The organism is Paenibacillus typhae, assembly GCF_900099765.1.
In the GTDB taxonomy this organism is placed as follows: Bacteria; Bacillota; Bacilli; order Paenibacillales; family Paenibacillaceae; genus Paenibacillus_AQ; species Paenibacillus_AQ typhae.
The window spans coordinates 1-55,663 of sequence record NZ_FNDX01000039.1 but is presented as its reverse complement, the minus strand read 5'-3'; the positions used below and the strand labels follow the sequence as shown (position 1 = coordinate 55,663).

At 52.4% G+C, this 55,663-nt stretch carries 55 protein-coding genes and 1 pseudogene; 40 read left to right on the top strand and 16 right to left on the bottom strand.

Annotated features, from left to right (window positions below):
* The 4 genes from BLR64_RS23255 to BLR64_RS23240 form a co-directional block, all read right to left on the bottom strand.
* On the bottom strand, nucleotides 1-269 hold a 269-nt coding region (locus BLR64_RS23255), incomplete at its 3' end, for a transposase (protein WP_090718123.1).
* Nucleotides 270-419: 150 nt separating this feature from the next.
* The gene (gene thiD, locus BLR64_RS23250) at nucleotides 420-1,232 is read right to left on the bottom strand and encodes a bifunctional hydroxymethylpyrimidine kinase/phosphomethylpyrimidine kinase (RefSeq protein WP_090718122.1); all 813 of its coding nucleotides are present in this window, start codon (nucleotides 1,230-1,232) and stop codon (nucleotides 420-422) included.
* Between the two features lie 182 nt (nucleotides 1,233-1,414).
* Nucleotides 1,415-2,458 (bottom strand): DUF4850 domain-containing protein, encoded by a 1,044-nt coding sequence (locus BLR64_RS23245; protein ID WP_090718119.1) that lies wholly within the window; start codon nucleotides 2,456-2,458, stop codon nucleotides 1,415-1,417.
* Complete coding sequence (locus BLR64_RS23240; protein ID WP_090718117.1) at nucleotides 2,451-2,990, bottom strand: RNA polymerase sigma factor; 540 nt, start codon at nucleotides 2,988-2,990, stop codon at nucleotides 2,451-2,453. Before BLR64_RS23240 ends, BLR64_RS23245 begins: the two co-directional genes overlap by 8 nt.
* 179 nt (nucleotides 2,991-3,169) lie before the next feature.
* On the opposite strand from BLR64_RS23240, the gene BLR64_RS23235 reads away from it, so the two are divergent.
* Entirely contained in the window at nucleotides 3,170-4,327 is a 1,158-nt protein-coding gene (locus BLR64_RS23235; RefSeq protein ID WP_341833399.1) for a tetratricopeptide repeat-containing glycosyltransferase family 2 protein, read from the top strand.
* A gap of 92 nt (nucleotides 4,328-4,419) precedes the next feature.
* Here the strand turns inward: BLR64_RS23235 and BLR64_RS23230 are convergent, their stop codons facing one another.
* On the bottom strand, nucleotides 4,420-5,400 hold the full coding sequence (locus tag BLR64_RS23230) for a glycosyltransferase (RefSeq protein WP_244157832.1): 981 nt from the start codon (nucleotides 5,398-5,400) through the stop codon (nucleotides 4,420-4,422).
* A gap of 263 nt (nucleotides 5,401-5,663) precedes the next feature.
* Between BLR64_RS23230 and BLR64_RS30100 the strand changes: the two genes are divergently transcribed.
* The gene (locus tag BLR64_RS30100; RefSeq protein WP_167360768.1) at nucleotides 5,664-5,816 is read left to right on the top strand and encodes a DUF1572 family protein; all 153 of its coding nucleotides are present in this window, start codon (nucleotides 5,664-5,666) and stop codon (nucleotides 5,814-5,816) included.
* 11 nt (nucleotides 5,817-5,827) lie between these two features.
* On the opposite strand, the gene BLR64_RS23225 is transcribed toward BLR64_RS30100, so the two are convergent.
* Complete coding sequence (locus BLR64_RS23225) at nucleotides 5,828-6,664, bottom strand: sugar phosphate isomerase/epimerase family protein (RefSeq protein WP_090718112.1); 837 nt, start codon at nucleotides 6,662-6,664, stop codon at nucleotides 5,828-5,830.
* A 121-nt stretch (nucleotides 6,665-6,785) separates the two neighbouring features.
* Between BLR64_RS23225 and BLR64_RS23220 the strand changes: the two genes are divergently transcribed.
* The gene (locus tag BLR64_RS23220) at nucleotides 6,786-7,184 is read left to right on the top strand and encodes a YkvA family protein (RefSeq protein WP_090718110.1); all 399 of its coding nucleotides are present in this window, start codon (nucleotides 6,786-6,788) and stop codon (nucleotides 7,182-7,184) included.
* On the opposite strand, the gene BLR64_RS23215 is transcribed toward BLR64_RS23220, so the two are convergent.
* Nucleotides 7,181-7,585, bottom strand: coding sequence for a winged helix-turn-helix transcriptional regulator (locus BLR64_RS23215; RefSeq protein WP_090718108.1), 405 nt, complete (start codon nucleotides 7,583-7,585; stop codon nucleotides 7,181-7,183). The genes BLR64_RS23220 and BLR64_RS23215 overlap by 4 nt on opposite strands.
* A 147-nt stretch (nucleotides 7,586-7,732) precedes the next feature.
* Between BLR64_RS23215 and BLR64_RS23210 the strand changes: the two genes are divergently transcribed.
* The 3 genes from BLR64_RS23210 to BLR64_RS23200 all read left to right on the top strand — a co-directional run bounded on the left by BLR64_RS23210 (nucleotide 7,733) and on the right by BLR64_RS23200 (nucleotide 9,713).
* The gene (locus BLR64_RS23210) at nucleotides 7,733-8,416 is read left to right on the top strand and encodes an NAD(P)H-dependent oxidoreductase (protein WP_090718106.1); all 684 of its coding nucleotides are present in this window, start codon (nucleotides 7,733-7,735) and stop codon (nucleotides 8,414-8,416) included.
* A 194-nt stretch (nucleotides 8,417-8,610) separates the two neighbouring features.
* On the top strand, nucleotides 8,611-9,027 hold the full coding sequence (locus tag BLR64_RS23205; RefSeq protein WP_244157830.1) for a CidA/LrgA family protein: 417 nt from the start codon (nucleotides 8,611-8,613) through the stop codon (nucleotides 9,025-9,027).
* Complete coding sequence (locus tag BLR64_RS23200; protein ID WP_090718103.1) at nucleotides 9,024-9,713, top strand: LrgB family protein; 690 nt, start codon at nucleotides 9,024-9,026, stop codon at nucleotides 9,711-9,713. Before BLR64_RS23205 ends, BLR64_RS23200 begins: the two co-directional genes overlap by 4 nt.
* 12 nt (nucleotides 9,714-9,725) lie before the next feature.
* On the opposite strand, the gene arfA is transcribed toward BLR64_RS23200, so the two are convergent.
* Entirely contained in the window at nucleotides 9,726-11,237 is a 1,512-nt protein-coding gene (gene arfA / locus BLR64_RS23195; RefSeq protein WP_090718100.1) for an arabinosylfuranosidase ArfA, read from the bottom strand.
* Between the two features lie 146 nt (nucleotides 11,238-11,383).
* On the opposite strand from arfA, the gene BLR64_RS23190 reads away from it, so the two are divergent.
* The 7 genes from BLR64_RS23190 to BLR64_RS23165 all read left to right on the top strand — a co-directional run bounded on the left by BLR64_RS23190 (nucleotide 11,384) and on the right by BLR64_RS23165 (nucleotide 15,531).
* On the top strand, nucleotides 11,384-12,286 hold the full coding sequence (locus BLR64_RS23190) for an ArsR/SmtB family transcription factor (protein WP_090718097.1): 903 nt from the start codon (nucleotides 11,384-11,386) through the stop codon (nucleotides 12,284-12,286).
* Nucleotides 12,287-12,397: 111 nt separating this feature from the next.
* Nucleotides 12,398-12,571, top strand: coding sequence for a hypothetical protein (locus tag BLR64_RS30415; protein WP_167347609.1), 174 nt, complete (start codon nucleotides 12,398-12,400; stop codon nucleotides 12,569-12,571).
* Between the two features lie 188 nt (nucleotides 12,572-12,759).
* Nucleotides 12,760-12,945 carry a hypothetical protein gene (locus BLR64_RS23185; protein WP_090718095.1) on the top strand — a complete coding sequence of 62 codons (186 nt, stop codon included), beginning with the start codon at nucleotides 12,760-12,762 and terminating at the stop codon, nucleotides 12,943-12,945.
* A 199-nt stretch (nucleotides 12,946-13,144) separates the two neighbouring features.
* Complete coding sequence (locus BLR64_RS23180; RefSeq protein WP_244157829.1) at nucleotides 13,145-13,717, top strand: putative ABC transporter permease; 573 nt, start codon at nucleotides 13,145-13,147, stop codon at nucleotides 13,715-13,717.
* 183 nt (nucleotides 13,718-13,900) lie between these two features.
* Complete coding sequence (locus tag BLR64_RS23175) at nucleotides 13,901-14,377, top strand: NUDIX domain-containing protein (protein WP_090718092.1); 477 nt, start codon at nucleotides 13,901-13,903, stop codon at nucleotides 14,375-14,377.
* A complete protein-coding gene (locus tag BLR64_RS23170) occupies nucleotides 14,378-14,731 on the top strand; it encodes a ribosomal maturation YjgA family protein (RefSeq protein ID WP_244157833.1) in 354 nt (117 codons plus the stop codon). It abuts the gene before it with no gap.
* Between the two features lie 5 nt (nucleotides 14,732-14,736).
* The gene (locus BLR64_RS23165; protein WP_090718135.1) at nucleotides 14,737-15,531 is read left to right on the top strand and encodes a lipid II flippase Amj family protein; all 795 of its coding nucleotides are present in this window, start codon (nucleotides 14,737-14,739) and stop codon (nucleotides 15,529-15,531) included.
* 31 nt (nucleotides 15,532-15,562) lie between these two features.
* Here BLR64_RS23165 and BLR64_RS23160 read toward each other — a convergent pair whose 3' ends face one another.
* Entirely contained in the window at nucleotides 15,563-16,345 is a 783-nt protein-coding gene (locus tag BLR64_RS23160) for a hypothetical protein (RefSeq protein WP_090718086.1), read from the bottom strand.
* Nucleotides 16,346-16,578: 233 nt separating this feature from the next.
* Here BLR64_RS23160 and BLR64_RS23155 point away from each other — a divergent pair, with 233 nt between their 5' ends.
* The 5 genes from BLR64_RS23155 to lepB all read left to right on the top strand — a co-directional run bounded on the left by BLR64_RS23155 (nucleotide 16,579) and on the right by lepB (nucleotide 20,297).
* Nucleotides 16,579-17,445: an SDR family oxidoreductase gene (locus BLR64_RS23155; RefSeq protein WP_090718084.1), complete on the top strand. Its 867-nt coding sequence runs from the start codon at nucleotides 16,579-16,581 to the stop codon at nucleotides 17,443-17,445.
* A 38-nt stretch (nucleotides 17,446-17,483) separates the two neighbouring features.
* Entirely contained in the window at nucleotides 17,484-18,161 is a 678-nt protein-coding gene (locus BLR64_RS23150) for a response regulator transcription factor (protein WP_090718081.1), read from the top strand.
* Nucleotides 18,162-18,205: 44 nt separating this feature from the next.
* Nucleotides 18,206-19,210 (top strand): sensor histidine kinase, encoded by a 1,005-nt coding sequence (locus tag BLR64_RS23145; RefSeq protein WP_244157828.1) that lies wholly within the window; start codon nucleotides 18,206-18,208, stop codon nucleotides 19,208-19,210.
* Nucleotides 19,211-19,357: 147 nt separating this feature from the next.
* The gene (locus BLR64_RS23140; protein ID WP_090718077.1) at nucleotides 19,358-19,759 is read left to right on the top strand and encodes a DUF4265 domain-containing protein; all 402 of its coding nucleotides are present in this window, start codon (nucleotides 19,358-19,360) and stop codon (nucleotides 19,757-19,759) included.
* Between the two features lie 40 nt (nucleotides 19,760-19,799).
* Nucleotides 19,800-20,297: a signal peptidase I gene (gene lepB / locus BLR64_RS23135; RefSeq protein WP_090718075.1), complete on the top strand. Its 498-nt coding sequence runs from the start codon at nucleotides 19,800-19,802 to the stop codon at nucleotides 20,295-20,297.
* A gap of 27 nt (nucleotides 20,298-20,324) precedes the next feature.
* Here the strand turns inward: lepB and BLR64_RS23130 are convergent, their stop codons facing one another.
* Nucleotides 20,325-20,630 (bottom strand): Dabb family protein, encoded by a 306-nt coding sequence (locus BLR64_RS23130; RefSeq protein WP_090718072.1) that lies wholly within the window; start codon nucleotides 20,628-20,630, stop codon nucleotides 20,325-20,327.
* Between the two features lie 295 nt (nucleotides 20,631-20,925).
* Here BLR64_RS23130 and BLR64_RS23125 point away from each other — a divergent pair, with 295 nt between their 5' ends.
* The 8 genes and pseudogenes from BLR64_RS23125 to BLR64_RS23090 all read left to right on the top strand — a co-directional run.
* Nucleotides 20,926-21,912, top strand: coding sequence for an HD-GYP domain-containing protein (locus BLR64_RS23125; RefSeq protein ID WP_244157827.1), 987 nt, complete (start codon nucleotides 20,926-20,928; stop codon nucleotides 21,910-21,912).
* 170 nt (nucleotides 21,913-22,082) lie between these two features.
* The gene (locus tag BLR64_RS23120; RefSeq protein ID WP_090718067.1) at nucleotides 22,083-22,820 is read left to right on the top strand and encodes a GTP pyrophosphokinase; all 738 of its coding nucleotides are present in this window, start codon (nucleotides 22,083-22,085) and stop codon (nucleotides 22,818-22,820) included.
* Nucleotides 22,821-23,082: 262 nt separating this feature from the next.
* The gene (locus tag BLR64_RS23115) at nucleotides 23,083-23,949 is read left to right on the top strand and encodes an HAD hydrolase family protein (RefSeq protein ID WP_090718064.1); all 867 of its coding nucleotides are present in this window, start codon (nucleotides 23,083-23,085) and stop codon (nucleotides 23,947-23,949) included.
* Nucleotides 23,942-25,576, top strand: coding sequence for a glycoside hydrolase family 9 protein (locus BLR64_RS23110; protein ID WP_090718062.1), 1,635 nt, complete (start codon nucleotides 23,942-23,944; stop codon nucleotides 25,574-25,576). Before BLR64_RS23115 ends, BLR64_RS23110 begins: the two co-directional genes overlap by 8 nt.
* Nucleotides 25,573-26,247, top strand: coding sequence for an HAD family hydrolase (locus BLR64_RS23105; RefSeq protein ID WP_090718058.1), 675 nt, complete (start codon nucleotides 25,573-25,575; stop codon nucleotides 26,245-26,247). Before BLR64_RS23110 ends, BLR64_RS23105 begins: the two co-directional genes overlap by 4 nt.
* A gap of 34 nt (nucleotides 26,248-26,281) precedes the next feature.
* On the top strand, nucleotides 26,282-26,830 hold the full coding sequence (locus BLR64_RS23100; protein ID WP_244157826.1) for a YfiT family bacillithiol transferase: 549 nt from the start codon (nucleotides 26,282-26,284) through the stop codon (nucleotides 26,828-26,830).
* A 177-nt stretch (nucleotides 26,831-27,007) separates the two neighbouring features.
* A complete protein-coding gene (locus BLR64_RS23095; RefSeq protein ID WP_090718055.1) occupies nucleotides 27,008-28,600 on the top strand; it encodes a sensor domain-containing diguanylate cyclase in 1,593 nt (530 codons plus the stop codon).
* Between the two features lie 139 nt (nucleotides 28,601-28,739).
* Nucleotides 28,740-29,267: pseudogene (locus BLR64_RS23090) on the top strand (cupin domain-containing protein); the annotation flags it as partial.
* Nucleotides 29,268-29,603: 336 nt separating this feature from the next.
* Here BLR64_RS23090 and BLR64_RS23085 read toward each other — a convergent pair.
* Nucleotides 29,604-30,596: an acrylyl-CoA reductase family protein gene (locus BLR64_RS23085; protein ID WP_090718050.1), complete on the bottom strand. Its 993-nt coding sequence runs from the start codon at nucleotides 30,594-30,596 to the stop codon at nucleotides 29,604-29,606.
* Nucleotides 30,597-30,731: 135 nt separating this feature from the next.
* Here BLR64_RS23085 and BLR64_RS23080 point away from each other — a divergent pair, with 135 nt between their 5' ends.
* The 4 genes from BLR64_RS23080 (at nucleotide 30,732) to BLR64_RS23065 (ending at nucleotide 33,014) form a co-directional block, all read left to right on the top strand.
* Nucleotides 30,732-31,328: a TetR/AcrR family transcriptional regulator gene (locus BLR64_RS23080; RefSeq protein WP_090718047.1), complete on the top strand. Its 597-nt coding sequence runs from the start codon at nucleotides 30,732-30,734 to the stop codon at nucleotides 31,326-31,328.
* Nucleotides 31,329-31,460: 132 nt separating this feature from the next.
* Entirely contained in the window at nucleotides 31,461-32,015 is a 555-nt protein-coding gene (locus BLR64_RS23075; protein WP_090718045.1) for an ATP-binding protein, read from the top strand.
* Complete coding sequence (locus BLR64_RS23070) at nucleotides 32,012-32,476, top strand: hypothetical protein (RefSeq protein WP_090718042.1); 465 nt, start codon at nucleotides 32,012-32,014, stop codon at nucleotides 32,474-32,476. The genes BLR64_RS23075 and BLR64_RS23070 overlap by 4 nt, the downstream gene beginning before the upstream one ends.
* A 94-nt stretch (nucleotides 32,477-32,570) precedes the next feature.
* Nucleotides 32,571-33,014, top strand: a complete 444-nt coding sequence (locus tag BLR64_RS23065) for a GNAT family N-acetyltransferase (RefSeq protein ID WP_090718039.1) — start codon at nucleotides 32,571-32,573, stop codon at nucleotides 33,012-33,014.
* A gap of 71 nt (nucleotides 33,015-33,085) precedes the next feature.
* On the opposite strand, the gene BLR64_RS23060 is transcribed toward BLR64_RS23065, so the two are convergent.
* The 3 genes from BLR64_RS23060 to BLR64_RS23050 form a co-directional block, all read right to left on the bottom strand.
* Nucleotides 33,086-33,877 (bottom strand): ABC transporter permease, encoded by a 792-nt coding sequence (locus tag BLR64_RS23060; RefSeq protein ID WP_090718036.1) that lies wholly within the window; start codon nucleotides 33,875-33,877, stop codon nucleotides 33,086-33,088.
* A gap of 9 nt (nucleotides 33,878-33,886) precedes the next feature.
* The gene (locus BLR64_RS23055; RefSeq protein WP_090718033.1) at nucleotides 33,887-34,717 is read right to left on the bottom strand and encodes an ABC transporter permease; all 831 of its coding nucleotides are present in this window, start codon (nucleotides 34,715-34,717) and stop codon (nucleotides 33,887-33,889) included.
* 61 nt (nucleotides 34,718-34,778) lie between these two features.
* Nucleotides 34,779-35,594 (bottom strand): ABC transporter ATP-binding protein, encoded by an 816-nt coding sequence (locus BLR64_RS23050; RefSeq protein ID WP_244157825.1) that lies wholly within the window; start codon nucleotides 35,592-35,594, stop codon nucleotides 34,779-34,781.
* Between the two features lie 383 nt (nucleotides 35,595-35,977).
* Between BLR64_RS23050 and BLR64_RS23045 the strand changes: the two genes are divergently transcribed.
* Entirely contained in the window at nucleotides 35,978-36,469 is a 492-nt protein-coding gene (locus BLR64_RS23045; RefSeq protein WP_090718031.1) for a DinB family protein, read from the top strand.
* 97 nt (nucleotides 36,470-36,566) lie between these two features.
* Nucleotides 36,567-38,651 carry a CotH kinase family protein gene (locus tag BLR64_RS23040; RefSeq protein WP_090718028.1) on the top strand — a complete coding sequence of 695 codons (2,085 nt, stop codon included), beginning with the start codon at nucleotides 36,567-36,569 and terminating at the stop codon, nucleotides 38,649-38,651.
* A gap of 591 nt (nucleotides 38,652-39,242) precedes the next feature.
* Here the strand turns inward: BLR64_RS23040 and BLR64_RS23035 are convergent.
* Both BLR64_RS23035 and BLR64_RS23030 read right to left on the bottom strand, forming a co-directional pair.
* A complete protein-coding gene (locus BLR64_RS23035; protein WP_090718026.1) occupies nucleotides 39,243-39,701 on the bottom strand; it encodes a DIP1984 family protein in 459 nt (152 codons plus the stop codon).
* A gap of 82 nt (nucleotides 39,702-39,783) precedes the next feature.
* On the bottom strand, nucleotides 39,784-41,586 hold the full coding sequence (locus BLR64_RS23030; protein ID WP_090718023.1) for an ABC transporter substrate-binding protein: 1,803 nt from the start codon (nucleotides 41,584-41,586) through the stop codon (nucleotides 39,784-39,786).
* A gap of 113 nt (nucleotides 41,587-41,699) precedes the next feature.
* Here BLR64_RS23030 and BLR64_RS23025 point away from each other — a divergent pair, with 113 nt between their 5' ends.
* The 8 genes from BLR64_RS23025 to BLR64_RS22985 all read left to right on the top strand — a co-directional run bounded on the left by BLR64_RS23025 (nucleotide 41,700) and on the right by BLR64_RS22985 (nucleotide 54,810).
* On the top strand, nucleotides 41,700-43,211 hold the full coding sequence (locus BLR64_RS23025) for a DUF4153 domain-containing protein (RefSeq protein ID WP_090718022.1): 1,512 nt from the start codon (nucleotides 41,700-41,702) through the stop codon (nucleotides 43,209-43,211).
* Nucleotides 43,212-43,329: 118 nt separating this feature from the next.
* Entirely contained in the window at nucleotides 43,330-44,028 is a 699-nt protein-coding gene (locus tag BLR64_RS23020; RefSeq protein ID WP_167360767.1) for a Crp/Fnr family transcriptional regulator, read from the top strand.
* Nucleotides 44,029-44,320: 292 nt separating this feature from the next.
* Complete coding sequence (locus tag BLR64_RS23015; protein WP_090718017.1) at nucleotides 44,321-46,018, top strand: methyl-accepting chemotaxis protein; 1,698 nt, start codon at nucleotides 44,321-44,323, stop codon at nucleotides 46,016-46,018.
* 695 nt (nucleotides 46,019-46,713) lie between these two features.
* On the top strand, nucleotides 46,714-50,589 hold the full coding sequence (locus tag BLR64_RS23005; protein WP_090718012.1) for a galactose-binding domain-containing protein: 3,876 nt from the start codon (nucleotides 46,714-46,716) through the stop codon (nucleotides 50,587-50,589).
* Between the two features lie 127 nt (nucleotides 50,590-50,716).
* Nucleotides 50,717-51,658: an AraC family transcriptional regulator gene (locus BLR64_RS23000; protein WP_208607219.1), complete on the top strand. Its 942-nt coding sequence runs from the start codon at nucleotides 50,717-50,719 to the stop codon at nucleotides 51,656-51,658.
* Between the two features lie 177 nt (nucleotides 51,659-51,835).
* Entirely contained in the window at nucleotides 51,836-52,711 is an 876-nt protein-coding gene (locus tag BLR64_RS22995; RefSeq protein ID WP_090718009.1) for a DMT family transporter, read from the top strand.
* Nucleotides 52,712-52,831: 120 nt separating this feature from the next.
* On the top strand, nucleotides 52,832-53,752 hold the full coding sequence (gene cysK / locus BLR64_RS22990) for a cysteine synthase A (RefSeq protein ID WP_090718007.1): 921 nt from the start codon (nucleotides 52,832-52,834) through the stop codon (nucleotides 53,750-53,752).
* Nucleotides 53,753-53,772: 20 nt separating this feature from the next.
* On the top strand, nucleotides 53,773-54,810 hold the full coding sequence (locus BLR64_RS22985) for a hypothetical protein (RefSeq protein WP_139172064.1): 1,038 nt from the start codon (nucleotides 53,773-53,775) through the stop codon (nucleotides 54,808-54,810).
* Nucleotides 54,811-55,663 lie beyond the last annotated feature (853 nt).

Below are 55,663 nucleotides of genomic sequence, written 5' to 3'. Positions count from 1 at the left end.
ACCTGTGCCTTTAAGTAATCTCGTTCTTCTTCTATACTGGAAAATGTAGAACGTGGACGTCCTTTTAAAGGGCTGGTTGCCCCTTTTCGTGTATCGAATGGCTCTCCATTCCGATATTTCTTTACCCATACTTTAAGCTGGGTACAGTTCGCAATCCCCAACCTGTCGGAGACAATCTTGTAGCTCTCACCTCCTGTAAAATAGGCTTGAATAGCCTCTGTCTTGAATTCCTCTGTGTACGATTGAAATACTTGTCCCTTTTTGGCCATACAAAAATCCCCTCCAAGTTCACTCATTTCCTCATGTTAACACATGAGGTTTTTTACGAGTGTCTACTTGAAGGGGATAATACCAGTACCCACTATGGGGTACACGGTTTTTTAGCAGACAATCTATGGCTGTTCCAGTCAGGGCTTGTCCTATTTCTCCAGACGGTAGCCGCCGTGGAATACAGGTCCTACATACTGGTTAAAAGCGTAGCCGCTACGGATTGCGGCAGAAACGAAGTCTTTAGCCTTGGCTACAGCTTCATGTACCGTCAGACCGTTGGCCAGCCCGCCTGTAATCGCCGCAGCAAATGTGCAGCCGGCGCCGTGGTTGTAAGCCGGTTCGATCTTCGCGGTTTCCAGCACGGTAAATTCCGAGCCGTCGAAGAAGACATCGATCGCCAGATCGCCGCCGAGCGCCTTGCCGCCTTTTACGACGACATTCTTGGTTCCGAGCTTGTGGATCAGGCGTGCTGCTTCCTTCATCTCTTCAAGGGTTGTGAGCTTGCCCAGTCCGGACAGCACACCGGCTTCGAACAGGTTGGGCGTAGCTACTGTTGCTAGCGGCAGCAGCAGATCTCGGATAGCATTGGCGCTTTCAGGATTCAATACTTCATCTTCACCTTTGCAGACCATAACAGGGTCTATGACTACATTTGTCTGCAGGCTGTCTTTAATCGCTTTTTCAGCGACTTGGACGATTTCGACACTGCCCAGCATGCCTGTCTTCATGGCATCGACCGGACCGCCGGCAAAGACCGTCTTGAGCTGCTCGGCTACAATTGCAGCGTCGACCGGGTAAACGTTGTGGTGCCATCCGTTATCCGGGTCCATTGTAACGATAGTGGTTAATGCGCTGAAGCCGTAAGTACCATATTCCTCAAAGGTTTTGAGGTCAGCCTGGATGCCTGCGCCACCGCTGGAGTCACTACCGGCTATAGTTAGAGTTTTAACGATTTTGGACAAGGCGAACGTCTCCTTCTGTATATAAAGTTCTGAAGCACTGATTCTGGTGGAATCATTGTATATTTCCCGCAGAAACGGCTGCAACTCTTATGGAGAGCAGAGGCGTTTCTGCGTGCACTACGATATTATAACAAAAAACACCGCTACCGTCGCACTATTTTCAGTACTGCGCCGCCTGTATTTTAGCCCTGCTGCTCAAGAGTGGATAACAGGTCACTGGTTGAATATGGAGCAGGATCTGCTTCCCCTGATTCCGGCCCTGACTCAGGAAGAATCAGCGCCCCGTGAACGGCAGCGAAGAAGCCCAGTATGCTCTCCATTGCTGCATTCTCCGGAATACCGGAGGCATGGCGCAGCTCTATTCTGCGGATGAGATAACCCCAGCTTCCCTCCTCGTAATAAGCCGCCCCGTCTGCCAAAAGGCCGTCCTTGTCCGGCTGCAGGGCATAGCGGACCGTACGTCCTGCAGCCCCTCCGGTACCGAGCAGCTCCCGGCTTTTGAAATGGAGCGGCACGTATACAGGAAAGCCGCTATCCTCCGCCCAGTCTGCTTTCTCCGGAAAATACAGACCGATATCGCTGATTGCACAGCCCTGGCAGCTCCAGTTGGTATCCGTATAGGCCAGTGTTTGTGCAGGATCGGCCGGGTCCGTGAAGGTTAAGCCATAGGAGCCGTTCGCGCCAATCACCGCAGAGGCCACCCAGCCGGCAGGCGAGAGCAGCAGGTAGCTGCTTTTGCCGTCAGCTCCGTAGACCAGTGTTGCCTGCAGCTGGTCTGCCATTTCGGCGGATAGCGGAAAAGTCATTTCCGGCAAGGCCGGAACCGGATTCCTGACTGCCGGGTATCCGTCATCCACACTGGGAACGGCAAGCACAGCAACAAGCGGCAGCTGCACCTCATCGCCGGAAGGATCTGCGGAAGGGAAGGACAGTGCAGGCGACTGTGTGCCGGCCGCTCCGGGATCCGGGGAGTTTTCCCCGCTTGAAACTGCACCGTGATCCGGCCGGCCGGTGAGGCTGCTGAATCCGCCGCTGCTGTAACCGATCACCAGCACCAGTGCCACTAAAGGCAGAATGACTGCAGCATATATCCAGCGGCGGAGCTTCCGCTGCGGCGGATGGTTCAGCCGTCTGTTCACGTTCCGCTGAAGCTTCTCAGTGAAATGCCTGTCTGCAAACGGCGATTCCTGCAGCCGCTTTTCCCAGTCGTGCGGTAATCTAGCCATTCCCGTTCAGCTCCTTTTCCCAGTATTCGCTTGCCTTCTGCCGTGCCCGGTGCAGCCTCGATTTGGCAGCCGACAGGCTGATATTCAGCGTATGGGCCAGCTCTTCCATTGTCATTTCATAGTGAGCATGCAGCATCAGAATCTCCCGGTATTTCCGAGGCAGCCGTAATACCAGCTGCCAGACTTCACTGCTGAGTGATTCATCCATATAGGCATTTTCAGCCGATTGTGCTGTACGTGTGCTGTCCGGGGCTGCCAACAGGGTTACCCTTTTCATAAAACTGCTGCTGTGGTAGGTATACCAGCGGTTGCGGGTGATCCGCAGCAGCCATGTTTTGACGGATGCCTCCCCGCGGAAGGCGTGCATATATTTATAAGCCCGGATGAAGGTTTCCTGGGCGATATCGTCGGCAGCACTGCTGCTGCGCGACAGGAAGAAGGCGTAATTCCATACATCCTCGCCGTAGATTTCCATCAGTGTCTGTAATGCGCCAGCGCTCATCGTGGCGACGTTATTTCGCTCCATTGACATGCCTTGCCCCCCAGTCTCAATAACATTGACCCTCCCACATCAGGAAAAGTTGCTTTTTTTTGCAGGAAACTTTATTGTCCGGCCCGTTCAGCAGAGGATACCGGCGGAATCCGGCAGCACCATAGGTAGGAACAGGGTTGCAAAACGGCAGGGCTGCATATCCATATAGGAGCACCAATGTGGTTGACAGTACAACCGGTCAGGAGGACATGATGATAGAAATCAGCTTATGTATGATTGTCCGCAATGAAGAAAACAGCCTGCCCCGCTGCCTTTCTACAGTCTCCGCGATTGCCGACGAGATCATTATTGTGGATACAGGCTCTACCGACGGTACAAAGTCTGCTGCTATGGCTTTCGGGGCGGTCCTTTATGATTTTACCTGGATTGACGATTTCTCCGCTGCACGTAATTTTGCCTTCAGCAAAGCTACCAAAGAATACATCCTTTGGCTTGACGCCGACGATTATCTTAAAGAGGAGGACCAGCAGCGGTTTATACGGCTGAAGAGCAATATGCCGGAGGGAATCGACAGCGTAAATATGCAATATAATCTGGGCTTTGATGCAGCCGGGAATGTGACCGCTTCGCTGCGCCGCAACCGTCTGGTCCGCCGCAGCTGCAATTTCAAATGGATCGGGCCGGTGCATGAGTATCTGGAGGTGTACGGGCCTTCGCTCAGCAGTGATGTCTGTATTACGCATGAAAAAGACAAAGCATACACTGACCGCAATCTGCAGATTTACCAGAAACGGGCGGCAGCCGGAGAACAGTTCACCCCGCGCGACCAGTACTATTTTGCTAATGAGCTGCGTGACCATGGGAGGTTTGAAGAGGCCTCCGGATATTATGAGCAGTTTCTGGACGGGGGGAGAGGCTGGGTAGAGGATAATATTCAGGCCTGCCTGAAGCTGGCAGAATGCCGGGAACGGTTAGGGGAGCAGGGAGCTGTCTTCGCCGCGCTCTGCAGGACGCTGCAGTATGACCAGCCGCGTGCGGAGTTCTGCTGCAGGCTTGGTGCCTGGCATCTGGATAAGGGCCAGCTGCAAACGGCGGCTTACTGGTATGAGCTGGCGGTCAAGCTGCCACGGAACGGGGAATCCATGGCGATCAGGAATGAAGCCTATTCGACCTGGCTGCCCTATCTTCAGCTGGCCTTGTGCTATGACCGGCTGGGACAGCATGAAAAAGCCAATCAATATAATGAAACAGCGCTGTTGTTCCATCCGACACATCCCAGCATGCTGTATAACCGCAATTATTTTCAGAACCTCCTCGGGGACCGTTATATCCGGCTGCAATCCCCGGAAGCAGAAGCTGGTCCTGCATCGCCGTAAGACCGATTAACAGGCTTACCAGAATAACCTGCCGTTTACGAACAAAAGGACAGCAGCACACCGCCGGTTTCCGATGTGCTGCTGCCCTTTTATTATGCCATGTAATTCAAAATGGCCTGTTCCAGCTTCCGGACGCTGTTCGCCCAGGTCCAGCTGTTTGAGTCTGCTTCACCCTGGGAGGCCAGCCTGACTCTGAGCACATGATCCTGCACCAGCCGGATTACGTCTCCGGCCAGCCGGTTTTCATAGCGGAAAGAGAGCAGGCAGTTTTGTTCATGCCTGGCATACTCCATATTTCCTCCCGAATACACGGTTGCCAGCGCAGCACCGCAGCGCATTGCTTCCAGCCCCGGCAGGGAGCCGCTGTCAAAACTGCTGGAGCTGACAAAAATATCGGCCCCGTTATAATGATAATTCAGCTCCTCATCGTTCAGCGGGGTGAAGAAGCGGTATTTGCCGCTGGCTTTCAGCTGTTGCAGGGACTCCGAGGTGTAGAATTCATCCGGCGGGCTGATGAAATTGATCGTAACCTGCGGCAGATTCTGTTTCACGATATCTAACTGCTGAATGAGATAATCCTGCTCACGGTGCCACGAAAATCCGTTTTCGACCTTGCGGAGAATGGCTGTAATATTCATGGGCTCCTGCAGCTTGTGGCGGATATGCTGGTTGCGGAAAATTGTACTGATGCCGACCGGAACCATGCTGGCTGTTATCCCGTGGTTAAGGGCAATAATATCCCGCTGCCATTTCGACAGCACAATCAGCCTTGGCGTGGTATTATAACTGGGAAATGAGACATGATTCTCAGGCAGGAACAGAGGTTCATAGCATAACGACAGGCGGACATGAAGCCCCTTGCCGCTCTGGCTTGCCGCCTCGGAGACCGGCACCGTAGTATAAAAGTTGGATACGATAACATCGCTGAAGGGGAAGTCGGATTCCCGGAGCACAGTATGATCGGTGCGGTGCAGGGCCGAATGAATCTCGTAAGAAACATCGCCGTGGATAGGCATGACAATAACAACCTGGTGGCCCAGCGCAGTCAGACCATTGGTGAGTTCCACCAGCATTCGTTGCGCTCCGCCATGGCATAAGGTAAGAATGGGGAATGTGAACCTCATCACTGATCTCTTCCCTTCTTTGTGTGGCGCTGCATTGGCATTCATGCTATGTTATAGCATTTTATTCAGCAGGCAGGGAAAAGTACGTTATTTGGTCATGTGTCTAAATGGAACAGAAGGACAGGAGGCGTCAGAATTGAGAGAAGCGAATGAAGTGCTAACGGGGTGCATGCGAAGGCTGGATCAATCTCTCGGATATGTGGAGACGGCGCTTGGAAGGCTTACTGAGGTTCCGCTGGAGTATTCAGAAAATCCTGACCGGTGCGGCAGAGCATTACGCCTACCACACCGGTCAGATTGTGTACGTCACAAGATGGCTGCAGGATGAAGAGGAGCATCCGCTGGCCTGGAAGCACTACACTTGAAGCTTACAGCACTAGCTGCGCAGGCTGTGCAGCAGGGCAACCGTTTCGTTAAATACCGGCAGTGTGATCTCTTCCAGGGACACATCAAGCATCGGCTTGCGTGCCTGAAGCTTCCTGAAGAAGTCAGCCGTGTGGAACAGCCCGCCGCCCGGAACGCCATGGCGGTACCCCTCGCCGCCCGCATAAATGTCCTTCAGGTGGGCGAGTATGATCCGGTCACCGAACAGGTCGAGGGAGCTGTCCACAATCTCATCCTGACGGCTTACATCCTGCCCAATAAGGTTGCAGGGGTCGAATACGACGCCGATGTTGCTGGAAGGCACCTCATCCAGGATGCGGCGCATGTGCTGCGGGGAAGCAAGAGTGTGCGTGCTGACGCCTTCGATACCGACGAATACACCCCACTTTTCCGCTTCTTCGGCCAGTTCCTCCAGCGTAGACCTGAAGGTCTCCCAGCCGATTTCCTGATAGCGTTCCGGATCAGCAGGCTGATAGGTAGTTAAGCCTCCGCTTTCGGTGGCTACCATGGGTGCCCCGAACTGCTTGGCGAAGCGCAGATGCTCCTTGAAACGGTTAATCTCAGCCCTGCGTATTGCCGGGTCCGGGTTAATCGGGTCAATGTAGCAGCCGAGCACGCCGATGCGGATGCCCGCCTTGTCGAATTTTTCACCGATATAATTAGCCAGAGCGGGGCTGAATTTGCCCGGAGAAAGATCAATATCCTGTATAGCTTTGGTCAAGGCGAGCTGCACGAAGTCAATGTCATGAGCCTGCAGAGTGGAAACCAGTGTGTCTAGGGGCAGGCAACCTGCCGTATGGGCCAAAGTTCCGAAGCGAATGGGTAACATCTCCTTTTATTATAATTATTGCGTATATCTATTAATAATAATTACGCTTTCATATACTTGCAACTTCTAACCCGCGACAAAATAGCACTGATTAGGGTAATTGATAGTAGGAGGGATTGATATGGAACTGGAAAATGATAAGCTGCCGGCAGTGCTGAAGGCGGAGGAATTTAAGTACAGCAAGGAGAATGAGCAGATCGTCAAAAAGGATTTTTGGCGCAAAATGAAAAAGTTCGCCGGTAAAATCCCCTTTACAAAGGATGCGGTTGCTATGTATTACTGTGCCATTGATGCCAAAACGCCGCTCTGGGCCAAGGGCATCGCATTCGGAGCACTGGCTTACTTTATCGCTCCTATAGATGCTATTCCGGATGCGTTTATCGGGCTAGGCCTGACCGATGATGCCGCAATCATTGCCGCCGGTGTCCGGGCGATCGCCGGTCAGGTGACCGAGGAGCACCGGGAGAAATCCGAGCTGTTTTTTGATGATGAACCCAAAAAAGAAGGGGCGCGGCGCTAAGCCTGCCCCTCTGCACCAGTTTTCTGCCGGTTAGAGCCGTCTTTTTCGCCGGAAAGCTGCTTGGTCTGGTAGGTTACACCCCAATCCCTCATCAAGCGGATGATCGGAATCAGCGTGCGGCCAAATTCGGTCAGCGAGTATTCAACCTTTGGCGGAACCTGCTGATACACCTCACGGTGGACCACACCGTCTTCCTCCAGCTCGCGCAGCTGCAGCGTAAGCATACGCTGGGTAATGCCCGGGCAGATTCTCCGGAACTCATTAAAACGCTTAGTACCGTCCATCAGATGGTACAGCAGAACGCCCTTCCATTTTCCGCCGATTACATCAAGGGTAAATTCAACGGGACAGGCTTTAGCGCCATCGGGACATTCGCCAAAGCCCCCTTTTCGGTCACGCATGCCAGTTCACCTCACAGTATCATTTTGTATACTACATAACAAAAATGTGCGTACTTCAAACTTCGTTATATATATCTTAATATTAAGCATGTGAACAGGATAACGTCAAAACAATATTTTAAAAGGACTGGAAAGGGTGTAACTAATATGGAAACTTTGGAAAAGAACAATGCGTTAAAAGAGGATATTCTGGCAGCCTACACCTTCAGACATGCCACCAAGGAATTTGACAGCAGCCGCAAAATCAGCGATGAGGATTTCGGGTTCATCCTGGAAACAGCACGTCTTTCGCCAAGCTCCTTCGGGTTTGAGCCATGGAAATTTGTCGTTGTCCAGAATCCCGAGCTGCGCGAGAAGCTGCGGGTGAATGCCTGGGGGGCACAGAAGCAGCTGCCTACAGCCAGTCATTTTCTGCTGATTCTGTCAAGACAGCCGGCGGATCTGGCAGCGGATTCGGCCTATATCGGCGGAATGATGCATGATGTGCAGCAGCTGCCGCAGGAGGTGGCTGCAGGCAAAGCCAAGGCTTTTGATACCTTTCTGAACGAGGACTTCGGATTAAAGGGCAACGACCGGGCCAAATTTGAGTGGGGGGCACGACAGACCTATCTGGCGCTCGGGAACATGATGACCGCCGCGGCCATGATCGGCATCGATTCCTGCCCGATTGAAGGCTTCGACAAGGAGCTGATTGAGCAGACGCTGGAAGCGGAGGGTATTCTGGACCGTGAGCATTTCGGCCTCGCCTGCATGGTCGCCTTCGGATACCGGAAAGCTGAACCCCGTGCCAAAACAAGACAGACTGCTGAACAGGTCATTCAGTGGGTTTAAGACTATAGCAAGACAAACAACCTCTTTGCAGAAGCTGGTGCTGCGTGCGCCGGCCTTGCAGAGAGGTTTTTCTTATTTGTGAAAATATTGAGAAGGTGCGAAAAACAATTGAAAATTTGCTGAAAGGCCGCTAGTCTAAGAAGGTAACGATTACCGGTGAATTACTTATTTTAGACTGAGGGGATTCCTGCAACATGAAAATAATCCGTATCATTGCCGAGGTCGGAGTACTGTATGTGTTCTATCTGGCAGGCGATGTCCTGCAGAAGCTGATGCATCTGCCCGTTCCCGGCAGCATAGTCGGCCTGTTGTTGCTTTTTGTACTCTTATTATTAAAAATTGTACCTGTTAAGCTGATTGAAAACGGCTCGTCGTTTATCCTGGCCTACCTGCCCATGTTCTTCATTCCGGCAACCGCCGGGATTATGAACCATCTTGATATTTTCAGCGGCCGCGGCCTGCTGCTCATTGCGGTTCTGGTTGTCAGCAGTGTGATCACCATGGTTGTGACTGCTCATACCAGCGAGTGGATCGCCGGCTTTAGCGCAAGCCGTGCCGCGAGACAAAGCCTTCCTGGCGAGACTCTTAGTGAAAAGAGGAAGGGCGCATGAGACTGCTGCTTGCCGCAGGATTTATCCTGTTTAATGTTGCCATTTATCTGTTCATGGCTATGCTGTACAAACGGTACCGTCTGCCTGTCCTTTTACCCGCGCTGACGGCCACCTTTACGGTGGTGGTCCTGCTGCTCGGGTTTGATATTTCGTATGATACATACATGATCGGCGGCGAATGGATCAACCGGCTGCTCGGGCCTGCTGTCGTCTCACTGGCTTACCCGCTGTATAAACAGCGGCATGTGCTGCGGGAGAATCTGCCGGCTGTGCTGGGAGGAACCGTGACCGGCCTCTTGGTCGGCATGATGAGCGGCCTGCTGCTGGCAGCCGGTCTGGGCTTCTCCAAAATTTATGTGCTGTCGATTCTGCCCAAATCCATTACCACGGCCGTTGCGATTCAAATTTCCGGCAGCCTGGGCGGGGATTCTTCACTGACCTCTGTATTCGTGATGATTGCCGGCTTCACCGGGGCAATTGGCGGGCCATACATCATCAAGCTGTTCAGAATCCGCAGCGAGTCCGGCATCGGCATCGGTCTGGGCACCGCATCCCATGCGCTCGGCACGGCCAAAGCGCTGGAATATGGTGAGCAATCCGTCTCTATGAGCTCTGTTGCCATGACGGTCTGTGCCATTGTCGGCTCCATTGTTTCGCCGCTCGTCGTCTGGATCATGTATCACTAGCTGACCCGGCTGCTATTCAGCCTTAACCTTCAGGCGGATTACGTTCCAGGAAGCCTTCGGCAGCACCGCACTGACGCGCCCGTTGTCTGCAGCTGCATTTCCGCGGTCATGCGGCAGTACGTTGCCCGGATTTTGGCGTGTGTTGGCAGCATACAGATCCTCATGCTCAAGCACCGTGTGCTGGATGACAGAGGCTTCGCCGAAGCTGCGCAGATCAACTGAGAATTCCATGCCTTCAGCCAGGTGTCTGTTCACAGCGAACACAGTAACTTCGCCCAGCTCTTCATTGTATACGCTGACTGCTTCAAGGTAAGGGACATCAGTGAAGTCCTTGGAATCATATTTAGGGCTGGTAATGAGCGGGTGAAGGACGGTTCCCCGGCCGAACTGTGAAGCATGCATGTAAGGGTAGAATGTAGTCTGCAGCCACAGCGGGCCGCCGTTCTCAGTCATGATCGGCGCGATGACATTGATCAGCTGGGCGATACACGCCATTTTTACCCGGTCAGCATGCTTGAGGAGACTGATCAGGCAGCAGCCCACCACAAGCGCATCCTCGAGATTGTATACATCCTCAAATTCCGGCGGAGCTACCTGCCAGTACGTTTCAGCCCGGCTGGACCCCTGGGACTTCCATACATTCCATTCATCAAGCGAGAGGTAAATTTTCTTCTTGCTTTTCTTTTTGGCCTTGATATAGTCGCACACAGCAGCTACACTGTCGATGAACTGATCCAGATCCAGCGAGCTGGCCAGGAAATTCGGAGTATCGCCTTCATTGTTATTGTAATAAGTATGCAGCGACAGGAAGTCTACATTATCATAGCTGAGATCAAGCACAGTAGCTTCCCATTCGGCAAAGGTAGCCATGCTTCTGCCTGAGCTGCCGCAGGCAACGAGCTCCAGGTTAGGGTCAACCCAGCGCATAGCCTTGGCCGTTTCATTGGCAAGTCTGCCGTATTCCACCGCTGTTTTCGCACCAATCTGCCACGGGCCGTCCATCTCATTCCCAAGACACCATGTTTTGAAGTTATGGGGGTCCTTAACCCCGTGGGAAATCCGCAGATCACTATAGTAAGATCCGGACGGATGGTTGCAGTACTCCACCAGATTCCGGGCGGCGTCAATGCCGCGTGTGCCCAGATTTACCGCCATCATAACCTCAGAGCCGACCAGCTTCGCCCACTTGGCGAATTCATTGGTGCCGACCTGATTGGTTTCTGTAACCCACCAGGCCAATTCAAGAGAGCGCTTACGCTCTTCCTTGGGTCCGACACCGTCTTCCCAGTTATAGCCGGAGACAAAGTTCCCGCCCGGATAGCGGATAATCGGAACATTCAGCGAACGGATAGCCTGCAGCGCGTCTCCGCGGAAGCCGTCCTCATCGGCAGTCGGGTGTCCGGGTTCATAAATACCGCCGTACACTGCCCGGCCAAGATGTTCAATGAAGGAGCCGTAAACTCTCGGGTCAACCTCACCCAGTCTGAAATCCTTGTCAACGATCATTGTCGATTTTATTGTCATTAGTGCAGCTCCTTTGAGATGGATTAATGATTTTGTTAATTAATTAATCTTAATATGATTACATAATACGAATTATACGTTAAAATAGGCAATATAAATCTTTAGGATTAATATAATTACTAATCCAACAGGGGTGGAGGATAAGGATGTACTTAACTACTGATTCAGAATCGCTAAAAGTGTATGAAGCGCTGGCCAGTGAGGTCAGGCTGCGGATTATTGATCTTCTGGGTACGGAAGAGATGCATATTAAAGAGCTGGCCGAGAGGCTGTATCTCAGCAGCGCTATCGTCAGCTCACATGTCACCAAGCTGCAGAAGGCCGGAATTGTCAGCTCGCAGATGAAACGGATCGACGGCGGAACCTATAAATACTGCTCCCTGTCAGCTAATTTTCTGCAGATCAAATTGTCGGGGGCGAAGGGGATTGCCCGTAAAGTAGTTGAGGTATCCGTTCCGGTGGGGCACTATACAGATTTACAGGCCTCCCCGACCTGCGGAATTGCCACAACCGACAAGCTGATCGGATACTATGATGATCCCCGTTATTTTCTTGATCCCGAGCGGGTCGATGCGGGCATTCTGTGGTTTGCTAAAGGTTATGCCGAATATAAAGTGCCTAATTACCTGTTTATGGACCAGAAGGTGCAGGAAATTGAAATATCTCTGGAGCTGGGTTCAGAAGCGCCGAATGTTAATGAGAAATGGCCTTCGGAGATTCTGTTTGCACTGAACGGGCATGATCTGGGGAAATGGACAAGTCCCGGCGACTTCGGGGTGATGCGTGGACGTCTTACTCCTTCCTGGTGGAATTCCGATGTGAACCAGTACGGGCTGCTGAAGGTGCTGCGGGTGAACCGCAGAGGAACCTATATAGACGGGCAGCAGATTTCATCGGTAACCCTGGATGAGGTGTGCTGGCAAAAGGACCAGTGGACGTTCAGGCTGACGGCAGAAGACTCAACCCGAAGGCGGGGCGGGCTGACGCTGTATGGACGGGGGTTCGGAAATTACGAGCAGGATATTGTGTTCAGGGTTTATTACGAATAAAGTGAAGCGGTGTGTGAACCTCCTTACTCAGAATTAATGTTTGCAAATCAGTCTTACGGGTAACTATAACTAAGTGAACAAAAAAACTGTTAAGCCTGAGGAGGAATTCACATGACGGATCACATTCAGAACGAAGCGGATCTCCGCAATAAAGAAAATAAAGACGGTGACTCACTTGCAGAGCGCAAGAAGATGGAGAACGGCGTGGACATTGAGCCGGAGGCTGACGACTGGGTAGCCAAACCAGCGGAATCCGCCCATCCGGACCCGCTTCCCAAAAACTAAAGATATACACTCAAGACAGGCTGTCCTATATGGGCAGCCTGTTTCTGTGTATACTGCACATGGTGTATTGAGTATTCCCTGGTGCCTGTTGTATACTCAGGTCAAGTACAGCCACTAGTCTTCATCATTCAGGACAGCAGCGCAGATTTCCCGGGACTCAGGCAATTGAACTTGAGGGAGGTAAAGAAATGCGTAGTCGTAACGATAACGGCAGGTACAGGCAAAAGCGGGGAGAGGCCCTCGCTGGCCATTTCGAGAAAAAGTACGGCTCGGACTTTGGCGTGCGCAGTGAAGTTTCGCTGGAGGCCCTGAGAAAACAGCATGACAGTCCTTTAACGGTACAGCTTGCAAAGGAACAGCAGCAGAAGGAGTGAACCCTACAGTGTCCAGTTTTCAGACAAAGTTAAGGATGACAAGGAGATGTCCCATGTAGCCGTGATTAAAAGGCTGCGGGGGCATCTTTTTTGTCAGCACTAATATATAAGTCTCCCGTATAAGATGAAAAGAGCATTGGCATACTACCTCCCGGAACCATCTGTATAAACTAATCTTACAGTGAGGGAGGCAGCGCCTGTGAATCTTTTTCCGCTGTTGTCGCCTGGCAGCGATTCTGCTTTTGCGGCGGCAGGCCAGTATTTCTTTTACTTTGCAGTCTACTCCTTTTTGGGCTGGGTCCTGGAAGGGACATATAATCTCTACAGCCGGGGAAGCTTCCGCAAAGAGGGGTTTCTCAAGGGGCCGGTTAAACCGATGTACGGCTTTGCTCCACTGCTGCTGCTGTCGTTTCAAAGGCTGGAGCTGCCGCTTCCCGTGTTCCTGCTGCTGGCGCTTATTATTCCGTCACTGGTGGAATACGCCAGCGGCTGGCTGCTCAAGACCTTTTTCCGCAAGCAATGGTGGGATTATTCGGACATGCCCCGCCAGCTCCACGGTCACATCTGCCTTAAATTCTCTCTGTACTGGTGGGTGCTGTCCGCCGGATGCATCTATGCGCTTCACCCGCTGATCGCGCTGCTGTACCCTTTAATGGAGCCTGTGTGGTTACCTGCTCTGCCGCTGGTTGCTGTGATGTTCCTGGCCGATATGCTCTGGACCTTCCGCATACGCCGGCGCAGCCTGACTGAACTGGAGCATGGTGAAGGCTAATAACTAATCTCATAAGGACATGTTAAAATAAAGGATCTTTCTTTGACCGTACGGCCAAGGAAGGTCCTTATTTGGCATGCCTGCAAGGAACCGGGGTATGGGATGTCTAATATAGATAGAGGGTGCTGTACTTCCTGAACCGTTATTATCATACATTAGTACAAAATAGAGAGGGGCGTTATCATGCCGATATCTGATTATTACCGTGAGCTGCGCAGCCAGATAGGTACAAGCCTGCTCATGATGCCGTCTGTAGCTGCAGTCATTCGTAATGACGCCCATGAGATTCTCTTTGTCCGCAAAAGCGGAGAACAGCTGTGGGGTCTGCCGGCCGGTGCGGTTGAGCCCGGGGAGACTCCGTCCAGGGCAGTGCGCCGCGAGGTGTTCGAGGAGACTGGGCTAATGGTGACCCCGTTAAGAGTCAGCGGCGTATTCGGCGGGGCAAAATATGCCTACGAGTACAGTAATGGTGACCGTGTCGAATACTCTGTTACTGTATTCGAGTGTACTATCGTCAAGGGTACACCAAGAAATATGGACGGAGAGTGTGAGGAGCTCAGGTTCTTCAGCGAAGAAGAGCTGCCGCAGATTGCCATTCCTTATCCGCCTGAGCTGTTCCGGAGACCGTCAGGCGAAGCTCAGCCGGCAATATTCGAGTAGATTCTTGTTGAGTATCTGCCTGAATTTGCCGCAGTCCATCTGGGAGACGCTTTATGGGCGGCAATGGTCTATTTCGGATTCCGCCTGCTGCTCAGCCGGCGTTCGGTGGCAGTTGCGCTGGGGCTGAGCATGCTGTTCAGCTTCAGCATCGAGTTCAGCCAGCTGTACCAGGCAGCATGGATTAACGAAGTACGGGCTACACTGGCGGGCGGGCTGATTCTGGGCAGAGGGTTCCTCTGGATCGACCTGCTGCGCTATACAGCAGGAATCTGCGGAGCCTGTATACTGGACCGTCTCTGCCTGAACAGAGCTTCACCCGTGATAAATAAGCTTGATGGAGATGAGATTCCCTAATGACCATGACCAACAGCTTAATCGTCGTATGCCTGCTGACTCTGATCATCAATACCGCAGAAACGTTATCCTATTCGGTCCGTTTTGCCGGTGTGAAGCTGAACAAGATTGCGATTGCCTTATCCCTGACCGGTATTATCGTGCTGATCTCAAGAACAGCCAATATGATTCAGGCTCCGCTGACGGCCAAATTTGTGGACTACTCCAACAATGAAGATCCTAGCTTTCCGCTCGGCAATTATCTGCGGATTATTATGCTCGCTTCCACCCTGGGTACTCTGATTGCAATTGCGCTGTTCCCGACCTTTGTCGGCCTGTTCAGCAGGGTGATTTCCAGGCTGGAGGTAGAGGGCTCCATTCCCAAGCTGCTCAGCAGCGTGACGGTGGAGCAGCTCAAGAACACCCGCAAGTATTTTAAACGCCCCGGCCTGCAGCTGCCCAGCTTCCGGTATCTCGGCATCCCCAAGCGGTTCATTATCATGAACATTTTCGTCACGGGATTCTATACTGTCGGTGTATTATCTTCCCTGTATGCGGGCCATCTGTCTCCCCAGCTGCTTGCCACCGCGTCCAACGCTTCAGGGCTGATCAACGGTCTGGCTACGATTCTGCTGACCATCTTTATTGATCCGCAGCTGGGGATTATCACCCATAAGGCAACAGAGAGCGTGGAGTACCGTGACCAGCTCGGTAAAATCTATGTTCTGCTCATGTTCTCCAGAGTTCTCGGAACATTGCTCGGCCAGCTTGTATTTGAGCCGGCAGCCTATTTCATCAGCTGGATGGTGCAGCTGATCTGACAAAGCCCGCAGGCTTCACCCGCAGAGATTTTCATTCCGGAAGCCTGGATTCGGCAAGCCGGAGGGCCGCAGTAATCTTCTGCTCAAGTACATAGACCTGCTGCAGATAAGTACGGATTTCCGTCATCCGGGCACAGGAATGCTTCATTCCGGCTGCAGCAGTAACGGCGTCTCCGGCCTTTACAGCAGCCTTATATTGTTTGTCTGCTTCTGACCGGAGAGCCTGAGCTTCGCTGATCTGCTTGTTCCCGGCAGTGATTTGCTTTCTGATGCCGGATACAGGCGATAAGGCATCCTTGGCCGGCTTGTTCTTCGCAGCAGCGGCACTTGTAGCTTCGGTGAGTGCCGTATTCTTCGTCTTAATCTCAACCCGAGCTGCAGTCGCAGCAGCCTTCAATTTATTGCGCTTCAGATCGAATGCAGCAGCGCTCTTGAGATTGCCCGCTTTGCGTGCTGCTGCAGCCTGTTTACCCAAGGAAGCATACTGCTCCAGCAGTACAGCATGCTTCTTCCTGGCGGCATCAGCCTCTGACTTGAGCCGGCTCAGCAGACTCTTGTCGGTTGACTGAAGCCTTGCATTAACGGCAGCGAGATCGGCTGTGTTCTGCTTGCGCAGCTCCTGATTGCGCTTGCTCTCAGCCTTGACAGATGCCTGCAGGCTGATGTAGCTGCTGTACAGGTCATTAATCTGGTCAAGCGCCTCATCCCAGTCTGAGGCTGCGGCAGCCCGTGGAGTATTCCCGGACAAGACCGCCAGAATGAGCAGCAGGACGGTGAGGCTGCGGATTCTGCTTGTGATTGAAGGACTGTTCATTTAGATCATCTCCATTTCTGCATGTTATCAGCGAACGCCAAAAAGCACCCCTAAGAAAGGCATAAATGCCTGTCCTGCGAGGTGCTTCGCCCGCTCAACATGTATAATTTATACACACTATAGCTTGAATTTATTGGGAAGTCAAGAAATAAAAGAACGCCAGTTCGCCATTGCACGAATATAGAATTTACAATATAGAATTGAAGTGATCAGTCACTGCACAGGAGGCCTATATGAATCAAATACAGCAAGAAGCCCGTGATCAGATCGCGCTGATTACGGGAACCTCCAGCGGCTTCGGACTGCTGACGGCAGTCAGGCTGGCTGGCCTAGGGTATCAGGTGGTTGCGTGTATGCGCGATCTGCAGCGCAAGGACGAGCTGCTCCGCCAGGCGGATGCGGCCGGTGTAACGAAGAGAATTCATCTGGTGACGATGGATGTTACGCGCTCAGACTCCATTGAAGCAGCCGTGTCCACGGTTACCGGGCGTTTCGGAGCCATTGATGTGCTGGTGAATAATGCAGGCTTCGCTGTTGGCGGCTTCACGGAAGAGGTAAGCATGGAGGAATGGCGGCGCCAGATGGATACGAATTTTTTCGGTCTGGTGGAGCTTACCAAGGCGGTTTTGCCTGTTATGCGCGGACAGCGTGAAGGCTGCATTATCAATATCAGCAGTGTGAGCGGCCTGTTCGGCTTTCCCGGCTATGCGCCGTATGCCGCTTCCAAGTTTGCAGTGGAGGGCTTCAGCGAAAGCCTGCGCCAGGAGCTGCTGCCTTTCGGAATCAGGGTCATTCTGGTCGAACCCGGCTCCTTTCGCACTCCGATCTGGGGCAAAGGGATGGAGAGCATCCGCACCAGTGATGCTTCTCCTTACAAAAAGCAGCTGGAGCAGGTGCTGAGCTACTCCCGGAGAACTGCAGAAACTGCGCCGGATCCCGCACAGGTAGCAGAACTGATAGGAAGGCTTGTCCGGAAGCGTTCTCCCAAGCTGCGCTATCCGGTCGGCAAGGGTATTCACAGCCTGATTATCGGCAAAATCCTGCTTCCCTGGAAAATACTCGAACGCTTCATTGCCAAATCCCTGGCGGGGATGAAATAGGCGTTGAACATCTCCCCATATAGAGAGAAGGTTATGACTTGAAAAGAAATATTTTATACATTGAAGATAACGAGAAGATTGGCGGCTGGGTAAAGGAAGAATTGGAGCAGCGGGGATTTTCAGTCCAGTGGCTGCTTTCCGGCGAAGGCGCTGAACAAGAGGTAAAGCAGCATGAAATTGTTATTTTGGACATTATGCTGCCCGGTTTGGACGGATTTACTGTGGGCAGACGCTTGAAAAAGGCGGCTCCTGCCGTTCCTGTCCTGCTGTTAACTGCCCGGACATCAATAGACGATAAGGTAGAGGGTCTACAATTTGCGGATGACTATTTAACGAAACCGTTCCATACGGATGAACTGGTTGCAAGATTAGAAGTATTATTGCGCCGCAGCGGCGGACCGCATTCAGGACGGATTTTATTAGGTGAACATATTGAAGTTGATCCGCAGCTCCAGCTGATTTTTGACAAACGCAACGGTGAAGAGATTATTTTGACCGGGAAGCAGCATCAGATTTTAATGTATTTTTTACGCCACCCTAATCAAGTGTTGCCAAAAGAACAAATCTATGAAGCCGTTTGGGAAGAAGCTTATATAACGGGTGATAAAACGCTGATGGTACACATCCGCAGACTGCGTCAAAAGCTGGAACGTAATCCGGATTCACCGGAGATTATTGAAACGCTGAAGGGAATTGGCTACCGGGTGAAGCTATGAAACAGGGCAGATCGTTATTCCGCCGTTATCTGAAGGTCCATTTTATGTTTATCTTTTTACCTCCCATGGTGCTTATTATTCTATCTGCCTTTGTCGGGGTTTCTGTCAATGAAGTAACGCTGAATACGCTAAATCAATTTTACGCGGTACTGTTTGTGTTTGGTTTTATTATTGTTGCGTTTGTTCTGATCTCCTGGCTGTTTTTCCTGAAGCTCCGCAAACGTCTTACCGGCTTGCAGGAAGCCATGGCATTCTCAGCTGAACACAGCTCGTTCCCGCAGCCCGTACCGGTTCAAAGTGACCGTATGGACGAAATAGATCAGTTAGGCCGCTCTTTTAACTGGATGATTCGGCAGCTGGAGGACAGCCGCGCGAGGGAGCATGAGGAGGAATGGTTACGCCACCGGCTTATTGCTAATTTATCACATGATTTGCGGACACCCCTGACCATATTGAGAGGACATGTTACCAGATTAAATAGAGAATCAATCAGTTCAGAAGGACAAAGCTCGTTAGCAGAGATGGACCATACGATTACAAGAGCCGGAGAGCTGATGGACGATTTGTTTGCCTATACCCTGCTTACTTCAGGGAAACATCCTTTTGAGCCTGCTTCAACCGATATTACACGATTGGTAAGAGCATCTGTTGCTGCCTGGTACGCTGTGTTTGAAGAACAGGACATTCAGATTGATGCTGATTTACCGGCTGAGAAGACTTTTTATTGGGAAGCAGACCCTAAATGGCTGACCCGGGTGCTGGATAATTTGTTTCAGAATATTATTCGGCATGCGGCAGACGGGAAATATGTATACATCGCAGTGGATATAGAAAAAGAAATAATCCTTGTTGCGGACAAGGGACCTGGTATGGAGAACTCATCTTATGAGCGCGGGGCAGGGATCGGTTTATCTGCTGTACGTTTTATGCTGGAAAAAATGAAGCTTGTGGCCGGCTTTTCCTCTGATGAAAACGGCACAAGTGTAACGATTGGCAAAGCTTTACCTAAAAGTAACCCGGAATTAAACGGGCGGATACCCGGGATGTAACCTTGCTTCTTTATAATAAGCATAACCGGAAGGAGGTGTTATGAAAGCAGCCCGCAGGCAGCGTTCTGTTGATCACGCTCATTGCCAAACTATGAAAGTTTGAATACAATGAAGGTTCACGGATTTTGTTAAGAATTGAGGTGTACGATGCCGGATACAGTAGGGCTGCATATCTGTTTTGACGAGTCGGGGCGTGAGATAGAAGTGCTTGATGTGACTCCAGTAGCGCATGATAAATACAGGATTGAAGAGACGCCGATTTTTAACCCGGGCATTGCGCTCGGAGATATTATCCGGGTCAAGGAGAAGCAGGGGATCTCCTACTATGTGGAGACTGTGCAAAAGTCAGCTTATATCCGGTATGCCTGGCTGCTCAGCAAGGAAGCGGCGGCTTCAAGAGAGATTTCAGCGCTGAAGCAGGCGGTCAAGGAAAATGGCGGGCGTTATGAACAAATTTTTGGAGGCTTTCTCGTCATACATATCCAGAAGGGCACTGCAGTTGATGTCGAGGCTGAAATGTCACGGATATTAGCTAAGTTTGAACTCTAATTTTAACTTTATACCTAAATCGGACAAGCGGAGGGCCAGTATGAAAAAATTTCTGAAGCAGTGGCTGCCCAGTATCGCGCTGGGTGTAATCCTGTCCTTATTTATCCGGTCGTATGTTGCTGAGGCGATGAGAGTCCCGACGGATTCAATGGTCCCGACAATTGAGGTGAATGACAGGCTGTTTGTGGAAAAGCTGCTCTGGCTAACCACGCTGGAGCATGGGGATATCGTCGTGTTCTATCCGCCTGTACCGGGCGAGGAAGAGAAGCGTTATGTAAAACGGCTGATCGGACTGCCGGGAGATACGATTGAAATCAAAGAGGGAGTGCTATACCGTAACGGGAGCAAGGTCGATGAGCCTTATCTGAAGGAAAGCATGACCTATACCTTTGGGCCGGTTACTGTGCCGGATGAGCATTATTTCTTCCTTGGCGACAACAGGAACGTCAGCTATGATGCTCATTTGTGGCCGACTCCGTTTGTAGCCAAGGAACAGCTGGTCGGCAAGGTGCTTGCCGATGTGAACGATATCTTTTAGAGACGCTGCCTGCCGGTCTGCCCGGGATCAGGCTTGTACAGGATAATCCACTACAACAACACTTTCAACAATCCCCTCAAGCATGGCTACAAATTGCTGGTGGGCCGGATGCGGCCCGTATGCACGCAGGGCTTCCTGATCTGTAAAGGTCACGCGGAGCCCCAGCGTATAGCCATGGATATTCTCCGTCTCCTCGGTTACATTCACGCCTGCCGTTAAAGCGGTAATTCCCGGAATCTGATCCTTCAGACCCAGAAGCGCCTGTACCAGTTGCTGCCCCTGCTCGGGGTTAAAGCTGCTGCCAAACTTAAATACAACCAAATGCTCGAACATAATGACCCTCCTCAACTGAAAGAACTGGAATTGATTATACTATTTATTACTGCAATAAAGAAAGTAATGAGAGGAAAATTCGCTTAACAACATTATAACGACTCCAGATTAAGGCGCGGCTAAAGTAGGGTTACATTAGAACTAGGCCGGACAAATGAATGTGACTTTAACCATATTGTTACCAGGAGGGCATTTGGCTATGATCAAAGAAGATAAGGTTTAATTATTTGCAATTTTAAAGGAGTGCTGCAACTTGAAGGTTCATGTCACAGATCTTAAACCAGGTGACCGCCTCATGACTGACACTTTCAATCGTGTAGGCTTGCATATACTGCCGGGCGGGACTGCCGTCACACGTGAAGAAATTTCCCTGCTGATCAGACACAGGGTCGATTACGTGTCGATTCAGGTCCGTGAACTGTACGGAAGCGATGAGGAGCCTGGCCATGGGCTGCATAGTGAATTCGACCAGGTCATTATGAACTATGAGGCGACTTTTCTGGAGGCGTTATCCCAGGGATGCTTCACCCCGGCTCTGGTGGATTCTACGCTGCAGCCGCTGCTGGAGACTCTGGATAAGCAAAAGGATGTAGTCTCTCTGCTGCTCCTGCTTGACCGCGAAGATATTGATACATACCAGCACTCGCTTCAGGTGGGCCTGCTGTCTTACTATATTGCCAAATGGCTGGGGCACTCCAAAGAGGAGTGTTACCGGATTAGCCGTGCCGGCTATCTGCATGATATCGGCAAGAGCCAGGTATCCTTGTCCATCCTGAACAATCCCGGTCTGCTGACGGCTGAGGAAATCGAAGAACTGAAACGCCATACCGCCTACGGCTACGATATCATCCGCAGCTCGATGCAGGATGAAGCCACAGCGCTGGTTGCGCTGCAGCATCATGACTATGAGAGCAACCCCGCTCCTTCTGCAGGTAACCTAAAGAACGAGCTGCATCCGTACACGGAAATTGTTACAGTCGCCGATATTTATATGAAGCTGACCACCTCCAGACTGAGCCGGCCCAAGCAGGGACTGGTAAGTGTGTTGCGCCAGGTGCATGAATGGGGCTTCGGCAGACTGAACGGCAACGTGGTCCAGGCTTTAACCAGCCATCTCCTGCCGGGCTTTGTAGGAAAGACTGTGCAGCTCAGTGACGGGGAGACCGGGACTATTATAATGAACAACGCCCTGGATATTTTTAAGCCGCTGATTAAAGTGAATGAGGGCTACAGGGACTTGTCCCGGGAACGCACCCTGACTGTTGATGAGGTTCTGGTATAAGCCCGGTGCGCCATACAGCTATACTCAAATTAAGTCACCCTTTAGGCCCTGTGCGGGACTTGGGCGGCTTTTTTTACATATAGGACATATTTGAATTCCTCCGGCTGACTGGCTATGATTAATAGAGAAACTGCCAATCCTACTTGGCAGCAGAAAGAGGAGAAATGAAGATGAACGCTGGCAACCAGATTGAGAATTTTAAGCAGATCAAGTATGAGCTGACCCGGTTTATGATGATTTACAAGTTTGCCCTGGAGGAAATTGAGACCAAGATAGAAATCCTGAAGCAGGAATTCCAGATGCTCCATGACTATAGCCCGATCGAACATACCAAATCCCGCATCAAATCCCCGGAGAGCATCATGAACAAAATGCTGCGCAAAAACAAACCGTTCTCTCTGGATGCAGTAAGATCAAGCATCAAGGACATTGCGGGCCTCCGGATCACGTGTTCATTTATTTCGGATATTTATCAGGTCAGCGAGATGCTGCAGAAGCAGGATGATCTGAAAGTGCTGCAGGTCAAGGATTATATTAAGAACCCCAAGCCGAACGGTTACCAGAGTCTTCACCTGCTGGTGGAAGTGCCGGTGTTCCTGTCAGACTGTACAGAGCTGGTATGTGTAGAGGTTCAGATCCGTACGATTGCCATGGATTTCTGGGCCAGCCTCGAGCATAAAATTTTCTACAAGTATAGCCAGTCTGTTCCTGAACACCTGACCCGTGAGCTGAAAAATGCAGCCATAAAAGCAAACGAGCTGGATCTGCAGATGGAACGCCTGCACCGCGAGATTCAGGAAATCAAGGATGCCCAGGCGGAGGATGATTCCATCGAGTTCCAGCGGATTATGATTAATAACCAGCAGTTCAACCTGCCGGCCGGTTTTATGAAACTGCTGGGCGAATAATCACAGCGGTAGTCAGCCCCATCGTATAGCATGTTTGTATATGCAGAAGCTGCTATCAAAACGAAGTGAATGCTTCCGAAGCAGTTTTGCGGTGAAATTCCAGTGCAGCAGATGCTATCAAAACTGAGTGAATGCTTCCGAAGCAGTTTTGCGGTGATATTCCAGTGTAGCAGATGCTATCAAAACGAAGTGAATGCTTCCGGAGTAGTTTTGCGGTGATATTCCAGTGCAGCAGATGCTATCAAAACTTTAAGGAGGAAGTATGATAACAGAGGCCTATATTACGGATCTGGACGGAACACTGCTCACCTCGGAACAGAAGCTTACAGATTATACAGTGCAGGTATTTACCGAAGCGCTTGATCAGGGCGCTATAATCAGTTATGCAACGGCCAGAGGATATGTCAGCGCAGCCCGTGCGGTGTCGCAGATACCCTGGAAATATCCGCTGATTCTGTATAACGGGGCGCTGATCTGTGACGGGATCAACGGCAAGGTGATCGACGGATATTGGCTGGACCCTGTTATCTCCGGTGAAATTATTGCTCTCGGACGGGAGCTGGGTGGCATTTCGCCGTTTTATTTCTCACTGGATGAAGCTGACTGTGAACGGGTGCTGCATGAACCGCTGACGAGAAGCGGTGAGGTACAGTTCTTTAACAGCCGGCCCGGGGACAAGCGGTTCCGGGAAGTAAACAAGCTGGAATGTCCTGACGGCTTCAGGACACTGATTATCAGCTATATCGGTTTGCTTGAGGAGCTTCAGCCAATCCGCCAGGCGGTGCAGGAGCGGTTCGGGAATCAGCTGCAGGTCCATTTCATGAAGGACATATACATAGAGGATCATTACTTTCTTGAATTCAGCCATCGCATGGGCAACAAAAGTGAAGGGCTGAAATTGTGGGCACGGCATGTGGGCGTTGAGACAGGCAATATCACTGTATTCGGTGATCATCTTAATGATTTTGGGCTGTTCTCGGCGGCCGGCCGGGGAATAGCTGTGCAGAATGCCCAGCCGGAGCTCAAGGCTCTTGCACATGATGTAATTGCCTCCAACAATGAAGAGGGTGTAGCAGCGTATCTGGAACAGACACTGAAACTAAAAAGGGAGCGTGTATCAGGTGAGTGAACACATTATCCGCGCCATTACAGTGAATCAGATTGGATATCCGGCAAAAGGGAGCAAGACTGCCCTGTTTACGGGCGGTGAGCATCAGTTCCGGGTGCTGGATGCCAAAACCCGTACAGCCGTGTACAGCGGAGTGACATCTGCAGCAGCCTGGGACAAGACCAGCGGTGCCAGTGTGCATACAGGAGATTTTTCTGCAGTTACGGATGCCGGCAGCTATCTCATTGAAGCAGAGGACGGGACCGTTTCTGCTGAGTTTATTATTGAAGAGCGTCCTTATGAGGAGCTGCAGCAAGGATTGTTGAAAGCCTTTTATTTCTACCGCTGCGGTGTGGAGCTGGGCGGAGAGTATGCCGGACCTTGGGGGCACGCAGCCTGCCATCTGGCTGAGGGGTCTGTAATCGGCCAGCCCGGCCTGAAGCTGGACAGCAGCGGAGGCTGGCATGATGCCGGGGATTATGGCAAGTATTCCGGTCCGGGGGCCAAGGCTGTTGCTGACCTGCTGCTTGCTTATGAATGGTATCCGGCAGCATTTACGGATAGCTTCACACTGCCCGAAACCGACGGCAAAACGCCGGATGTGCTGCTGGAATGCAAGGTCGAGCTGGACTGGCTGTTCAAAATGCAGGAGGCCGGCGGCGGTGTGTATCACAAGCTGACCACCGCAAGCTTTCCCGGGCTTGACGTGATGCCGGAGAATGACACGGATGAGCTGTTTTTCTCGCCGGTATCGGCGGCGGCCACCGGAGACTTCGCCGGTGTGATGGCAATGGCTGCAAGAATCTATAAGCCTTGGGATGAGGACTTTGCGGCACGCTGCCTGGCGGCGGCAGAGGTTGCCTGGCAATGGCTGGTGCAGCATCCGGAGGAACCGGGCTTCACCAATCCTCCGGGAATATCGACCGGTGAATACGGTGATGAAGAGGATCATGATGAGCGCTTCTGGGCCGCCGCTGAGCTCTACCGGACAACGGGCCAAGAGATGTACCACGAAGCTGTTCAGGCGCTGGCCCGGCTGCCCTTTCCGAAATTCGCCCTGGGCTGGGCGGATATGGGCGGCTACGGCACACTGGCTTATCTGCTTACCGGCAAGGATCAGACGGATGAAGAAATATACCGGACACTTGAGGAAGGTCTCCTGGCTGAGGCAGACCGGCTGGCCGCGGTCAGCAGGCAAGACGGATACCGCATCTCCTTGCGGGAAGAGGATTACATCTGGGGCAGCAATATGCTGGTGATGAATAATGCGCTGCTGCTGCTGGCAGCAGAGCGCTTCAGCGGTGAGGCATCCTATGCGGAATGTGCACTGGATCATCTGCATTATCTGCTCGGCCGGAATGTACTGGACACCAGCTACGTGACCGGCTACGGTGACCATCCGGTCCGCCATCCGCATCACCGCCCGTCTGTGGGGGACGGGGTGGAGGAGCCGGTTCCGGGGCTTGTGTCCGGCGGGCCGGACCGCGGTCTGCATGATGAATATGTCAGGGAGCATCTTCAGGGCAAGCCTGCTGCGCAGTGCTTTGCCGATCATGACCTCAGCTACTCAACGAATGAGGTTACAATCTACTGGAACTCTCCGGCTGTATTTGTGGCAGCGAGGTTTAATAGCGGTTGGCAGGGATGAGCCGTTATAGCGTAGTCAGCCTGGATATGTTTCAGACGCTGGTTAATATTGAAGGCCGGAGAGAGCATGTGTGGAGACCTATTCTGAATCACGATTACAGTGAAGAACGGGCTTTGGAGCTTGGCAGGCTGCTGCTGCGAAGCTATTATGAAACGGCGGCAGAGGTCAGGGAGAAGGGAAGCTTTTGGACCAGTAAAGAGATATACTCCAGCGGCTTCCGGCAGGTTTTCCGGGAGCATGGGGTGGATTTCGATGACAGGCAGGCTGTAGATATCCTGTTTGCACAGCATCGGCTGTCTGCACTGTATGAGGATACGGAACGGTTTATGGAAAAGGTATGCCGGGAATTTCAGGTTTGCATTGTCAGTGATACAGATACCTTGATGCTTCCGGAATTCTACCGGAACTATCCTGTCACCCTATTTACTTCTGAAAAGTATAAATCCTACAAAAACGACAGCCGCAATCTTATGTTTCATGAGGTCATTACCCATTACGGAGCAGCACCAGAGCAGATTATTCATATCGGAGATACACCGTCAGATGTTTTGGGGGCAGCAAGGGCAGGGATTACTTCATGCTGGATTAACCGGTCCGGAGCGTGCTGGGAGCATACGGTGAAGCCGGATTATACAGTGGCATCGCTGGATGAATGCTATGGGCTCTTATAGCCTGCATCAGCCCCATATCAGAGAGGAGTACAATATGAGTGAATATACAGCGGATGAGCTGGAACATTTGCGTTATCCTATAGGAAGATTTGAGGCGAGAGTTTATCTGAATGCGGGGGAACGAAATCAGGATATTCAGAAGATCGGCGGGCTGGCGGCAGTATTAAAGGATGCAGTGCTTCCGCTTACTCCCGAGCAGTTGAATACTCCCTATCGTGAAGGGGGATGGACTGTAAGGCAAGTCGTTCATCACCTGGCCGACACCGGGATGTATGCCTATCTCCGCTTCAAAAAAGGGCTGACCGAGGAACTGCCTCAGATTCCGTCTTACCGGCAGGATCTGTGGGCTGAGCAAAGCGATTATACAGGTGAACCGGTGGAGTCCTCACTGCAGCTTATAGACAGTCTTAACCGCCGGTTCGTAACCCTGCTGAATTCTTTGCAGGAGGCTGACTTCGAACGGAGCTTTGTGAGCGCCGGTCTTGGAACGCTGAGTCTTGATGCTGCTACTCAAAGATATATCTGGCATAGCAATCACCATACTGCCCAGATTATCTCGCTTATCCAGCGCAGCGGTTGGTGAGTCATACCACAGAGCAGGCTGCCGGCGGCTTCCCGTGGCACCTGCTCTTTGATGTGTCTGCCGCCTCAACAAGTTGCAGTCATCAATAGAACTGGAAAAGAAATCTGGAGGTAATTCTCCATTCCAATCGTATATAATGAAAGCAAATAGGCCCGGCCGAATTGGGGGTTGAGAGAAATGCCCGGACCAGTAAGAGCAGAACCCAGACCCAGAAAGAAACTCAGCCTCACGCTGCTGCTCATGGCACTGGTGACTTTGGTGTTCCTGTTAACCACAACCATTCTGCTGATTGGTTCCTACCAGTCCAAAAAGAAATCTCTTATAGAGACAACGCTTAATCTGAATTACACCAATGCGGAAAGAATGAGCAAGACGGTTGACTCGCTGTTTCTTTCGATGCGCAGCAGCCTGATCTTCAGTGCGGACCAGATTGCTAATCTGGGAGCCGTACCGCCGGCTAATATAGATGCTTATCTTGAGCTTACGCGCAACAGCAGCAACTACTTTAACTCGATAGTTCTGATGGATTCGGGCGGTAAAGTTTTGAATAATTCACCTTCAGATCTGGGGATGGCAGGCAGACACCTTTCTTCACAAACGATAAATGAAATGCTCCGATTAAAAAATTCTTATCTTTCGGCTCCCTTTATTGCCCCGTCAACCGGCAGAATGCTGTTCTTAATGAGTGAGCCGCTCTATAACAAAGACAGATATTATCAGGGGCAGCTGGTCGGCACGGTTTATCTTCAGGATTACAATATTCTCAACATGATCTTCGGAAACAATGAGATAGATGAGTCGGGGTCTTATTACTATATTGTCAGCAGGGAAGGACGTTTACTTTACCACCCGGATATCAGCAGACTGAATGATGATGTGACCAGCAACAGGGTTGTCGCGCAGTTAATGCAAGGTAAGAGCGGCAGTATGCAGGCGGTAAATACACAAGGTGTATCCATGCTTGCCGGTTATTCGGCCGTTCCCTCCAATGGCTGGGGCGTTGTCGTTGTCTCACCTGCAGCTGGTATCCAGCAGCAGCTGCAGGTGCATCTGAACAAAATCTTGGCGTACACCCTTATTCCATTCGCAGTTTTATTGTTCTGTGTATTTGTCCTTGCACACCAGCTGGCCAAACCGTTCGTAGTTCTTGCAGACCTGGTCAACAAAATCGGCAGAGAAAAGGTCGAACTGCCCGAGCTGAAGCCGCATTGGAACCGTGAGGTTGATCTGCTTACAACAGCGGTGTTGCTGGCCTGGAAGGATATTCAGAAGCAGACAGACCAGCTGACCCAGGAAGCGAGGACCGATCTGCTGACCGGCCTGACGAACCGCAGGGCGCTGGATAACAGCATCAGCCAGTGGATTGCCGCAAGGGTGCCGTTTTCGGTCATTGTGCTTGATGTGGATAAATTCAAATTTGTGAATGATACGTACGGCCATCTGGCCGGAGATGAGGTGCTGCGGCGGGTTGCAGATATTCTCGTGTCCAACATCCGGCCCGGCGATGTCTGTGCCCGTTACGGCGGTGAGGAGTTTGTACTGCTGCTTCCACGGACCAAGGCGGAGAATGCTTACATTGTGGCGGAACGGATCCGTAAGACGCTGGAGTTGACGGAGGTTCCTCTTCCGATGAAGGTTACCTCCTCCCAGGGCATTGCCCATTATCCTACGCATGGAAAAACCCGGGAGGAGCTGCTGGGAAGGGCGGATGAGGCATTGTATACGGCTAAGCATACCGGAAGGAACCGGACGGTTATATATGGTGAATAAGGCAGAGGAGCATCTTTTCCAAGAAAAGATGCTTTTTTTGTTGCGCGGAGAAGCAAAGAAATCGTCACCTGGGCGTAGGCAGATACATATTCTACCCCAGAACGATAAAAATTGGGCTTCAAAGAAAGGAAGGCATTTCATGACTTCATACATGGATTATACATCCCCGGCTACACAATTCTCGGCAGATCTGAACTGCAATACGCTCTTTAAAAAGGATGACTGCAATTATATCAATGTGCTCGGGATCAAACAGCTGAACACGCTGGAAAATACCTCATTGCTTGATATTTTTCTCAGCAAATCCAATGTGGTTGAGCCGCATTACCATCAGAATGCCGCTGAGCTGGTATATTGTATCTCCGGTTCAGCAGTGGTTTCGCTGATCAACCCGTTCACTAATGAGCTGCTGCACTTCCCGATTACCCCCGGCCAGGTGGCCAATGTACCGCAGGGCTGGTGGCATTATGAGGTAGCGACAGTGGATTGCACACATCTGCTGGCGATTTTTGACGCGCCTACACCTGAGGTTATTCTGGGATCGGATATTTTAAGTAAAACACCGGCCAATGTACTGGCTCATACTTACTGCTTGAATGAGGCAATGGTGAAGGAAACGCTGGCTCCGGTGAAGCCTAAAACCTTCATCGGCCCGCCTGCGGACTGTTGTGAACCTGTGAAGGCAGGTGCTGAAAATATGCAGGCTGCCAATATGGCTCCAAATATGGCTCCAATCATGGCTCCTAATATGGCTCCAAACTTGGCTCCAGTTATGGCAGCATCCAACATGCCATATTATATGCCCCAGCCGGCTTCGCAGGGTTTCGGGTATCAGCCGATGAGTGTGCATGCCTACTATGGCCAGCCTTATGTACAGCAGCCTTACCGCCAGCTGCCGTACGCGCAGGGTATTCCGGCTTACCCGAATGCGGGAACAGACAACGAGTGACGGGTGACGGCAGCCGAACAACAGCCCCCGGGTTCTAAGACCCGGGGGCAACTGCTAGGACAGGCGGACAAGCACCCGGCCTCTTGTATTGGATTTAAGGATATCTTCCAGAGCAGCGGGAAGTTCAGCTAATGTGATCTCCCGGTCTACCAGCACATCCAGATTGTCCGGCTTCAGATCATTTGCCATCCGTGCCCAGATGAGCTGACGCTTGCCGGCAGGGCAGGAGACTGAATCAATGCCCAGCAGGCTTACCCCGCGCAGGATAAAGGGCATTACCGTTGTCGGAACTGCGGTTCCTGCGGTTAATCCGCTGGCCGCTACCGCTCCGCCGTAGGCGATCTTGCTTAGCACGGCTGCAAGCGGACTTCCGCCGACGGAATCCACCGCAGCCTGCCAGAGCTGTTTGTCCAGCGGCTTCACGGCCGCGCCGCCAACCTCCTCACGGGAGATAACTTCCGCTGCGCCTAATTGCTGCAGATATCCGGCTTCGTCGGTTCTGCCGGTGCTGGCTGTCACTTCGTAGCCCAGCTTGGCCAGCATGGCGACTGCCGTGCCGCCAACGCCGCCGGTTGCACCGGTTACCAGCACCTTGCCTTTATCCGGGGCGGCTCCGTGATCCTCAAGCGCCTGAATCGATAGTGCCGCAGTGAGGCCGGCTGTCCCGTATATCATCGCTTCCCGCAGGCTGAGCCCTTCAGGCAGCGGAATCACCCATTCAGCCGGAATACAGGCAAATTCACTGAATCCGCCATAGTGGGACACGCCAATGCCGTAGCTGGTGGCAATAACCGGCTGTCCAGGCTGAAAGCGGCTGTCCTCCGAGGACACGACGGTTCCGGACAGGTCGATGCCGGGAATGAACGGATAGCTTCGCACGATGTTGCCGTTTGGAATGCTGGCAAGTCCGTCTTTGTAATTTACACTGGAATAAGCGACTTTGATCAAAACCTCACCTTCAGGCAGTTCCTCCCGGGTAATCTGCTTGACCCCCACTGAGAAGGTATCGTTCTTATCTACAACCAAAGCTTGAAATGTTTCAGACATTCTAAATCCGCTCCTATCCGTTAACTGTATGCAGGTCTGTTATACAATATTTATTCTGACTGGTCAACTTTTTTGTTGCTATGATATAATACACATAAGATGTAGCGGACAATCACGCTAAAAAGCGGAGGGCGTATGGTAAAGTACAAGAAATCAGAAGAAAAACGCAAACAGATTCTTTCAGCCGCATTCCGCGCCCTGTCAGAGCACGGTTATGATGCGGTTACCCTGCAGACGATTGCGGATTACGCCGAGGTTAGCAAGGGGGTAGTCCATTATTATTTTGCGAGCAAGGAAGCCGTGCTGGTGGAGCTGCTGGAATGGCTGACCGGCAAAATTTCCTCCAGGGAGCGGGCGGCGGTAGCGGAGCAGCATACGGCGGAAGGCAAGCTTAACGCCTATATTGATTCTGCGTTTGCCGGTCCGGTGCAGAACCGGTCTTTTTACAGGGTGTATCTCGATTTCCTGTCCAGGGCAAGCCGCAGTCCGGTTTACCGGGAAATTAACCAGCGGTTCTATGACAGCTGTGCGGGTATCAGTACAGAGGTGCTGCTGCTGGGGCAGCAGGAGGGAATTTTCAATAAAGAACTGACGCCGGGCAGGGCAGCCCCGCTCATCCGGGCGGTTATCGACGGCTGCCTGATCCAGTGGCTGATGGCTGATCAGGATGAGCTGCATACCTCTTTTAAGGAATCCTGCCACACTGCAATTATGAAGCTGCTGAGCGTGTAGCTAATGGTTACATTTTTGCAGAATTTGCTCACCTGTAGTATGTTAAATTATGGATAGGTATTGCCATTGGCCGTCAGATTAGAGTACTGGCTGCAGCTATATCCTCGGTTGAGAGGTATTCAGGAGGTGCAGATGAAACGCAGAATTCATATCATGGGGGCCTCAGGAGCCGGAACCAGCACACTCGGGCAGGCGCTTGCCGGCCGGCTTCCGCATGTTCATCTGGATAGTGACGATTACTTCTGGGAGCAGAAATTCACGAAGCAGCGTGAACTGACGGAGCGTCTCGGCCGAATCAGGCATGACCTGGAGCAGCGGGAGCCCTGGATTTTATCCGGCGCAGTGTGCGGCTGGGGGGATAGCCTGCGGTCCTATTTTGACCTGGTTATCTTTCTGCGGATTCCCCCGTCAATCAGGCTGGAACGGCTAAAAGTGAGAGAATATAATCGTTACGGGGCGGAGAGTCTGCCTGGCGGGAGCAGGTACGGGGAAGTGCAGGCCTTTCTGGAGTGGGCGAGCCTCTACGACACCGCAGGTCCGGAGGTGCGGAGCCTTAGTCTGCATGAAGCATGGATGCGGGAGCTGGACTGTCCTGTTTTACGGCTGGAGGGGGACATGTCAGTTGAGGAGCGTGTTGAAGCTGTTCTAAGCTACTTATCCTGCGGAAAAAGAGGGCTGAGCCTATGAGAAGGAATGCTTGGGTGCGTATCTTTTTACTGAAGGGGTTTATCATGGTGCTGATGCTCCTGACAGGCTGCAACAGCGGGACACTTCATCATACGTACACTTTTTCCGGTGAGGGTGAGCACTGGTCGGCCATCTACAGTGAGACGGTTACAGAGAAGCCGGTTATTTCAGAAGGAAAAGCAACGTATTACCAGCCTTCAGGGGACTATAACTTTCAACTGGCCTATAAAGGAGAAGCCAAAGATCTTAAAGAGATTAAGCAGTTTACATATGGCTTCGAGGCGCTCGGCCACGGCTCAAGCCAGTCGATGGAGGGCCCGGTAAGAGTTGAGTCTTTGCACATGTACGGCTCAAGTGACAGCTCGCTGAATCGCGGACAGGCGCCCATCAAGGTGAATGTAGAGTGGGACGGACATCAGGAGCAGTTTGAACTGCAGCTGGACGGGGATGAGGCGGAGTGAGGATCGGTCAAACGAATGAACCACCCGCAAAATGGACAGCTTTATGTATATGAGAAATAAACATTTGTCTTCGTAAGGAGAGTTGTACATACCTATGGTAACGATCAAAGAAATTGAGGCGGATTCACTCGCGGAATTAAATGAGCTGTACCGGGAGCTGACGGGTTCGCTGACCGATCCCGGTAAGCTTGCAGAGGCTTTCGCGACCATTAAGGCGGACAGCAGATATATCCTGTTAGGCGCTTATGTGGACGGGGAGCTGCTGGGTTCGATGATGGGGATTGTCTGCCAGGATCTGGTGGGGGACTGCCGTCCGTTCATGGTTATCGAAAATGTCGTTGTCTCAAGCCGCGCCCGCCGTCAGGGTCTGGGCAAGCAGCTGATGGATGCCATTGAAAAGATCGCCCACGAGCGCGATTGCTATTACATCATTCTCGTTTCAGGAGAGAAACGCAAGGAAGCCCATGTCTTCTATGAGAAGATGGGCTACCGGGACGAGAAGGTGGAGGGGTACCGCAAGCATCTGAGCTCGCACTGAGCCGGCAAGCGAAGTGATACTGCCCTCTCATAATTGTAATAAAACAGTGAAGCTGATCACCATCACGGGGGTCAGCTTCCTGTGCTTTTGTAATGCCTTACGCCGATACGCCAGACCAGCAGCGAGAGCCCGAGAAAAGCAGCCCCGGCGGGAAGTGAAAGATAGCCCAGCCATGCGGGATAATCCCAGCCGCATACGGTGGCAGCCGGATAGAAGCTGATGAACAGCATCGGCAGCATAAAGCTGAAGACATTTTTCAGCACCCGCGGCATATACGGCTCCGGACAGCGGGTAACCTGGTAGCTGGCATTGGTCAGCAGGTAAATCCAGTCAAGCCCTTTGATCGTGAAAAAAGCAAGCCCCGAGGTCAGCACGAACACCCCGCAATACATGATGCAGCCGCCCGCGAGCGCCATAAAGAGAATTCCGATTTTGCCGGGAGTCAGCTGTACTCCAAGTTCACTCAAGGCCCAGCCTGCGGCGCAGATTCCTGTGATTGGACGGACGAGCCGGTGCAAGTGGAACCTGGAGGCGGCAACCTGAACGAACAGGGAGCGCGGCCGCAGCAGCAGCCGGTCAAAGTCACCGGAACGCAGCAAATGCCACGGGAAATAGTCAAAGCCCCGGCAAAAGCTCTCCGCCAGACCAAACGAGGCCACTGCCAGCGAGTAAACCAGAATGATATGGGCGACGCTCCATTCTCCGATATTGCCGAAGCGTGTGAACAGCAGGACGGTTGCGATCGGGTCGGAGACCACGACAATCAGCACCTGGATCAGCATCAGCCACCAGCCTTTATACTCCATTCCGGACAGCAGATGCATCCGCAAATACTTGAAATAGATTTTACTCTCGGCAATCATGCTGTGTGCTCAACCTCCTTGGACGATAATATTTTTCAGCTTACGGTTCATGATCAGCCGGCCGGCCGCGATAAAGAGAGTACTCCAGATACACTGCAGTCCAATTGCAGGCAGAGCTGCTGACGGAGGCATACTGCCGATGTAGAGCTGGGCCGGAATGTCGGCGAAGCCGCCGAACGGCTGAAGGTATAGAAAGGTCTGCATGAAGTCTGGCCATAGCCGCAGCGGCAGGTAGGTGCCGGACAGAATTCCGCTCAGCAGCAGAAGCATATGGCTGGGCCCGTCACCCCAGGTAACATTCAGCCGGACCGTTGTCACAAGCATGGCGAATGACGAGCAGAGGACAAAGGCCATAATGACCGAGAGCAGAAAGCAGAGCAGCCCCGCAAAAGACGCAGGAGCGCCCAGCGCATAAGCGGCGGGCATCAGGAGGCCAACCAGGACGGTAGCGACACTGCGGATCCAGGAGGTGCCTAGCTTGCCGGCTGAGCTTTTGACGAACCAGTGGGTGTACAGATTCATCGGCCGGCACAGCTCGATCCCGACGTCACCGTTGTTGATTTTGCCCATAATTTCACCGTCAATACTCATCGTCTGCAGCACAAACAGCCCTTGCGCGATCCACACATAAGAAATCGTCTGCGGCAGGCTCATGCCGTTGTTGTTCCACGAGCCGTGCTCGCTATATGTATAAAAAACAGTGAACAGCACACATTCCAGCAGCGCCCAGAACACGCCGACCACCGTTCCCGAAATGGCCGACACCCGGTACTGCAGGCCTTCAGCCATCCGGATGCGGAAGAGGGAGAGTGAAGCCCGGCAGGTATTTTTAAAATCCATTGCAATTACACACCTCCTGAAATAATATAAATGCCGTCACTCTATCAGGCTGCGCTCCCGGTTATGTCAGTGCCAGATCGTTGTACATAGCGGCGATCATCGCATCGGTATTGACCTTCATCACAACCTCCGGTGCATATTTCTCCTGCAGTCCGGCCAGCTTGCCGTCATAGAGCAGTTTGCCGTGCCCAATCACCATCACCCGCTCACATAGCGCCTCAATATCGTCCATATCATGGGTAGTCAGCAGCATGGTAACTCCCTGCTTGCGGTTTTCTTCCTTTAAAAAATTGCGCAATGCCAGCTTCGATACCGCATCCAGACCGATCGTCGGCTCATCCAGAAACAGAATCTTCGGCCGGTGCAGCAGCGCTGCCACCAGCTCACAGCGCATCCGCTGTCCCAGCGAGAGCTGGCGGACCGGGATTCGTAATAGCGCTTCCACACCGAGAGTTGCCGTTAGCTCGGCCAGCCTGATTTTGTAATCTCCGGGCGGGATTGCATAAATATCCTTCAGTACGTCAAAAGAATCGGCCACCGGCACATCCCACCATAGCTGTGACCGCTGACCGAACACGACACCAATCTTCGACACATGCTCCACACGGTTTTTCCAGGGGATTTTGCCGAGAATGGTGCACTCGCCACTGTCCGGTGTCAGAATGCCGCTCATCACCTTGACGGAAGTGGATTTGCCTGCCCCGTTAGGGCCGATGTATCCCACAAGCTCACCTTCAGCTATATCAAAGCCAATCCCGCCAAGCGCCTCCACCTCCGTCACATTCCGCATAAAAGCTCCCTTCAACAGCCCCCATTTGCCTTCCGGGCGTTTGTACACTTTAAAGCTTTTTTTGATCTCCCTGAGTTTGATTTGCATCCTGTTCGCCTCCTTCGCGCAAAACATCATACCATTATATGGATGAACGAGACAGCGGCGCTTTACACTCTGTACTTCCTTAAGTGCCGGGAGTGGGGGGATAAAGGTTTTATTTTCTCCGTATTCCATAAAAATGCTTGCTATGTTGACATTTCCATGCTATATTAATTTTATAGTTAACGCAGGAAAACTAGATGTTTTTTTGTATATTACATAAGATAAAATTTACGTACCGGTGACCTTGGTTGCCGGTATTTTTGCGTTGTCTGGGGATGGTGAGAGCTTCTGCTTTTTATACTCATTTATTCCCTCGGACACGAATACCCGCTGTGATACACTAAATGCAAAGATCTTATTTAAATTTAAAATTCCGGAGGGATTATATGCAGACTTTGTTCGTTTACAACTGGAAGGTCCGTGAAGAGTGGTATAAATGGTGTGAGACGCTGAGTGAGGAGGAGCTGCTGCGGCCGAGGACCGGCGGGGTTGGCGGGATTCTGAAGACGCTGTTCCACATTGCAGATGTGGAGTGGAGCTGGATCATGGCGATGCAGGGCAAGCCTGATTTTGAGGAGGATTTTGCGGAATACAGCACCTTGGATAAGGTAAAAGAGCTGGATGCCCGCTTCCGGCCGGAGGTAGAAGCGTTTGTGCTGGGCTGGCATGAGGGGCTGGAGCGCAATATCTTTGTGGATAAGCGTTACGAAGGAGAGAAGGCTATCGATGCCTGGGGTGAGATTATGCGTCATATCATTGCTCACGAGATCCACCATATCGGACAGTTATCGGTGTGGGCGCGGGAGCTGGGGCATAAGCCGGTGTCGGCCAATCTGATTGGACGCGGTCTGCGGGAAACGCTGCAGGGCAAGGAATAACCAGGGCTTCAGCCTTTTTTCAGGTTCATCTTTTAAGCTTTTACACAGGCTTAACAAAATATGAATCTGCATAAGAGGAGGAGTACACATTTTGCGTATGAGGAATATGTTAAAAAAAATGATGCTGACGACATTATCGCTCGCGGTGGTGGCATCGGCAGGTGGAGCTGCTGGCAGCACATCCAAGGCTTTTGCCGCTGAAGCAGGGGTAAGCCAGGCCTACGAATCCCTGTTCACACCGGATAAAGTGATCAATGTAAAAGTGACGATCGACGATGAGGACTGGGAGAGCATTCTGGCCAATCCCCTGGAAAAGGAATATAAGAGCGTGACCGTAGATGTGGACGGGACGGTGCTGGAGAATGTGGGCTTTTCAACCAAGGGGAATCTGACCTTGAAATCTGTAGCGGCGATGACGGATTCCGACCGCTACAGCTTCCGGCTGAAGTTCGATAAGTATGACAAGCAGCAGACACTGATGGGCCTTGATAAAATGGTGCTGAACAACAGCTATTCGGACCCTTCGTTCCTGCGGGAGTATTTGCATTATGAGGCACTGCGGGCAATCGGCGAGGATGTGCCGCTGACGGTGTTCACAAATCTCTATATTAACGGAGAGCTGTACGGCTTCTATATCGGCGTTGAGTCTGTGGACGACAGCTATCTGGAGCGTAATTTCGGTGCAGATGCGGACAGCGGAGTTCTGTATGATACGGAAGAGAACAGCTATCTGAAGTATGAAGAAGGCAGCGATTATGAAACACTGACGTATGACACCGGTACCGAGGATGACAAGGCATCGCTCAAAAATTTCATCAGCGTGCTGAACGCCATGCCTGATGGGGAAAAAGGCGATATTGAGAGTGTGCTGGACGTGGATTCCGCACTGAAATATATTGCCGCTAATGCCGTGCTGGGCAACTATGACAGCTATAACGGCGATAAAGGCCATAACTATCTGCTGTACGGGGATGCAAATGGTAAATATACCGTCATTCCGTGGGATATGAATATGAGCTTCAACGGGTATTCCGGTGGCGGCGGAGGAAGGGGACAGGATATGGCTGGAACGGCTGCTGCCGGTACATCAGCAGGAACTGCAGCAACCGGCTCAACTGACACTGCTGCAATAGGATCGGCAACCAATGCCGTGACCGCTTCCATTGATACGCCGACACTCGGCATTGATGTGGATCAGGTGCCGCTGATTGCCAACCTGCTCGAAGTACCGGAATATAAAACCAGATATTTAGGTTATGTCTCCGAGCTGGTGACCTACCTGGAGGGGATTCGGGACCGGATTACCGGGCTTGCCTCGCTGATCAGACCCTACGTTCAGGCTGATCCGACCAAGTTCTACACGATGGATCAGTTTGAAAACAATGTAGCTTATACAGCCGATACCGGGGGCAGCGGCGGCATGATCGGCGGCGGAGTCAATATGACGCCTCCATCCGGCACGGAGGGCACACCGCCGGCGCGGCCTGATGCTGCTGCGGCCGGACAAGCCGGCGCAGCTGGCGGAACGGCGGCTGCAGGCACGGCGGTGTCAGGCAGTCCGGCGGCTGCGGCGGGAACGACCGCTGCCGCACCGGCAGCCGGAGGCAATCAGGGCATGGGCGGCGCAGGCGGCGGACAGGGCATGGGTACGATGGCCGCGGGCTCGCTGATGACCTTTGCCCTGAACCGGCTGGCCAATCTGCAGGCCCAGCTGGGGCTTGAGGTTACACCGCTGCCGGAGGTGGTTCCAACGAAGGGCAGTACGGCAGCGGCTGGAACGGCGGGGACAGCCGGATCGGCCGCAGGTTCATCCGGCAGTAAGCCGATTACAGTAACACTTAACGGGACCGCCGTAAGCTTCCAGGATCAGCTTCCGCTGAATAAGGGCGGCCGGGTGCTGGTGCCGGTCAATGCGATCTTTAGTGCACTGGGCGCTGACGTGACCTGGAATCAGACAACGAAGATGATCACTGCCGTTAAAGGCAGCACTACCATCACGATGACCATCGGCAGCACAACCGCTTATGTAAATGGATCAGCCGTTACGCTGGACGTCCCGGCGCAGATCATTAATAACCGGACGATGGTGCCGGTGCGGTTTATCACCGAGGGCCTGAATATGGATGTGAAGTGGGACGCTGCGGCTCAGACGGTTACAGCAACGGATAAGGCTGCGGAATAGCCGTATTTCGGTTGAAGTGTAGAGTACGCGAGTTACCTTGCTAAGCTGGTTGCTTGATCAATCAGAAGGTGCTGAACAGTGTGGCGAGAGGAACTAAGTGGAAATTCGTCATCTATTTCCGGGCAAAATGCCGGGAGGAGGAATCTAGTTGGAATAACGTCACTTAATTTTACTGTGTTCGCCCCAAATGAGGAATATAGCCGAAAATAAGTAGCGATTTTCCACCTAAACATTAGAAGTGAGCGGAAATGAAGAATCTAAGTAGCGAAAATCCAACTAAATGCTGGACAGTGACGCTCACCCTAACACAAAAGCGGCAGCCGGAGGTAACACTTCCGGCTGCCGCTATTTTTACGCCAATTAAACCTGACAAGTCCCCGAACCCGCCCTCACCGGAAGCATACATCAGCACATGGTAGTTAACATTTAAAAAAATTCAGCCTGGTTACATGCTACGCGCACTCTTGTAACATTATTGGGCTAATTAGTAAGGTTTATAGATGGCCCAGCTTCTACATTGGAGGTCCAACTAACCCTGTTGGCGGGTTGTGCTCACCTGTATGTGTCCGGCTACCAACTTGCTTTCAGCCATTACTCTATCAGATCCGTGCTCCAGTTCTTCTCCTGAATCCGGAAATCCAGCTCACGGTATTGCTTGGACAGTTCGTCTACTTCCTTCTGCAGGGCAGTGACTTCTAACGTTGTATAGAATTTGACTTCCTGCCGACCGTAACGCTCCTGCTTGATCGAAGCCTCGTTCAGCAGCTCATTCAAAATATTACGGTGCTGCATGATCCGCTCCCGTTCAGCCAGCGCCTCCGACAGGGTAAGGTCTGCATCAAACGGACTCAAGGAGTTCGTCTTGTTAATCTTCTTGACCCAGACGGCCAATTCATCCAGCGTCCGCTTCAATTCCTGAAGCAGCTCAGCCGGCGGCTCAGAGGGCTGATCCCCCTCCTGAACCTTAATGACTCTTCCGAGGCGCTGCTTCAGCTGCGCCACCTTCCGCTGGCAGTCTGCCCGCAGCACAAGTGCTTCTGCTAGTCTCATTCAAATCCCCCTCCGCTATAAACATAGTAAACCTAATATACCAAACCGGAGATATATTTACCAATTTGGCACAGGCACACGATCATAGCTCCGGCGGAAACCACAGATGCCGCAGATCGACCCAGCCCTGGCTGTTAAAGGTAACCCCCCGGACAGAGGGGAGGTAGGCGGTTTCGGCCGGCTTTTCGTACAGGATATGCAGCTGATGCTTCTGCCGCAGGCTGTCTTCAATCTGCTGAAAGCCGGCTGCCCTTGTCTTGCTATCCGGCTCCCGGGCGATGATCTGCAGTCTTCCTTCAATATCCGCGCGGATCTGCGGCTCCAGGTGCTGCACCATCGTGGAGTAAAGATCGGACAGCCGCAGCTGCTCGTCCTGATCGCGCAGCAGCGAGAAGAGAATCAGATCGGCCTGCAGCCGGACCGGGCCTTTGAATTCTTCGGGAGACACGGATAATACATGGCAGGCATACCCACAGCCGGTCAGCTTCGCGGCTACCGCTTCCGCATCTCCGGCATACTGCGGAATGGTGGCGATTTGCAGCGCCGGTGCGGACGCACATGCCATTATTTTAGCTGATGTTTTTGATTCTGCTGTATTGTCCACACCATCCAGACCAACCGTATCATCGGCAACACCGGCACTCCCGGACTCAATTGCCGGAGCCGCTTCGCTCTGCTGCCTTCCGGCCGCGTTATCCCCGGCGGATGTAAGGCCCCCGCCGAGGCAGGACAGAACCTCAGCACGGATTAACGGATCGCTGAGCGGACCTTTTTTCTTCGTGTTGCAGGTCACGAATTTGCGTACCGAATACTCCGAATGTATCCGGCTCCAGGCAGCCGGACCGCCGGAGGAAGGATTATGGACAATATGGAAGGCTGAGCCGGTCTCCGATTCGGCTGCCGAAATATCCCACGGGACATGCAGAATCTCCACCCGGTCCAGATGTGCCCGGCCCTGAAAATAATAAGGAAATACTTCCAGGGTGCACAGATCCTCATTCATCTCCACCAGCTTGAACGGTCCGGTGCCGGCGGGTCTGCGCCCAAAGCTGCCGGCAAAGGCTGTCTCCAGATCACGCGGAACGATCGCAGCGCGGCTGGTGCACAGAAAAGGGAGGAACAGTTCATTCGGCTGCTTCAGCAAAAAGCGCACCGTTCCCGGATTAAGCGCCTTCACTTCCCGGATATCCCTGAAAATGTTGCTGTACAGCAGCCGCTGTGAAGAATCCATCATCCGCTTGAAGGAGTAAACGACATCTTCGGCAGCAAGCACCTTTCCGTGATGAAACAGCACATCCTTGCGCAGATGGAAGGTCCAGACGGTGCGCTGCTCACTGGTATCCCAGGTATGGGCAAGAGCGGGAATAATCCGGTCCTGCCCGCCGCTGCGCGCAACCAGACCGTCAAAGACATGGCTGGATACGAAGGATTCAGCCAGCAGATTCATATACAGCGGGTCCAGGTTGTGCAGCTGCTGCCGGACCGGAAGACGCAGCGTATCAATCCGTTTGTCGCTGCGCAGCTCGGAATGATAGCCGAAATAGGCCAGCAGCCAGCCCTGGAGGGTATCCTGCAGGGAGGAGGAGCGGGCATGTCCGCGGATCCCGTCGATGGCGCTGCGGATTTCGCTGCTGCTGATGGCCTGCATCATGGAGCTAAGCGCAATTTCCTCGGCATCCGCGAGGAACCTAAGAGAGGAGCGCCGGCCGCGTCCCCGGCTGGGGGTCCAGCAGACCCAGCCCTGCTCGGCCAGCTTCTTAATGACATGCAGCGTGTTACGGTGGGTACAGCCCAGGGTATGGGCCAGCTCATCCAGGGTAACGGAAGCTTCTTCTGCTCCTCCGTGCATGGAATGCAGCCTCAGAAACTGGCTGTGAAGCTTCATATCGGCAGCTCCTTTCAATAAAATAGGAAATGAGTTAAATATTTTTTCTCTTTTTCTTCTTATTTTATCAGCTAGAATCAGGTTAAGAAAGTGAAAAACTGGAGGGAATTCCCATGGAAGAGAAAGTCCCCGTTATTCCGAGGTCTGCGCTTTCCGCACTGGCTGCGGCCTTGCTGCTGGCCATCGTGCACCAGTACTTGTTCTTTGGACATAAGCCCGGAGTCTCTTATCCCATCTTTGTCGTCCTATTCTATTGTTTCATGCTGTATTATGCGAAGGACCAGCTGCGTCCGCTGAAGTGGTTCGACTATGTATGGCTGGCTGCGATATTTTTGCTCGCCATGACCTTTGTGCTGTTCTCAAGCTGGTTTTTCTTCGGACTTAACCTGCTGGTGCTTCCGGCACTGATACTCTTACATATGACCTACCTGCTAAGCTACCGCCGGCCTTCATGGAGCGGAATTCAGCTGATCGGCGCTGCGCTGGAGCATTTTTTTGCGCAGGGTCCGCGGCACTGGCCTACGGTGTTCTCAGTTATCCGAAGAACAGGCGGAGAAGGGCTAAAGAACGAACGTAAGCAGGTATACCTTAAAGTGCTCGCCGGTCTGCTGCTGTCCTTTCCGCTGCTGCTGATCGTTGTGTCGCTGCTCTCCTCGGCAGACGGCGTTTTCAACCAGATTCTTAACAAATTCCCGGAGCTGCTGGAGCGGATTTCCTTCAGTGAAGGGTTCGGACGGACGCTGTGGAGTGTGGTGCTGGGAATCGGGCTGTTCGGCTATTTATGGGGGTTTGTTGCATTTAAACGGATCGAGCGGCAGGTTATCGTGCCCAAAGAGGGAGAGCCGCGGATGGAACCCTTCGAGTTCACGGTTGATCCGGTCATTGCTACAACAGTCCTGACGGCAGTCAATGCAGTGTACGTGCTGTTTGTAAGTGTGCAGTTCTCCTACCTGTTCGGTGCCTGGGAAGGCGCTTTGCCGCAGGGGAGTACGTATGCCGATTATGCGCGGAGCGGTTTTTTTGAGCTGATTATGGTTACATCGATTAACTTCGGCCTGCTGCTGCTGTCGCTGCTTGCCCTGCCCCAAGCCAAAGCCAGACTGCTGAGCGTTATCCGCACACTACTGTATATTCTGGTGTTGTGTTCGGTAGTCATGCTGTATTCAGCGTATTCCCGGCTTGCCTTGTATGAGGAGGCTTACGGCTATACAGAGATACGTTTTCTGGTACATGCCTTTATGATTTTTCTGGGACTGCTGCTGATTCTCGCTGCTGTACGGATAAGCAAGAGAGAATTTCCGCTAATAAAATGGTATGTAGTGCTTGGCCTGCTCTCTTATGTCTTTATGAATTACATCGGTATGGACCGGATTATCGCCTCCCAGAACATTGCCCGGTATGAAGCCAGCGGGGACATCGATGCCCCTTATTTGAGCGGATTGTCCTGGGAAACGGTTCCGCTACTGATTGACTTCAGTAAACAGAATAATGATCTGCTCAAGCAGGAGCTTAGTGACAAATGGTCTGACCGGCGGGGGGAGGCGCAGCAGGAATGGCCTTCCTTTAATATAGCGCAATACCGCGGACAGCAGGCGCTGCAGGAATATCTGAATACGGCAAAATAGTCCTGAAACCCTCATCCTTTCAGAATGGTACCCTGTTATGTTACAGTTAGAGCATCATGCGGGTGCTTCTGTGCGGAGCATAACCTTGTACATATGCGGGTCTCAAGGAGGAAATACAATGCAGTCAATAATGGACCCTGAAGCGGTCCGGCGGCTGGCGGAAAGTAGCGGGCTGGATAAAATGTTCAGCAGCGCTGACATTGCCGCAATGGAGCTGCGGCGCTACGGGGACGGTGATGTGATCTGCTCGGTCGGCGACCGGCTGGAGAGCATGTTCATTCTGATGGAGGGCAAGCTGAAGATCCACACGCTTCTGCCCAACGGCAAGTCGATGCTGGTGCGCTTCGCCAGGCCGATGTCCGTGATCGGGGATGTAGAGCTGCTGAGGCAGTATCCGGTCAAAAATGAGGTGGTTGCCGTGGGCGGCAGCCTGCTGCTCGTAGCGTCACGCAAGATGCTGCTAAGAGAGCTGGAGGAGAATACAGCCCTGCTGCGTTTTCTGATGGGGGAGCTGAGCCACAAAATGTATACCCTCGGCCAGACCTCGGCGCTGAATCTGCTCTACCCGGTGGAGAACCGGTTTGCCAGCTATCTGATGTCCCTGTTCGAAGAGACCGTCGGCGGCCAGCGGGTTGAGGAGATCCGCACCTCCAGCCTGACGGAGACGGCTGATCTGCTCGGTACAAGCTACCGGCACCTCAACCGGATTGTCCGGCGCTTCATAGATGAAGGGATTATCGAGCGCAAGCGCGGCAGGCTGAGTGTACTGGATCAGACCCGGCTGGCCCAGCTGGCTAACGGGAATTTATATGAATAACGGATGTTTGATAGAAAGGCCGCTGTTCCGGTTAATTTGACCGGGCAGCGGTCTTTTTTGTGCGTTGAGGCTTGGACTGGCGCTTTGTACTTTCAGCTAACGTTCAGTCCCGGTTCAGTTCCGGTTCAGGCCGATTTAAGGCTCATTTAAGGCTGACAGCGTAGGATGATGGATATAAGGAACATGACACAAAATGAATGACAGGAGGACTTGCACCGGGGCAGAACGAGACCGTACATAGGGACTAAAGAATGATCAGCAACAGAAATACATAACCGGGAGGAAAAATTTTATGGTAAAAGGAATCCGGGCAAGAATCCTCATGGGGTTCGCAGCCGTCATACTCGTCTTTATCCTGGCAATCGCCGGCAATACGCTGTTTCAGGGCAAGGCCACAATGCAGACAGACCAGATTAACCGCAATTACAGCAAGCTGACGCTGGTACAGGAGCTGACAGACCAAATCCGCACAGCTGACGGGCTTGCGGCAAGATATGTGATGAGCAACACCGACGATGAGCGTACCAAATATCTGTCGGCATATGAGGCTAAAATTCCGGAAATCACGGCATCAATCACAGAGCTGAAGAACGCAGGCCTGAATGAAGCGGAGCTGTCCGGAATCAATAATCTGGAGAGTGAATGGAGCAATTATCTGACGGTGCTTAAGAATGCCTTCGCAATGGCCAAGGAAGGGAATTTTCCGGGTGCGCAAAAAGAGTTCACGAACCTCTCACTGGATACCATCATTGATTCACAGCTTGTATTTGAGGATGTACTGCACAAGGAAATAACAGCCGCACAGAGCCTGGCGGCCTCGCACCGCGGTTCAGCGATGGGGATCAGCCTGGGGGTAACCGGCTTGTCGGTTCTGCTGGCTGTCCTGATTGCACTGCTGTTATCCGGACGCATTCTGAAGCCGATCCGTGATGTGAATAAACAGCTTCAGGAAATAGCCGAAGGCAGGGCGGATCTGACCCGTAAGCTGACTGTCCGCAGCAAGGATGAGATCGGACAGCTGGCGCACACCTTCAATCAGATGACAGGCAATTTGGGCAGCATCATCAGCCAGGTGAGCCAGTCGGCGGACAGTCTGGCGGCCTCCTCCTCCAAGCTGACTGCGGACAGCGGAATGACGGCGGATGTAACCGAAAAGATCGCCGGAATCATGGGCAGCGTAGCCTCCGGAACAGACAAGCAAATGACAGATCTGCAGACCAATATGACCACGATACTGGAAATGTCTGCTGCGATCCAGCAGATAGCGGCAAGTGTGCAGGATATTTCAGATGCATCGGTCCGTTCAGCCGAATATGCGCAGAGCGGGGATGAATCGCTGCAGGCGGCGGCCCGCCAGATGGACTCTATTAACGCATCCATTGACTCGCTGTCCAAGCAGGTGATGGGCTTTGTGAACCGTTCGCAGGAGATCGGAAGTCTGGTGGGCGTCATTAAAGGAATTGCCTCACAGACGAATATGCTTGCCCTCAATGCAACGATTGAAGCAGCGCGGGCCGGGGAGCAGGGCAGGGGGTTCGCGGTAGTTGCCGACCAGGTCCGTAAGCTGGCTGAGCAGTCGGAGGAATCCGCTAATCTGATTGCCGAGATGGCGGCGGGTATCCAGAAGGATGCTTCCAGTGCAGTTACAATCATGAAGCTCAGCATGAGTGAAGTGGAGGAGGGTACGGGCATTATCGGGAACGCCGGACACGCTTTTGGAGAGATCCGGATTTCCGTTGACTCACTGGCCGGACAGGTGCAGGAGGTGTCCGGTGCAGTCGAGGAGATTACAGCCGCAACGGATGAGATTGTCGAGTCCATCCGCAAGGTGACACAAATCTCGGAGACTACCGCCTCCAGCACACAGTATGTCTCCGCCGCATCCCAGGAGCAGATGGCCTCCGTGGAACAGATCGCTTCCTCAGCGAGCACGCTTAGCACGATGGCCCAGGCGCTGCAAGGGCTGGTGGCCCGGTTCAATGTCGCCTGAGACAGCACCGGGGAGGTGGCCCTGCCGATAGGCAGGGTCCCTTCTATTTCTGCTCTTTTGCAGCGCGAAGGAACCTCAGGTCTTTAATCAGGCCGACGGTAAAAAAGATGCCGGTCAGTAATAGAGAAACCGGCCCCGTAATGAAGATTAGCCAGAAGACCGTCCCTCCGTTGAAGGCGGACAGGCAGATCAAAGAGATGAAGTTAACATTGAAAATGATAACCGGGTAATTCAGCCACCGTAAAAAATGGATTCTTCTAATCCACTTGAATATGAAGATCAAGTACCATAAATTATCCTCCGAAAATGTGATACTCTATAAATTCTGGACAACAGAATGAATTCCTTTCAGGTACGTTATTTTGCACATACTCCGCATAGAATCGGTCATCGACCACTGCCTCTCTATAATTTATATTATTACCATAATTAGTTAGCTGATAGTCTAACCATAAGTTCGGTCTGCCGATCCTGCGATTGCGGTTTTTGTTCTGCATTGATACGCAAGGGACGGGCCGTTCTTTTTGCTGTGTGCCTGCTTAGGCTAGGAGCATATAAACTTATTTAGATGATAAAGGCAGCGGACAAGGGCAACGGGCTTACAGCTAACCCGGGAGGCGATAGGCAAAGAAAGTAATTGTAAGCGCATACTTTAGGCGGGGTAGGAAGGATAAAACTACTGGAGGTGGCTGAACATGTATTCAAGGACCAAGGCTAATCCCAAAAGATCATTGCCGATGTATATCCTGATCGTTCTGCTGATTACGGGACAACTGGGGATATTTCCGGCAGTAAGCGCGGCGGCGGGCAATCTGGCCCAGGGAAAAAGCATTACGGCAAGCTCGGTCGGTGATGTATATACCGCAGTGAATGCAAATGACGGCAATCAGGGGACATACTGGGAGAGCGCCAGCAATGCTTTTCCCCAGTGGATCAAGGTCGATCTTGCGGCTAACAGCAGTGTTAACCAGGTTGTGCTGAAGCTCCCGGCAGGCTGGGAGACAAGAACGCAGACGTTGTCAGTCCAAGGCAGCACTAATGATTCTACTTACAGTAATCTTGCCGGATCCTCAAGCTATGTGTTTAATCCGGCGGCAGGCGGCAATACAGTAACTATTAATTTTACTGCAGCTACAGCCAGGTACATTAAAATCAATTTTACGGCCAATACCGGCTGGCCGGCTGCCCAGGTATCCGAGCTGGAGGTGTATGGCAGTACCGTGGCCGCTCCGGGAACGTATGAGGCAGAGGCAGCAGCCTTAAGCGGCGGTGCCAAGACCAATACCGATCACAGCGGGTATACGGGCACCGCTTTTGTTGACGGATACTTAGCGCAGGGAGCAGCCACAGCTTTTACGGTAACTGCAGAAGGTGCAGGAAATTACGAGGCTTCCCTCCGGTATGCAAATGCCACAGGCAGTACAAAGACTGTCAGTATCTATGTAAACGGTATAAAAATCAGACAGACCCAGCTCCCCAATCTGGCAAACTGGGATACCTGGGGAGTTAAAAGCGAGATAGTGACACTGAATGCCGGGACGAACACGATTTCCTATAAATATGATCCGACGGACAGCGGAAATGTGAACCTTGACCAGCTGGTGCTTACAGCCTCATCTACTCCAACGGCCAGTCCGACAGTGGCGCCTACAATTGCTCCAACTCCGGTTCCTACTGTGGCGCCTACAGCTGCCCCAACGCCGACTCCGACAGTAGCGCCTACACCTACGGCAACCGTTACTCCGGCACCGACGGCTACACCGACTACAGGCCCTTCCTCAAATTTGGCCATTGGAAAAGCCGTAAACGCCTCATCGTCAGTCTTTACCTTTGTCCCGGCCAATGCCAATGACGGCGATGTCACTACTTACTGGGAAGGTGCAGGCGGGAGCTACCCGAATACACTCAGCGTGAACTTGGGCGCGAATGCCAATATCACCTCAGTCGTTGTGAAGCTGAATCCGGCTTCTGTCTGGGCGACGCGCACGCAAACGATAGAGGTGCTGGGCCATAACCAGAACAACGCGTCATTCTCCACACTTGTTCCTTCCGCAGCCTATACCTTCAATCCTGCCACTGGCAATTCAGTGACCATACCGGTTACTGCTACAGCCAGCGAGCTGCAGCTGAAGTTTACGGCCAATACCGGTTCAAGCGCCGGCCAGGTGGCCGAGTTCCAGATCTTCGGAACACCGGCTGCCAATCCGGATCTGACAATATCGGCACTCTCTTGGAATCCGGCAGCTCCGGTTGAGACCGATAATATTACACTCAGTGCTGTCGTCAAAAACACAGGTACTGCGGCATCTGCGGCGACGAATGTGAACTTCTATTTGGGAACAGCGCTTGCGGGCACTGCTCAGGTGGGTACGCTTGCCGCCGGTGCTTCAAGCACAGTATCGCTGAACATCGGGGCAAAGCATGCAGGAACTTATGCAATAAGCGCCAAAGTGGACGAAAGCAACACCATAATTGAGCTCAATGAAACGAATAACAGCTATACAAGTCCGTCTTCCCTGACGGTCGTGCCGGTCTCCAGCTCCGATCTGGTTGCCGGAGCGGTCAGCTGGTCTCCGGGAAATCCGGCGGGCGGCAATATTGTGACCTACACCGCAGCGATTAAAAACCAGGGGACAGCCGCATCGGCGGGCGGCACGCATAATATTACGCTGACTCTGACAGATGCGGCGACGAATGCAGTCATCAAAACCCTGACCGGCTCCTATAGCGGCGTTATCAATAGCGGCGTCACCACAGCACCGGTTACACTGGGCACTTGGACTGCAGTGAACGGAAAATATAACGTGAAAACACAAATTGCCGTTGACGGAAATGAGCTTCCGGTCAAGCAGGCCAACAACACCGAGACACGCACACTGTTTATCGGCCGCGGAGCCAATATGCCATATGATATGTATGAAGCGGAGGACGGTGTTACCGGCGGCGGAGCAGTCAAGCTGGCGGCAAACCGCAATATAGGCGATCTGGCCGGTGAAGCGTCCGGAAGAAGAGCGGTGACGCTCAATACAACCGGCAGCTATGTCGAATTTACCACCAGAGCAAGCACCAATACACTGGTAACCCGGTTCTCGATTCCGGATTCGGCCAGCGGTGACGGTATCAATTCAACCTTAAATATTTATGTCAACGGAGTCTTTACCAAGGCGATTAACCTGACCTCCAAATATGCCTGGCTGTACGGCTTCGAGACCAGTCCGGGCAACTCGCCAGGTGCAGGCTCTCCGCGCCATATATACGATGAGGCCAATATTATGTTTGACAGCACGATCCCGGCCGGGAGCACCATCCGTCTGCAAAAGGATGCTGCCAACACCTCACAGTATGCCATCGACTTTATCAGTCTGGAGCAGGTAGCCCCGATAGCCAATCCTGATCCGGCTAAATATGCCGTTCCAGCCGGTTTCACCCACCAGGATGTACAGAATGCCCTGGACAAAGTACGGATGGATACAACAGGTAAGCTTGAAGGGGTATATCTGCCTGCAGGTAATTATGAGACATCTAACAAATTCCAGGTGTACGGCAAAGCCGTTAAGGTAGTCGGTGCCGGCCCGTGGTATACGCGGTTTTATGCACCGGCCAGCCAGTCCAATACAGATGTCGGCTTCCGGGCGACAGACTCAGCCAATGGTTCAACCTTCTCCGGCTTCGCCTACTTTGGCAACTACACCTCACGGATTGACGGTCCGGGTAAAGTGTTCGACTTCGCTAACGTTGCTAATATAACGATCGACAACATCTGGACCGAGCATATGGTGTGCATGTACTGGGGGGCAAATACCGATTATATGACCATCCGCAACTCCCGCATCCGCAACACCTTTGCCGACGGCATCAACATGACCAACGGCAGCACCAATAATCTCGTATCCAATAACGAAGCCCGGGCAACCGGGGATGACAGCTTTGCGCTCTTTTCGGCTATTGATGCCGGCGGCTCGGATATGAAGGACAATGTGTATGAGAACCTGACTTCCATTCTGACCTGGCGTGCAGCCGGTGTTGCGGTATACGGAGGTTATGCGAACACTTTCCGTAATATCTATATCGCTGATACGCTGTGCTACTCGGGCATTACGATCAGCTCGCTGGACTTTGGCTACCCGATGAACGGCTTTGGCGCTTCGCCGACGACGAACCTGCAGAATATCTCCATTGTCCGGGCGGGCGGGCACTTCTGGGGTTCACAGACTTTCCCGGCGATCTGGGTGTTCTCGGCGTCCAAGGTGTTCCAGGGCATCCGCGTCAGTGATGTGGATATCATTGATCCCACCTACCATGGCATCATGTTCCAGACCAACTATGCCGGCTCAGCGCCGCAGTTCCCGGTAGCGGACACCATCTTCACCAACATTACCATCTCCGGTGCCCAAAAAAGCGGCGATGCCTTTGATGCCAAATCCGGGGTCGGCATTTGGGCCAACGAATCGGCAGAGCCCGGCCAGGGTCCGGCGGTCGGCTCCGTTGTATTCAATAATCTGAAGATTACCAATACCGTGACTCCGATCAAAAATAACACGTCCACGTTTACAATCACGGTCAATCCGTAAGCTGCTGTACTATACTTTGCCGTTTCCCGGTCTTCCGGGGAGCGGTTTTTTTGTTTACCGGCTTGCGGCTTGAAGATTGAATCATTCATTGCATAAACCGGAAGTTCCTTGCTATGCTGGAAAAGAGATGACAGAAAGTGGGGAATACCGGGTGAACAATGATTACAAGCTTCGGATCGGAGCAGTCCTGCAATTTATTGAAGAGAATATCGGTGCGGATATCAAGCTGGACATGCTCGCAGAGGTTTCTAACTTTTCCAAATATCATTTTTCCAGAGTATTCACCGCTATTATACATAAGAGCCCGATGCATTACCTGACAGAAAGACGTCTGCATCATGCCGTTACTTACTTAAGTACAACGAACAAAACAATGCTGGATATTTCCTCCCTGTGCGGGTTCAGCTCGCTCTCCAGCTTCAATGCCGCTTTTAAAAAGGCCTATGACACCACTCCCAGCGCGATGCGCAAATCTGTACAGGAACACAGCAACATTCCGTCAGTCTCCGGCAATAACCCGGAAGCCTTATCCCCTCCTAAACAGTATGATTTGAACAGTACCAGCAATAATTTTATAAGGAGAGTATGGGATATGAACATTGAGCTAAAGGAACTTCCAGGCTACAAGGTGGCTTATGTAAGGCATGCCGGCAGTTATCTTGAAACGTATAAGGCGTGGGAAACACTTGGCGCGTGGGTGCGGGGCAGCGGTCTGCTTCCAACGGAAACTTTTATCGGCATATCGCTGGATGATCCTGCTGTGACCGACGAGAACTCCTGCAGATATGATGCCTGCATAACAGTACCTGAAGGATTTCCGGAAGCGGGGGATGCAAACATTGCGTACAGAATCTTGCCCGGCGGGTTGTATGCACTATACAAGTTCTATGACACTATCGACAAGCTGGCTATAGCTTACCAGAGCGTGTACGGACAGTGGCTGCCTTCAAGCGCATATGAGCCTGATGACCGCCATGCACTTGAGTTTTGTATGAATGATCCCTACTCGGACCCGGAGGGCAAGGCCAAGGTTGACCTGTATGTCCCGGTAAAACGTACCCTATCTTAATTCATAGCTTTCCTGTAAAATGTAATGAAATTATTCTTCGGAAAGCGGGTTGATACGTATGATGGCTGCACCACGGTTTGAGCATGATGTACCGGCAGTTCTTCTTCCTTAACGGCAGAAAACTGCAACTCCGTTAAGGACAAACAAGAGCTTGTCTAACCAACGGAGGGTACACAAATGAATAAGACGAAATTATTGGCATCATTATATTTATCACTGGCTGCCAGCATCTGGGGCGGAATGTATGTTGTTGTAAAGCATGTGGTGGACGTTGTGCCGCCGCTCGAAATCGTGTGGATCCGCTATATGATTGCGATTGTAGCACTGCTGATTATCGGGACTGCAACAAAGCAGTCGTGGCGTATTGAGAAGCGGGATTTGCTGCTGATTGTCCTGATCGGCCTGACCGGCAACACGGTCTCCATCCTGACCCAGGAAGCGGGCACGATGCTGTCTACTGCACAGATGGGTGCCATCATTACTTCAACGACACCGGCGTTTATGGTGCTGTTTGCCCGGATCATCCTTAAAGAGCGGATTACGCTCAAAAAAGCATTGTCAATCGTGCTGGCAACCGCCGGCGTAGGTGTTATCGTAGGGACAGGGAGCATTGACCCTTCGCTGCAGCTTGGGGGTATATCCCTGCTTGCTGCCGCGTTAACATGGGCGCTTATGTCTGTTCTGATTAAAAAAGTGCCGGGACAGTATTCACAGATTGTTGTCACGTTCTACAGCATCCTCGTTGCCGTTGTTGTGCTTACTCCGTTTACGGTAAGCCGGCTCCCAAAGCTTGATGCCGGGGCTATGCTGCACCCGTCGATCTGGGGCGGTCTCCTGTATCTGGGGATTATTTCGACAGCCTGCGGCTTTCTGCTGTGGAACCGCGGACTGCAGATGCTGAATGCTTCAAGCGGCGGATTGTTTTTCTTTCTGCAGCCGGTCGTCGGCACACTGCTGGGATGGCTGCTGCTTGGTGAACAGATCGGTTTGTCTTTTTGGGCAGGCACTGCATTCATATTTATAGGCGTATTACTGGTTGTCCGGGAGAAATGAGCAACCCGGAAGTGTAGCGGTTAAACAAACGGCGGCGGTCAAGGACTTGTTGATTACAGGTCCTTGGCCGCCGTTAATTGTATAATGTATATCAGGAAGGATAAGGGGGATGACGCAAGTATGAAAACAAAAGTAGTAAACAATATTGCCGAATTGATCGGGGACACACCTGCTGTGCGGCTGAACCGGCTGACCGGTCCGGAAGATGCCGAGGTGTATGTAAAGCTGGAGATGTTCAACCCCAGCGGCAGTGTAAAAGACCGTGCGGCTTATAATCTGATTCTGCAGGCGGAGCTGGACGGACGGCTGCAGCCCGGCGGAACGATCATCGAGCCGACCAGCGGCAATACCGGCATTGGCCTTGCGATGAATGCCGCTGCAAAAGGCTATAAAGCGATTCTGGTCATGCCGGACAACATGACGAAGGAACGGATCAATATCCTTAAGGCTTACGGTGCTGAAGTGGTGCTGACACCGGCAGCTGAGCGGATGCCCGGCGCGATTGCCAAGGCGCTGGAGCTGGGGGCAGCCATTCCGGGCAGCTTCATCCCGCAGCAGTTCGAGAATGCTGCCAACCCGGATATTCACCGCACGACGACCGCTCCGGAAATAGTGGAGCAGATGGAAGGGCGGCTTGATGTGTTTGTCGCTACCTCGGGAACCGGAGGGACGATTACCGGAACTGGCGAGGTCCTGCGCCGGGAGCTGCCCGGCATCCGGATTGTCGTCGTTGAGCCGCACGGCTCGCCCGTGCTGTCCGGCGGCCAGCCCGGGCCGCATAAGCTGGTCGGCACAAGCCCCGGCTTCATCCCGGCCATTCTCAATACTGGAGTATACGACGAAATTGTTCAGGTAGAGGATGAGGCTGCACTGGAAACGGTCCGGCTGCTGGCAAGCAGGGAAGGGATCCTGATCGGTCCTTCCGGCGGCGCAGCGGTCTGGACTGCACTACAGGAAGCCCGCCGGCTCGGCCCCGGCAAGCGGGTGCTGTGTATTGCGCCGGATACGGGGGAACGCTATCTGAGTATGGGAATATTCTGACTCTCTGAGGAGGGAATGGAATGAAGCAGTATAGGAGAGCATGCCGTCGCAGCAGGATATTCAGCAGGTCCCACAGATTGAGGCCGGCTGCTGTACTGGCGTTTGTCTTGGCTGTTTCGCTGAGCCTGGCGGGCTGCACCGGATCTGGGCAAGACCGGAACACTAATCAGGGAGATGGAAGCCCGGTTGCGTCAGCAACTGCTGCTGCAAGTGCCGGAGCGTCTACGGCTGCGCCAGCAGCGGCGGCAACGCAAACGCCCGGTCCAGCGGCAACGCCTGTCCCTGCGGCGGTGCTTGATCCGGCTGCATTGCAGCCGGTCTTCGGGTTTGCCGGGGAAGCCGGCAAGCAAATCCTTGTTACCCGGGATAACAATGACGGGGAAGAGCAGATGCAGGCACTGAATACCGCGATCGGCAGCGGCGGCCAGGTGCTCACGATAAGCTTTGAGCAGTGGCAGGAGGGAAATGACCAGAGCAACGGCCGGGAGCTGGCAGGTAACCTGCCCAACTTGTCCGGTTATGTATTCAATGTTGTTGGCGGAGCGGCAAAGCCGGATGAAACCTATTATCTGGCTGATTCCTCAGCCTTTAATCAAGCAGCTCTGGTAACAGTGGAGCCTGCACCGGCAGAGGCTGAGCAGCTGCCTGAAGCTGACCCGGTGCGCAGCAGCATAGCAGAAGCGAAGCAAAGAGAGATCATGTCCGCCTGGAAGCTGGCCTCCTTGCCGCCGGGCCGTGAGCTGTACCTCGTCCAGTTCGTCAGACAGAACCAGGATATGCTGTTCAGTCTGGTGCTGGAGGAGGACGGTAAGCTCAGCTTCATGGATTATCCGGCCGAGATCACCGGCAACGCGTATTCCGTCTGGCGGGTCGATGACGGCGGTGAAGTCATTCCGCAGATGTTCTCGCTGCTGTTTGCGGCCAGTACAGCTGACGGACTGCTGCTTGGCATTAACTGGCTCGGGGCAGAAGGAATCAACAGCTTCTTTCTGGCGCAGAGCGGAGAAAGCTTCAGGGAGCTGGATATCCAGTACAGCCGGTACACTTCACCGCTGTGATGGAGCTGAAGCTGGAGCTGGAGCTGTAGTTGTAGTTGTAGTAGAAGCTGAAGTTGTAGTTGGAGCTGGAGTAGGAGCTGAAGTTGGAGTAGAAACTGTAGTTGGAGTTGAAGCTGTGGTGCTAGCTAAGCTGCAGATGTAGATTTAGTGGTAGTAGTGGTTGTAGTAGTTGTAGTAGTTCTAGTAGTAGTGGTAGTGGTAGTGGCAGCGTATAGGTTTCTGCAGTCCCAGCTAATCTTAAAGATGCTAATTTACAGGGGCACCACACCAGCACCTCATCATTAGTTGGAATTTCGCCACCTAATTTCATCATTTCCCGGTTGTTTCGTCATTTAGGTGGAAAAAGGTCACTTATTTCAGCCCCAAACCCGGTTTTAGGCGAATGGAGTGAAATTAGGTGTCTTTTTTCCATCTAATCTTTCCGCTCCAGCGTTTGCTAGAGAATTAAGTGACGAATTTCCACTGCTATGAACGAATTTGTCAATTCCCCTGTTTTTCACCCTTTAATCCAAGGTGTTTTCAATCCCTTGGGCATAGAGACAAAATGCGAGTCGTCGGCTGGCACACTGCTATCCGTGGGTTGGTTACCACATGTTATGCCTACGTCGAAGGAGCTGCCGTAAACTTAGTTTCGCACGTCAGATCCGCAGATCCTGTGCAGTGGAAAATCACGGTTTCTCCTCGAACCTTTCTCTTTGTCTCTATGCCCTAAGGATTCAATTTCCTGGGTCCTGCCTGGCTCTTTTTATTCCACACTACGCCATTCTTTGTTCTGCATTTCGGGCAATCGACCAGATAAATCCGACTAATTCCCGCCCTACGGCTGCCATCGCCAGGTTTCGGTGTTTCCCTC

Excerpts from the sequence above, each read along its gene's own strand:
- BLR64_RS23145 (WP_244157828.1), top strand. The coding sequence starts at position 18,206 with ATGTTTATCTTTTTACCTCCCATGGTGCTTATTATTCTATCTGCCTTT.
- BLR64_RS23000 (WP_208607219.1), top strand. The coding sequence starts at position 50,717 with ATGACAGAAAGTGGGGAATACCGGGTGAACAATGATTACAAGCTTCGG.
- BLR64_RS23060 (WP_090718036.1), bottom strand. The coding sequence starts at position 33,877 with ATGATTGCCGAGAGTAAAATCTATTTCAAGTATTTGCGGATGCATCTG.
- BLR64_RS23215 (WP_090718108.1), bottom strand. The coding sequence starts at position 7,585 with ATGCGTGACCGAAAAGGGGGCTTTGGCGAATGTCCCGATGGCGCTAAA.
- BLR64_RS23225 (WP_090718112.1), bottom strand. The coding sequence starts at position 6,664 with ATGTTACCCATTCGCTTCGGAACTTTGGCCCATACGGCAGGTTGCCTG.
- BLR64_RS23055 (WP_090718033.1), bottom strand. The coding sequence starts at position 34,717 with ATGGATTTTAAAAATACCTGCCGGGCTTCACTCTCCCTCTTCCGCATC.
- arfA (WP_090718100.1), bottom strand. The coding sequence starts at position 11,237 with ATGACAATAAAATCGACAATGATCGTTGACAAGGATTTCAGACTGGGT.
- BLR64_RS23100 (WP_244157826.1), top strand. The coding sequence starts at position 26,282 with ATGAGTGAATATACAGCGGATGAGCTGGAACATTTGCGTTATCCTATA.
- BLR64_RS23120 (WP_090718067.1), top strand. The coding sequence starts at position 22,083 with ATGAACGCTGGCAACCAGATTGAGAATTTTAAGCAGATCAAGTATGAG.
- BLR64_RS23080 (WP_090718047.1), top strand. The coding sequence starts at position 30,732 with ATGGTAAAGTACAAGAAATCAGAAGAAAAACGCAAACAGATTCTTTCA.
- BLR64_RS23065 (WP_090718039.1), top strand. The coding sequence starts at position 32,571 with ATGGTAACGATCAAAGAAATTGAGGCGGATTCACTCGCGGAATTAAAT.
- cysK (WP_090718007.1), top strand. The coding sequence starts at position 52,832 with ATGAAAACAAAAGTAGTAAACAATATTGCCGAATTGATCGGGGACACA.
- BLR64_RS22985 (WP_139172064.1), top strand. The coding sequence starts at position 53,773 with ATGAAGCAGTATAGGAGAGCATGCCGTCGCAGCAGGATATTCAGCAGG.
- BLR64_RS23140 (WP_090718077.1), top strand. The coding sequence starts at position 19,358 with ATGCCGGATACAGTAGGGCTGCATATCTGTTTTGACGAGTCGGGGCGT.
- BLR64_RS23240 (WP_090718117.1), bottom strand. The coding sequence starts at position 2,990 with ATGTCAATGGAGCGAAATAACGTCGCCACGATGAGCGCTGGCGCATTA.
- BLR64_RS23165 (WP_090718135.1), top strand. The coding sequence starts at position 14,737 with ATGACCAACAGCTTAATCGTCGTATGCCTGCTGACTCTGATCATCAAT.
- BLR64_RS23015 (WP_090718017.1), top strand. The coding sequence starts at position 44,321 with ATGGTAAAAGGAATCCGGGCAAGAATCCTCATGGGGTTCGCAGCCGTC.
- BLR64_RS23045 (WP_090718031.1), top strand. The coding sequence starts at position 35,978 with ATGCAGACTTTGTTCGTTTACAACTGGAAGGTCCGTGAAGAGTGGTAT.
- BLR64_RS23070 (WP_090718042.1), top strand. The coding sequence starts at position 32,012 with ATGAGAAGGAATGCTTGGGTGCGTATCTTTTTACTGAAGGGGTTTATC.
- BLR64_RS23185 (WP_090718095.1), top strand. The coding sequence starts at position 12,760 with ATGCGTAGTCGTAACGATAACGGCAGGTACAGGCAAAAGCGGGGAGAG.
- BLR64_RS23200 (WP_090718103.1), top strand. The coding sequence starts at position 9,024 with ATGAGACTGCTGCTTGCCGCAGGATTTATCCTGTTTAATGTTGCCATT.
- BLR64_RS23105 (WP_090718058.1), top strand. The coding sequence starts at position 25,573 with ATGAGCCGTTATAGCGTAGTCAGCCTGGATATGTTTCAGACGCTGGTT.
- BLR64_RS23175 (WP_090718092.1), top strand. The coding sequence starts at position 13,901 with ATGCCGATATCTGATTATTACCGTGAGCTGCGCAGCCAGATAGGTACA.
- lepB (WP_090718075.1), top strand. The coding sequence starts at position 19,800 with ATGAAAAAATTTCTGAAGCAGTGGCTGCCCAGTATCGCGCTGGGTGTA.
- BLR64_RS23160 (WP_090718086.1), bottom strand. The coding sequence starts at position 16,345 with ATGAACAGTCCTTCAATCACAAGCAGAATCCGCAGCCTCACCGTCCTG.
- BLR64_RS23005 (WP_090718012.1), top strand. The coding sequence starts at position 46,714 with ATGTATTCAAGGACCAAGGCTAATCCCAAAAGATCATTGCCGATGTAT.
- BLR64_RS23125 (WP_244157827.1), top strand. The coding sequence starts at position 20,926 with ATGACTGACACTTTCAATCGTGTAGGCTTGCATATACTGCCGGGCGGG.
- BLR64_RS23230 (WP_244157832.1), bottom strand. The coding sequence starts at position 5,400 with ATGCTGGTGGAACTCACCAATGGTCTGACTGCGCTGGGCCACCAGGTT.
- BLR64_RS23050 (WP_244157825.1), bottom strand. The coding sequence starts at position 35,594 with ATGCAAATCAAACTCAGGGAGATCAAAAAAAGCTTTAAAGTGTACAAA.
- BLR64_RS23085 (WP_090718050.1), bottom strand. The coding sequence starts at position 30,596 with ATGTCTGAAACATTTCAAGCTTTGGTTGTAGATAAGAACGATACCTTC.
- BLR64_RS23130 (WP_090718072.1), bottom strand. The coding sequence starts at position 20,630 with ATGTTCGAGCATTTGGTTGTATTTAAGTTTGGCAGCAGCTTTAACCCC.
- BLR64_RS23025 (WP_090718022.1), top strand. The coding sequence starts at position 41,700 with ATGGAAGAGAAAGTCCCCGTTATTCCGAGGTCTGCGCTTTCCGCACTG.
- BLR64_RS23220 (WP_090718110.1), top strand. The coding sequence starts at position 6,786 with ATGGAACTGGAAAATGATAAGCTGCCGGCAGTGCTGAAGGCGGAGGAA.
- BLR64_RS23190 (WP_090718097.1), top strand. The coding sequence starts at position 11,384 with ATGTACTTAACTACTGATTCAGAATCGCTAAAAGTGTATGAAGCGCTG.
- BLR64_RS23205 (WP_244157830.1), top strand. The coding sequence starts at position 8,611 with ATGAAAATAATCCGTATCATTGCCGAGGTCGGAGTACTGTATGTGTTC.
- BLR64_RS23040 (WP_090718028.1), top strand. The coding sequence starts at position 36,567 with ATGAGGAATATGTTAAAAAAAATGATGCTGACGACATTATCGCTCGCG.
- BLR64_RS23020 (WP_167360767.1), top strand. The coding sequence starts at position 43,330 with ATGCAGTCAATAATGGACCCTGAAGCGGTCCGGCGGCTGGCGGAAAGT.
- BLR64_RS23075 (WP_090718045.1), top strand. The coding sequence starts at position 31,461 with ATGAAACGCAGAATTCATATCATGGGGGCCTCAGGAGCCGGAACCAGC.
- BLR64_RS23115 (WP_090718064.1), top strand. The coding sequence starts at position 23,083 with ATGATAACAGAGGCCTATATTACGGATCTGGACGGAACACTGCTCACC.
- BLR64_RS23155 (WP_090718084.1), top strand. The coding sequence starts at position 16,579 with ATGAATCAAATACAGCAAGAAGCCCGTGATCAGATCGCGCTGATTACG.
- BLR64_RS30415 (WP_167347609.1), top strand. The coding sequence starts at position 12,398 with ATGACGGATCACATTCAGAACGAAGCGGATCTCCGCAATAAAGAAAAT.
- BLR64_RS23095 (WP_090718055.1), top strand. The coding sequence starts at position 27,008 with ATGCCCGGACCAGTAAGAGCAGAACCCAGACCCAGAAAGAAACTCAGC.
- BLR64_RS23035 (WP_090718026.1), bottom strand. The coding sequence starts at position 39,701 with ATGAGACTAGCAGAAGCACTTGTGCTGCGGGCAGACTGCCAGCGGAAG.
- BLR64_RS22995 (WP_090718009.1), top strand. The coding sequence starts at position 51,836 with ATGAATAAGACGAAATTATTGGCATCATTATATTTATCACTGGCTGCC.
- BLR64_RS23210 (WP_090718106.1), top strand. The coding sequence starts at position 7,733 with ATGGAAACTTTGGAAAAGAACAATGCGTTAAAAGAGGATATTCTGGCA.
- BLR64_RS23245 (WP_090718119.1), bottom strand. The coding sequence starts at position 2,458 with ATGGCTAGATTACCGCACGACTGGGAAAAGCGGCTGCAGGAATCGCCG.
- BLR64_RS23030 (WP_090718023.1), bottom strand. The coding sequence starts at position 41,586 with ATGAAGCTTCACAGCCAGTTTCTGAGGCTGCATTCCATGCACGGAGGA.